Source organism: Corynebacterium sp. Marseille-P4321, assembly GCF_903645305.1.
Lineage (GTDB): Bacteria > Actinomycetota > Actinomycetes > Mycobacteriales > Mycobacteriaceae > Corynebacterium.
Genome location: NZ_CAHJXO010000002.1, coordinates 566,576 through 623,163 on the forward strand (window position 1 = coordinate 566,576; position 56,588 = coordinate 623,163).

Below are 56,588 nucleotides of genomic sequence, written 5' to 3' on the forward strand. Positions count from 1 at the left end.
GAACGGCGAGATGCGCACGAGCCGGTGCGCCCCCTGCTCCACGGAGAGCTGGCCGTACATGTACTCGCCGTGCACCACGAAGGTCGCGGACTTGATCCCGGCCTCCTCCGCGTAGGAGATGTCGTAGATGTCCACTTTGTGGCCGTTCTTCTCGGCCCAACGGGTGTACATGCGCATGAGCATCTCGGCCCAGTCCGCGGCATCCACGCCGCCGGCGCCGGAGCGGATGTTCACCACTGCTTCACGCTCGTCGTACTCGCCGGAGAGCATGGTCTGCACCTCAAGCGAATCGATCGCCGCGGTGACGTCGGCGAGCTCCTCGTCGGCCATGGAAGCGTCGCCTTCTTCCTCGGCGAGCTCGTACATCACCGGTAGGTCGTCGATACGCGCGCGAAGCCCCTGCACCTTGCGCAACCTGCCCTGCACGCTGGACAGCTCGGTGGTCACCTGCTGCGCGTGCGCCGGGTCGTCCCACAGGCTCGGGTCGCCCGCCTGGGCTTCCAACTCCCGGGCGCGCTCGGCCAAGGCGTCGAGGTCCAGCACCTTCTCAATGGTGGCGAGGGTCTTCTCGAGGTCCTGAATGCGCGCTTGGGTTTCCGGTTGCATAGGGGGAAAGTCTAGCCAATCGTGTTGCGCGGGCGAAGACCGGATAAGGTGGCCTTTGACCCCACACGGGCGCCCGGGGCACCGGGCTGAGATCGCGCTAGCGCCGCGCGAGCACCGTTCGAACCTGTCCGGTTAGCACCGGCGAAGGAAGCAAAGGAGATGGTCGTGGCTGACACGCACGCCGACAACACCGACAACACCGACATTTACGCCCAGGAAATCCACCCGAAGCACTCGTACGCCCCGATTGTGCGGGACGGGCTCGAGGTGCCGGAGACCGCGATTGAGCTGGACGATTCCCCCACCGGCCCGAACGCGCCGTTCAAGGTGTACCGCACCCGTGGCCCGTACGCGGAGCCCGAGGTGGGCTTGGAAAGCTTGCGCGGCGAGTGGATTGAGCAGCGCGGCGACACCGAGGAGTACGCCGGTCGCGAGCGCAATTTGCTTGACGACGGTCGCTCCGCTGTGCGCCGCGGCGGCGCCAGCGAGGAGTGGCGCGGCACTTCCCGCGCCCCGCGCCGCGCGAAGGACGGCAAGCGCGTAACCCAGATGGCGTACGCGCGCCGCGGCGAGATCACCCGCGAGATGGAGTACGTCGCGCTGCGCGAGCACTGCGACGTGGAGAAGGTGCGCGCCGAGGTCGCGGCGGGCCGCGCGATCATCCCGAACAACGTGAACCACCCGGAGAGCGAGCCGATGATCATCGGCAACGCCTTTTTGACCAAGATCAACGCCAACATCGGTAACTCCGCGGTGACCTCCTCCATCCGCGAGGAGGTGGACAAGCTTCGCTGGGCCACCCGCTGGGGCGCGGACACGGTGATGGACCTGTCCACCGGCGACGACATCCACGCCACCCGCGAGTGGATCCTGCGCAACTCCCCGGTGCCGATCGGCACGGTGCCGATCTACCAGGCGCTGGAGAAGGTCAACGGCGTGGCCGAGGACCTCACCTGGGAGATCTTCCGCGACACCGTCATTGAGCAGTGCGAACAGGGTGTGGACTACATGACCATCCACGCCGGTGTGCGCCTGCCGTTCGTGCCGTTGACCTCGAAGCGCGTCACCGGCATCGTTTCCCGCGGCGGCTCGATCATGGCGGGTTGGTGCCTCGCGCACCACAAGGAGTCCTTCCTGTACGAAAACTTCGACGAGCTGTGCGAGATCTTCTCGCAGTACGATGTCGCATTTTCGCTTGGCGACGGGCTTCGCCCCGGTTCCGTGGCCGATGCGAACGATGCCGCCCAGTTCGCCGAGCTGAAGACCATCGGGGAGCTGTGCAAGCGCGCCTGGGACTACGACGTGCAGGTGATGATCGAGGGCCCGGGGCATGTGCCGCTGAACATGATCCAGGTGAACAACGAGAAGGAGGAGGAATGGTGCGGCGGCGCCCCCTTCTACACGCTTGGCCCCCTGGTCACCGACATCGCCCCTGGTTACGACCACATCACGTCTGCGATCGGCGCGGCAAACATCGCCATGGGCGGCACGGCCATGCTGTGCTACGTCACCCCGAAGGAGCACCTCGGCCTGCCGAACAAGGACGACGTGAAGACCGGCGTGATCACGTATAAGGTCGCCGCGCACGCCGCCGACGTGGCGAAGGGCCACCCGGGTGCGCGCGACTGGGACGACGCGATGAGTAAGGCACGCTTCGAGTTCCGCTGGCACGACCAGTTCGCGCTCTCCCTCGACCCGGAGACCGCGGAGGCGTTCCACGACGAGACGCTGCCAGCCGAGCCCGCGAAGACGGCGCACTTTTGCTCCATGTGCGGCCCGAAGTTCTGCTCGATGCGCATCAGCCAGGACATCCGCGACGAGTTCGGCGACAAGATCGACGAGGCGCTCGACGACGAGAACCGCGCCATGATCGCGGACCTGGGCATCCCCACCTTCGCCGGTGGCGAGGACTTCCGCCGCGGCGAGGAGAAGATGGCGGAGGAGTTCCGCGAGCTGGGCTCGAACGTCTATCTCGACGAGCAGGCTGAATCTGCGCGATAATTGCGGGGTGATTTCCACCCAGCAGTTCATCGATGCACACCGCTCATCCTCCGACGCCGAGCTCGCCGCCGCGCTCGTTGAGCACGCCGGCGCGCTTGCCTTGCGCATGCGTGCCGCGGGCCTGGAGACAGACCAGAAGACGTCGGTGTCGGATGTGGTGACGGACGCCGACCGCGCCGCCGAGGAATTCGTCGCAGAAGCGCTTGAGGCATTGCGCATCGACGATGGCGTGCTCGGCGAGGAGGGCGCCTCGCGCGAAAGCTCCAGCGGCCGTACCTGGGTCATTGACCCGGTGGACGGCACGTTCAACTTCTCGCAAGGCTCGGACTACTTCTGTTCGGCACTTGCGCTTATTGACGCCTCCGGGGCTCCCCTCATCGGCGCCGTGCACCGCCCCGCGACATCCACCACCTGGTTGGCCGCCGACGGCAAGGCCACGCGTGACGGTGAGGAGTTAGATGGGCTCAGGCAATCGTCGTTAAGCAATTGCGCGCTCGTGACGTACCTGCACCCAACCTCCATGAGCGACGATGCCGTGCGCGAGACGTGGCAGCGCGCGGCGTCTGGCGCGGCCACGGTGCGCATGTTCGGCGCCGGGTCGGTCGATCTGGCCAGCATCGCCTCCGGGCAGTTCGGCGGCTGGCTGCAGCATTCGGTGGCGGATTGGGACTGGCTGCCGGGCAAGGCGCTCATCGAAGCCGTCGGCGGGCGCGCCGAAAAGGTCGACGCGGGCGGGGTGACCTGGTGCGTGGCCGGCAACGCCCAACTGGTGGGCGAAGTAATGGAGAAACTGCGCGCCTAAGGCAGGCGGAAACCCCCGGACATGTGGCTGAGCACAGTGTCCATGCGCACCGCGCCGGTGGGCGCGTGCACTACGCCCTGCAGCGGGCTGTGGCAGGCGAGATCCAGCGGCGGGCGCAGCACACCGCCGTTGACCAGGCCGACCACGCGGTCGCCCGCCATCAGCGGCGCGCCGGAATCTCCCTGCATGGCGCAGACGTGGTTGATGTTCATCGTCTGCCAGTCGCGGAACGTAATCCCACACGTGGTTCCGGAGGCCACGCCGCTCTTGCACACCCGGGTGCCGGGCTGCACGGGCGCACCGCCCACGCGGCCAGCGGTTACTCCGCCGTAGGAGCGGCTCACCTCGGTGTTCGGGGCGAGCGTGATCACCGCGTAATCGAACTCGCGGTTGACCTGGGTCACCGTGCCGGTGCGGCCGAGGTGCTGCGCGTCGGCTGAGACCACCGGGTCACCCACGTTGCCGCAGTGACCGGCCGTGAGCGCGATCTTCTGGCCGCGGTCGTTGTATCCGGCGACGGTGACGGTGCACATCGCGTCCTGCCCGACATAGATCGGGGTGCCGGGGCCGTAGAGTGCGTTGCCGCGGGCGGCGGCCGCCGCTGCGTCGGCGGGCACGCGCGGCGCGTCGTGCAACGAGCCGGGCACGCGGTGGAGCACCCGGTCGGCGAAGGGCTTGCCTGCCAGCGTCTTCGACACCGGATCGTTGCGCCAGACGTAGTTGTGCTGCGGTTCGGCGTGTGCGGCCGGGATCCCGGCTGCTACGGCGATTGCGGTGACGGTCGCGGCGACGGCGGTGGACAGGCGGCGCATGAAACTCTCTTCCCACTAGACAACAACGGACTTATTCAACCACATCCGTAACACGCGGGGGTAGCGCTAATATTGCGCATATGAGTGACGCAAACCAGAAGCTTAAGGGCGCACTTGCGCCGTTCGAAGACACCATCGAGGCCACCCGCGAGCACCGCGAGGAACTGTACAAGTGGTTCCACCAGCACCCGGAGCTCTCTCTGGAAGAGGTAGAAACCTCCGGCCGCATCGAAGAAGAGATGACGCGCATGGGTTACGACGTCATTTCCGTGGGCAAGACCGGCAAGGTCGCCGTGCTGGAGAACGGCGAGGGCCCCACCGTGCTCTTCCGCGCGGACTTCGACGCGTTGCCGCTGCCGGAGGAGACCGGCCTGGAGTACTCGGCTGACCCCGAACTGGGACGCATGCACGCCTGCGGCCACGACATGCACACCACTGCCCTGCTGGGCGCCGCTGACGCCATGATGCAGCACAAGGACGCGTGGTCCGGCACCTTCATCGCACTGTTCCAGCCGGGCGAGGAAACCGGCCACGGCGCGATGGACATGGTCAATTCCGGCCTGGCGGAAAAGGTGCCCGAGCCTGACGTGGTGCTCGGCCAGCACATCGGCCCGCTGCTGCCGGATTACGGCATGGGCTCGCTCTCCGGCCCGGTGTACACCACCTGTGTGCAGACGAAGATCACGCTGTACGGCAAGGGCTCGCACGGCTCTATGCCGCAGAAGGGCATCGACCCTGTGGTTATGGCGGCCGAGGTAATCACCGCGCTGCAGACAATCGTTTCGCGCAACATGGACCCGTCGGAGATGACTGTGGTGACCGTGGGCGCGGTCCACGGCGGGCAGTCCTCCAACACCGTCGCGGACTCCGTGGAGCTTGCCGTGTCCACCCGCGCGTACACCGAGGAGATTTCCGACGAGCTCAACGCACACATCAAGCGCATCGTCCGCGGCGTCGCGCAGACCCACGGAGCTGAGCGCGAGCCGAAGTTCGAGATCATCGGCGGCGCACCGGAGTTCTGGAACAACGAGGAGATCACCGAAACCGTCATGGCCGCGTTCCAGGAACAGTTCGGTGAGCGGGCGGGCGACTTCGGCCGCCTCGGCGGTTCGGAGGACTTCCCCAACATCGCCTCCGCGTGGGGTGCGCCGTACTACTTCTGGTTCGTGGGCTCCAACGAGGACATCACGAAGGCCGCGCCGAACCACTCCCCGCAGTTCGCACCGGATCTGCAGCCGACGCTCGACGTGTGCGTGCGCACCATCCTCACGGGCCTGTCGCCGTACCTGATGAAGTAGGAGTACGTTGAGGCGCATGCAAGAGCAACAGCGCCTCATCGTCCCCGACCTCGCCCGCGGCACAGCCCTTCTCGGCATTGCGATGGCGAATGCCGCGCAGGCGTGGATGATCAACGACTTTTCGGCGGAATCTTCCCCCGGTTGGTCTGTCGGCGGCGTGCGTGAGGGCAGCGTGGTGGACGCGGTGTGCGCCGTGTTCGCCGCGATGTTCGTGCACGTGCGCGGCCTGCCGATGTTTTCCACGCTGCTCGGTTTCGGCTTCGGCCTTGTCGCCGCCAGCCTTGCGCGCAAGGGCTACACCGCCGCGGAATCGCGCAAGGTGCTGTTCCGCCGCTACTTTCTGCTGGCACTGTTCGGCCTCGCTCACTTATTTTTGGTGTTTTACGGCGACATCATGTTCACCTACGGGCTGATCGGCATCGCGATGGCGGTGCTGTTCAAGCTGAGCTCAAAGACGCTGCGCATCATCGCCTACACCCTGCTCGGCCTCTGGACCGCGTTCACCGCATTCGCGGCCACCGTGTCATTCTTCGTGCCGGAGGACGTGGAGGTCGGCTTCAACGCCGGCACGAACACCGCTGAGTTCGCCACCGTCGGCGATTGGTTCACCGCTAACTTCGCCGAGGCTTCGTCGTCGATCGCCGCGTCCCCCTTCGCTGTGTTGCAGCTCGGCGCGTTGTCGCTCATCGGTTTCGTGTGGGCAAGGGAGCGGGTGCTTATCGACGTCACCGCGCACCGCCGCACCCTCATCACCTGGTCCGCGATCGCCGGCGTCATCATTGTGCTGCTCGGCGTGCCCTGGGGCCTGTCGGCGGCGGGTGTCCTCCCGCATGGGTGGGAAACCGGGTTTTTCCTGCTCAACCAGTCGGTCGGCTACTGGACGGGCCCCGGCATCCTCGCAGGGCTGGCGCTAGCCACCGACTCGCTGCGCAACGAGGTCCCCGGCTGGGCCAGGGCGTTCGTGGCGCTGGGCAAGCGCTCCATGTCGGGCTACCTTGCCCAGTCGTTTATCTTCATCGCGCTCGTGATGCCGTTTGCGCTTGGCATCGGCCAGGACGCCACGGTGTCTGGCAAACTGTTCGCAGGCCTCGTCGTCTGGCTGATCACGCTCGCACTCGCGGCGCTTCTCGACGCCGCCGGCAAGCAGGGTCCATTCGAGCACGCCCACCGCCGCCTCTCCTACGGCAAAACAGGAAGGATCGAACCGAAGAATGATCGAGTTCAAATCGCTGGCTGAGCTCACCCCGGTGGAGATCCACCAGCTGTTCAAGCTGCGCGTGGACGTGTTCGTCGTGGAGCAGCAGTGCCCCTACAACGAGATTGACGAGCAGGACGCCGACCCCTCCACCCGCCACATCCTTGCATGGGAGGGCGGGCGCCTAGCTGGTTGCGCCCGCGTCTTCCCCACCCCGGAGGGGTCGCGCTTCGGGCGATTCGTGGTCAACCCCGAGTTCCGCGGGGCGGGGCTCGGCCCCGACATTGTGCGCGCCGGCATCGCCTACACCGAGCGTTTCCCCGGCGACCTTGTCATCGAGGCTCAGTCCGGGTTGGTCGGGTACTACTCCCAATTCGGCCTGGTCGCCGAGGGCGAGGAATTCGACGATGCCGGGATCATGCACCGCCGCATGCGCTTGCGGCGCTGACCCCCTCGCCTACCCCTTGTTACTCGCCTACCCCTTGTTATCCGTCGCGGTGCGGCGATCCAGGCGGAAGCCCTCCGGCAAGCGCCACGAGTCGTCCTCGTGGTCGTACTCCAGTTCCGGGCGCTCGACCTCGTTGCCCTCCGAGTCGTAGCCCGGCGCGGGGATGTTCTCGTGCGCCTCGAGCTTCTCCGGCGTGTCCGTCTTCTCCCAGGTGCGCGACTTCGTCTTGCGCGCCGCGGCGGAATCGTCGCCCATGGCTTTCGCCAGGGAGTACATCATGACGAAGTACATGAAGAAGAACGGCAGGGCGATGATGATCACCACTTCCTGCAGTGCGTCGATGCCCGAATCGTTGATGAACAGCAGAGCCGCCGTCACCAATCCCACGGCGAGCACCCAGCCCACCCGGTAGTAGGTGGGAGACTTGTTTTCCTCACCCGTGGCGTACATGTCGATCACCATCGCGGCGGAGTCCATCGATGTGACGAAGTAGAACACGATGACGATCAGCGCCAGGGTGCCCGTGATGCCGTAAATCGGGTACTGCTCAAGCAGGGTGAACAGCGCCCGCGGTGTTTCACCGTCCTCCACCACCGGGCCGGTGAGCACACCGGGCTCGGAGGTTTCCATCTCAATTGCGGCTCGGCCGAAGATGGAAAACCAGATCAAGTCGAACGCCGCGGGAAGCAGGATGGTGCCGCCGATAAACTCGCGCACCGTGCGGCCGCGGGAGATGCGGGCGAAGAACATGCCCACAAACGGCGACCAGCAAATGGTCCAGGCCCAGTAGAACGCAGTCCACATGCCGTGCCAGCCCGGGTTGTCGTTGTAAGAATCCACCCAGAACATCAGCTCCGGCAGGGATTGAGCGTAGATGCCGAAGGATTCGGTGATCTGCCCCACAAGCTTCAGCGTCGGGCCGGTGAGCAAGACGAACAGCATCAGCAGGATGGTGCCGACGATGTTCAGGTTGGACAGGATCTTCACGCCCTTATCCAGTCCGGTGGCCACCGAAAGGGAGGCCGCGACAGTGATGGCCAGAATGATGCCGATCTGCACGGGCGTGACCAAGGGAACGCCCCACATGATGTTCAGGCCCGCCGAGATCTGCAGCACGCCAAGGCCCACCGAGACTGCGAGACCGAAGACGGTGCCCACGATGCCCAGTGCGTCGATAAGCTTGCCCGGCGTCTCGTACACCCTGCGCCCGAGAAGCGGCGCGAACATCGAGGACAGGCGGGCCGGCATCTTGCGCTTGTACACGAAGTAGCCGATGGCCAGGCCAGGCAGGGTGAAGATCACCCACATGTGGATGCCGAAGTGGTAGAAGGTGAACTCGAACGCCTGCCGGATCGCCTCCCGGCTCATCGATTCCATGTCCCCGCGCGGCGGGTTGTAGGCGTGGTGCAGCGGCTCGGCCGCACCCCAGAACATCAGCGTCGCGCCCATGCCGGCGGCGAAGAGCATGGCGAACCAGACGGGGTATGAGTACTCGGGTTCGTCGTCATCGTCGCCGAGCCGCAAATTCCCGTACCGGGAGATGAACACCACGATGAGGTACACGAGCACGGCGGAAATACCGCCGATGTACATCCACGCCAAGTTGTCCATCAGCCAGCCGGAGATGGACGAATACACCTGCCGCGCCTCGTCACCGAAGGCGAGCGTGACCGCGACGAAGACCAGGATGAAACCCAGCGCGGAGAAGAAAATCAGGGGGTCGGACTGCAGTTTACGTTTCATGGGTTCGCTCACGGACTCGACTTACGGGCGGGGCCTAAACAGCGCACCCGCTGCCGACGACGTCACCGCCGAGCCGACCAGCACGAGCACGGTGTACAGGATGCCGGTGACCCCGAGCATCTGTAGCAGCCACCCAAAGAACAACGCGCCCACGACGGCGCCAATGATTGCGACGACCCAACGGCCCATAGAAACCCAATCTCCTTGTCGATATCGATGTGGGGTCCCAGCGTACAGATTTGTTACGATGCTGATTCGTTGAAGGGGAGTAGCTCACCAACGCGTTGTTCGACATACTGGCCGCGGACAGGCCCGGGCAGCCGGCTCAAAAGCGAGCGAGCGAGACCTTCGGAGAAGTAGTTCCCTACCCCGAGGTTTCCCCGATGAAACAGGCTCCCGTTCCCTCAGAAAACGCACCGGCTCGCAACGAGCAGAAGCTGGACGAGCAGAAACTGCTGGAGAAGTTCATGTGGCTCTCCATCGCCGCATCCGTAGTGGTCATCCTGCTCAAAGCGGCAGCTGCCCTGGTCACCGGCTCGGTGGGGTTCCTCTCCGACGCGATTGAATCTGTGATCAACCTCGTCGCCGCCTGCGTGGGCCTGTGGGCGTTGAAGCTTTCGGCGAAACCGGCTGACGACAACCACAACTTCGGCCACTCCCGCGCGGAGTACTTCTCCGCCCAGGTGGAAGGCACCCTCATCCTGATTGCCTCGGTGGTGATCATCTACACGGCCGTTGATCGCATCATCCACCCGCAGCCGGTGGAGCAGCTGGGCGTGGGCCTGGGGTTCTCCGTCGCGGCGGCAGCTGTGAACGCGGCGGTGGGGGTGGCGCTTATCCGCGCAGGCAAGAAGTACCGCTCCACCACCCTGGACGCGGACGGGCGCCACCTGATCACCGACGTGTGGACCTCCGTGGGTGTCGTCGTGGGCATGGCGCTGGTGTGGCTCACCGGCTGGGCGGTGCTCGACCCCGTCGTCGCCCTCATTGTGGGCGTGAACATCCTGATCACCGGATACAAGCTGCTCAAGGGCGCAATCCAGGGCCTGCTATCGGAAACGCTGCCGGACGACGAGGTGGAAACGGTCCACGAGCTCCTGCGCGCGTTCGCGGATGAAAACGGCGTGGAGTTCACCTCCGTGCGCACCGCCGCCGCCGGCCGAGACCGGCTGATCAGCATCGTGATGCAGGTGCCCGGCGAGTGGTCGGTGTCGCACTCCCACGAGCACGCCGACGCGGTTGAGGAGGGCCTCGCCGAGTCGCTCGGGGGCGCGGAGACAATCGTGCACGTCGAGCCGCTCGGCCACCCCACCCGCACCGGCCCGATGTGGGGCTAGCCTCTACTAGGCTGGCCGCCATGGCTGATTCCATCAAGGACCCGGAGCTGTACGAGCGCCTGCGCGAGGAGGGCAACTCCAAGTCGAAGGCGGCGGCGATCGCGAACGCGGCGGCGCGCGACGGACGCTCCGAGGTGGGCAAACGCGGCGGCGAGTCGGACGCTTACGAGGACTGGACGAAAGAGGAGCTCTACGAGCGCGCCCAGGAGCTGGACATCCAGGGCCGCTCGGACATGTCCAAGGACGAGTTGATCGAGGCGCTCCGTGGCTAAGCCGACGCTCGATCTGCGCTGCTACTTCGTCACCGGCCAGGGCCCCGACATCGTCGAGCGCGCCCGGGCCGCCGCCCTCGGCGGGGCGGGCATCATCCAGGTTCGCTCGAAACCCATCTCGGCGCGCGAGCTTTACTCGCTGTCGCTTGAGGTTGCCCGCGCGGTGCACGCGGTGCGGCCCGAAACGCATGTGCTTATCGACGACCGCGTGGACGTCGCCCTCGCCCTCAACGATCAAGGCATCTCGGGGGTCCATGTGGGCCAAGACGACCTCGACGTGCGCATGGTTCGCAAGCTGCTCGGCCCTTCCGCTGTGATCGGCTTGACCACCGGGACCATGGAGCTGGTCGAGGCGGCGAACGAACTGGTTCGGGAGCAGCCGGGTGTCATCGACTACATCGGCTGTGGCCCTTTCCGGGCTACGCCTACGAAGGATTCCGGGCGCGAGCCCATCGGCCTTGAGGGCTACCCGTCGCTCGTCGCCGCATCCAAACTGCCGATGGTTGCTATCGGTGACGTCACCGCGGACGATATCTACGACCTGGCCCGCGCTGGCGTGGACGGCTGCGCGATCGTGCGCGGCATCATGCACGCGCACGACCCCCAGGCTTACTGCGAACAAGTGGTCGCCGAGTTCGACCGCGGCACGGCTAGTAGGAGCTGAAGCCGTCCCCGTCGAGCTGGTGCACCTCGTCGCCCGTAATCGCGGGGTTGAACACGGAAACGAGTACGAGGTCCTCGTCCTTGCCACCGCGAAGGTAGTGCGGATCATGCTCGTCAAGCACGTAGATGGTTCCCGGCGTGATCGGGTAGATGTTGCCCTCAGTGTCCTCCACCTCGCCGGATCCCGCGATGCAGTAGCAGGCCTCCAGGTGGTTCTTGTACTCCAGCTTCGACTCCGTCCCGGCGCGGACCACGGTGTGCGCCACGGCGAAGCCCATGTCGTCCTTCGCAGTGATGAGGCGCTCGCTGGTGCCGCCACCCCACTCCACAGTTTCAACGTCTTCACGGGATCGGATGAACATGTCGTTTTCTCCTTGGTCTCGTTTTTCAAAGGCGTACACCAACCACGGTAATGAAATTGGCTACACCCCGACATCGCCAAACCCGTCCTCGGCGTCGATCATGTCGCAGAATTCGCCCATCGTTACCGCGTCGTCGTTGCGCCTCGGCAGCGAGTAGTTACGGGAGACAAACCGGGAGCCGTCGCCGTACACAAAGTGCAGATCGTCCTCGTCGCGCAGGATCTTGATGTAGCCGTCCGTGACCAACGAGTGGCAGGCGGAACACAGTGGCAACAGGTTCTCTAGATCCGTGTGTCCGGCGTTGTTCCACTCTTCGAGGTGGTGCATCTCCAAGAAACGGGTGTGGGTGCATCCGGGTGCAGCGCATTGGCTCCCCCACATCACGAGCAGGGCGTTTATCTGCGCCGGTGTGGCGAGCCGGAACTTGCGTCCAGTCTTAATCACCAGGCCGTTTTCGTCCACGATGTTCTGTCGCAACGCCGCGTTGGCCACGATATTCGCCAGAGCCTGCGAGGGCGCCCCGATGTTGTTCGGCATATAGGCCCGCCCGTCTTTGGTCACAATGATGTTCACATGCGCCGCCGGCGTGAGCAGCGCGTCGGTCGGCTTCGTGCGCACCATATGCACCATGCCCAGTAATGCGTGAACCAGGTGTTTTCCAATCGGCAAGCCGAAGCCGGATGCCGTTTGCCGGGCAGGTCTAACTGGTTCTACGGCTGCAGCTTTATCCATGGCGCGGTCCAGGGCATCGTCGTCAAGCAACTGCCCCTCTTCTGCCGTTTCGTCGATGGTGTCGACCCCGTTCCAGCTGATTTCACCGAGCTTCAACCCGGCAATGAAAGCCGCGCCGTTGACTGGATTAAGTTGCCCCCAGAACTTCACATCGCCTGTGTCTGTCTTCTTGATGCGCAGGTAGCTGCCGTCCCCGCTGTCTTCCCCATCGCCGTTCTTTTTGCGTCCAACCAGCGCAATCTCTAGCTCGTGGTAGCCGAGTTCACGTGCAAGCTCGACGAGTTCCGCCTCGTTGTCCTCGGTGATGTACGGCAGGACGAGACGCACCTTCGAATAACTGACCTCGCCGGCGCCGAAGGCTTGCTCAAGCAGCGGAAAAGTTCCGAGGCGGCACGCGATGTTCACGTACTCGTATGCCGTGGAATCACTGATCCCCAACCGCCGAATGAGCGCGTGGGCCGTTGAGGAAGCCCCGGCGAGCCGCGCGAGGCCCGCCTCCTCGAAGTGCCTGATTTGCCGCAGCAGGTCGGCTTTGCCGCGGGTGAGCTTGATAAACGTGTCCTCGATCTGGCTCAGCGAGGCCTCGGCGAGATTACTTCCCGGCGGAGCTGCGATGGTGGCGGTCATGGTTGGATTCCCCCTTGGCGAGATGTGGTTCTGCTGTTCGATATGCAGAACACTAACACCCGCGCCGACACGTCTTCTACCTGCACTTTTAGGGTTTATAACTCGTTGTTTAAAAACGCTTTATCGCATGCGCAATCGCCCCTTTGAATCCCGCCGCGCAAAGCACTCCGCATTGCGGAGTAGTGGGTACGCACCAACCTTTCCATGTACCAGTCACTCCACATTGCGGAGTAGTGGGTACGAACCAAATATTTCGCCCTGCGTTGCACTCCGCATTGCGGAGTAGTGGGTACGCACCCACGAACCGACAGTCGCCCCGCTCGGACTACCCTAAGTATTTGTGAAAATCTCCGTTGTCGGCGCTGGCATCATTGGTCTCTCAACTGCGCTCACCTTGGCGGACAAAGGCCATAGGGTCACCGTCCACGACCCGGCCCCGGCGTCGCAGGCCTCGCACTGGGCGGGCGGCATGCTCGCCCCGACGGCGGAGGTGGTGTATCGGCAGGACCCGTTGTTCCCGCTCATGCGCGCCGCTGGCGAGTGGTACCCGGAGCTCATTGCGCTCGCCCGCAAATACACGGACGAGCCGACAGGCTACCGCACCGACGGAACGCTTGTTGTCGCGCGCGACCAGGCCGACCGCACCCACCTCGCCGAGCTGCAGGCGTACCAGGCCACGCTCGGCATGGAAGTAGAAAAAGTCACGGTGCGTCAGGCGCGAAAACTCGAGCCAGCCCTCTCCCCCGCCGTCGCTGGCGCGGTGCGGATCGAAAGCGACCATCAGGTCCAGCCGCGGCTGTTTACGCGTGCGCTTATCGACGCCTGCCGGGCCGCCGACGTGCACTTCGTCGCGGAACACATCAGGGACTTGGGCACCGTGGACGCGGATCAGGTGCTCGTCGCAGCTGGACTCGGGGCGAAGGAACTGGTGAACGGCCTCAACCTGCGCCCGGTCTACGGCGATATCCTTAACGTTCGAGTGCCGGAGCACCAATACCCGCTGCTCAGCCACGTGGTGCGTGGGTTCGTGGAGGACCGCCCCGTCTACCTCATCCCGCGCGAAGACCACACGTTGACCATCGGCGCCACCACCCGCGAGGATGGCCGCGCCAAACCGCAGGTCCAGGGCGTGCACCAACTGCTGCGCGACGCCATCGAGTTGGTACCGGCGCTCGAAGAGTGCGACCTGGTCGAAGTTGGCGCCGGCGCTCGCCCGGGCACGCCCGACGACCTGCCGTATCTCGGCCGCGTCGACGAACGCACGGTTGTCTCCACAGGATATTTTCGTCACGGGATTCTGTTGGCGGCGTTGGGGGCGAGGTGTGGGGCGGAGCTCGTCGATAAGCAAAAGCCCTCGATAGACTTAACAGCCTGCAACCCAAGGAGGCACCAATGAACATCACGATCAACGGCAAGGCCGCATCGACACAGGCCGAAACCGTCGAGGAACTCGTGCGCGAAACAGGCGCGCCCGAGGCAGGCACAGCGGTAGCGGTCAACGGCGACGTTGTGCCGCGCTCGCAGTGGGGCACAAAGCTTGACGACGGCTGCGTGGTAGACATCCTCACCGCAGTCCAAGGAGGGTAAACGTGCTGGAGATTGCAGGCAAGCAGTTCGCGTCGCACCTGATCATGGGCACGGGCGGCGCCACCAGCATGGACATGCTCGAACGCGCTCTTGTGGCCTCCGGCACGGAGCTGACCACAGTGGCCATGCGGCGTTATGCCACGCAGACCCAGGCAGGAGGCGAGTCCGTCTTTGACCTACTAAAACGCCTCAACATCGTGCCTCTGCCAAACACTGCTGGCTGCCGCACCGCGCGCGACGCAGTGATTACAGCGAAGCTGGCGCGCGAGGCGCTCGGCACCGATTGGGTGAAACTCGAAGTCATCGCGGACGACCACACGCTTCTGCCCGACGTGGTGGAAACCGTCGACGCCTGCGAGATGCTCGTGGACGAAGGCTTTACCGTGCTTGCGTACACATCCGATGACCCGGTTGCGGCGAAGCGTTTGGAAGACCTCGGCGCGGCCGCCGTGATGCCGCTCGGCTCCCCCATCGGCACCGGCCTGGGCATCCTCAATCCGCACAACATCGAGCTCATCTGCTCGCGCTCGCAAGTGCCGGTGCTTATCGACGCTGGCGTGGGCACCGCCTCCGACGCCGCCCTCGCAATGGAACTCGGCTGCTCCGGCGTGCTTTTGGCCAGCGCCGTGAACCGCTGCCAGGACCCGGAGGCGATGGCGCAGGCCATGAAGCACGCGGTGGAGGCGGGCCGTCTTGCGAAGGCTGCCGGGCGCATTCCGAAGCGCGAGCACGCCGTGGCCTCCTCCACCTTCGAAGGCCTGGCAGACTGGGAAGACGCAGTGCTGTAGTTACTCGCGGCCCTCGAGCGCCTCGGAAACTCGCTTCAGGTAGGTGTTGCGCTTCTCAGCGGCTTCCGGGGTGTAGCCCTTGCCGTAGGCTTCCTCGACCATAGCGGCCGCACGCTTGGCGTCCTCGCCGCCGTAGTCGTAGGCCTTCAGGTCGTCGATCTTCTCAAACGAGGGCTTCAGAAAGTCGAGAGTGAAGCTAATGCCCTTCGGGGTGGTCTGGTTCACAGCCTCGAGCGGGCCCACCACGGACCAGCGGATACCGAGGGAGTTCTTCATCGCCTTGTCAATGTCCTCCGGCGACGCGATGCCCTCGTTGAGCAGGTACATCGCCTCATCCAAGATGCGCTTTTGGAAGCGGTTGGCAATGTAGCCCTCGATCTCCTTGTTCAGGGTCACGGCGGCCTTGCCAATCTTTTCGTAGAACTCCCGCGTCGTGGTCAAGGTTTCTTTCGAGGTGCGCTCGCCAGGCACCAGCTCAACCAGCGGCAGAAGGTGCGGCGGGTTGAAGGGGGGGGCGATGAGGACCTTGGCGGCCTGCGCGTCATCGAGCACCGAGGCGATGTCGCTGGGCAGCAGCGCCGAGGACGATGACGCGTAGATGATCTCCGGGTTTGCGCCGTAGACGGTCTTCGCCATCTCCTGCTTGAAGTCCAGTTTCTCCGGGCCGTTTTCCTGCACCAGGAACGCATCCGCAACGGCTTCCTCGACGGAGTCTGCCTTCTGAATCTGCGGCGAGCCCTCAGCCAGTCCGGCGTTCGTCTTGGCGATGAGCTCGTCGATGTCGTCGCGCACATCGGTGACCTTCACCGTGTATCCGTTCTCCGCGAAAAGCTTGGCGAAGGATTCGCCGATGGTGCCGTACCCAATGACTGCAATCGTGTTCGTATCCATGCCAACAATTGTTCCACCGCCGCCGATGCGTCGCAGCGCCCCTGGTAGAACGGTATACATGCTCACCAAGCAGGAACTTCAACGCACCGCCCGGCAGATGACACTCATTGGGACAGAGGCGCAGGAGCAGCTCCACCGCGCCCGTGTGTTGGTCATCGGTGCCGGCGGCTTGGGTTGCCCCGTGATGCAGACGCTCGCCGCGACCGGGGTGGGGTACATCGAGGTCTGGGACGACGATACCGTGGCGCTGTCCAACATCCACCGCCAGATCCTGTTCGGCGCGGACGATGTGGGCCGCAAGAAGGTCGAGGTCGCCTCGGAACAGCTCAGGCAGCTCCAGCCCGACATCGAGGTCAAGGCGGTCGATGCGCGCCTGACGCAAGACAATATTGTCGGCGCGCTTGCGGGTATCGACGTGCTCATAGACGGCTCCGACACCTTCGCCACAAAGTTCCTCGCCGCAGACGCCGCCGAGATCACCGGCACGCCGCTGGTGTGGGGCTCGGTGCTGCGCTTCCGCGGCGATGTCGCCACTTGGTGGACAGGCCCCGGCGCGCCGGACGACGGGGTGGGTCTGCGCGATCTCTACCCCTCCCAGCCGGATCCGGATTCGGTGCCGGATTGCGCCACCGCCGGCGTACTCGGTGTGACCACCAGCGTTGTCGGCGGGCTGATGTCCACCGAGGTCGTGCGTTTTCTCACCGGCCGCGCCGACGTCGGCAGACTACACATGTACGACGCGATGACCGCCTCCATCCGCCACTTCAACGTCGCACGCGATCCGGGCCGCGCGCTCACCACGCAGTTCGCCACCTACTCCGAGGCGTGCTCGCTGGAGGGACAATCGCTTATCGACGAGCTCCGCTCCGGCACCGCCCAAGCCCTCGACATCCGCGAACCCCACGAACGCGCAATCTGCGACCTGCCCTACCCGTCCGTCCACCTGCCACTGTCGCAACTGGACCGCGTCACCGAAGTGTTCGCCGAACTCGGCCCCGGGGATGTGGTGGTGTATTGCGCGGGCGGGGTGCGCTCGCGGGGGTTCGTCGATAAGCATGCAGCCCTTGCGCAACAATCCGGCATCACTTTGCGCTCTCTGCCTGGCGGGGCGAATCGCTGGGGTATAACGAAAGCATGAAATATACACCTGTCGTTGTTTCCGTGGCGTTTGCCGCTACGCTCGCGGCCCCGGCGGCTAACGCCCAGGTTGCGCAGTCCACGCTCACAGTGTCCAACTCGGCTGGAAACGTGCGCTGCGAGATCACCACGTTCAGCAACGGAGTGACAGAGACCCTGTGCGTGAGCGACACCGCGCGGCAAACCCAGTCCGAATGTAACCCAGCCGGGCAGCTCATTCCCGCGGTGGCCATCCAGGAAAAGTTCGTGGGCCGAAAGTGTTGGAACCAAGGCCTTTCCTACCAGCCCCAAAAGATGAGCCCCCTGCAGGTGCGCTCACACGGCTCCGCATACGTGCTCCAGGGCTTCTCCGGCAACCTGTACGTGTTCGACACCGCGCGGCTCGCACTGGTACGCGCAGGTTCCGCCAACACCGTCCTGTTCGACTTGTAAGTAAGGTTTCAACCGTGAAAAAGCTTCTTGCCACCATCACCGCCGCTGCCGCCCTGGTGGCAGGCACCGGCACCGCCACCGCTTGGTCAACCCCGTGGAACCCGGGCGGTGTCGAATGGCCAGCCGCCTACCGCCAGCTGCCCAAGCAAGCCCCCTACGCCACTTTCTCCAACGTGCAGAACACGGCCCGGTGCGGCGTGTACAACATCAATGGCCAAGACTTCGTGCAGTGCATCTCTCTGGTCGACCGGATGCCGGGCCACCAGTGCAACGCGAAGTACGGCGAGGCCAACGCGATGAACTCTGTGACCTGGGACGCATGGAACTGTCTGCCGAAGAACACCTTCGCCGGTGCCGCCCCGATGGGCAACCTGCAGATGCGTCGCTACGGCTCCCAGGTGGTGTTCACCGACCACAGGGGCAACTTCTACATCGGCGACCGGGGCTTAAACCGCATGATGCGCGTCGGCGAAATCAACGACATGTTTATCCAAGACCGCAAGGTCACCGGCTTTAACTCGCCAATCCGCGGATCCTCTATCCCGCGCGGTTCTTCGCTCTAGTTTTCGAGATTCGCCTCCCGGTTTCGTAGGGACGTGGTACATTGCGTCCTCGTTCCAGCACAACCGAATAAAGGAGGCGCCCTTGGGCGAAGTGTTGCGGGCAGCATTCGAATGCATTGAAGTCCCGTCGCTCACCGAACGAGAACTGAAAATTTTGACAAAGATCGCGCAACGCGCTGATGATCGGACCGGCCCGGACCTCGGCCCCGACGGCGCAGTGCGAGAGTGCACCATCGGGTACGTGGACAACGCACTCGGCTCGGAGCAGACAACGATCGGCGGACTGCAAGCGGACTCCATCCGGCTCCACATGCCGGTCTTCTACGCCACCGGATGGGTGCGGGCGATCGACAACCCGGCTCTGGACGGAGCCCACCAACTGAATATCGCGCGGTTGACGCGGATGCTCGACGCGCAGTTGCAAGACGCCGGTTCCGCGGAGGCAGACAGCGAACAGCCCGGGGACTTCGAAGCAGCAGTGCCCAGCGACCTCACCGAGCTGGTGGACACCCTTTTAATCAAACACAGCACCTAAGATTGAAACGACCGGGGCGGGAGCAATCCCGCCCTTTTTCTTCGCTCGGAATGCGGACCCATAGAAGCTGAATTACACTTCAAGCATCCTTCAACACTTTTCGCATTTCCCGAGGTAAAACTATGCAACGCAAACTCACCGCAGCTGCACTTGGCGCTGTTGTCATCTTCGCTGCTGCCACGGCTACCACCACCGAGGCGGCCCCGACGGGCACCGATTCTGAGCCTTACCAGTGGTTCGTGCCGGCCAAAATCACCGGCGAGACTGCCTCCAAGGCGTTCAACGAGCTGCCGGAGAACGAAGTTTGCCTGTTCAACGCCCCGACCTCCAAGAAAGATAAGAACCTCGATCCTGAGGGCTTCGTGAAGCTCCGTCCTGGCGAGCAGTGGTACAACGAGTTCGTGAAGAACTCTCCGTACCCGAAGTACGCGAAGGAGGCAGGTCTTCAGTTCACTTACAACAACCCTAACTTCCTCGAGAACGCATATACGCTCGTAAGCGCGTTTGGTATGAACTCATTCACTCCGACCGCTATAGCTCTACCGAAGTTCTACGACCCGACAAATCCCGACAAACTTTACGAAGCTGACTACAGCGAATGGTGGGATGGCGAGAACCCGCTGAGGGATAGTTTTAAGGGTGATCAGATCATTGAAGATCTGAACTCCGGAATTCAAGAAGCGAACAGCACGATCCGGGCAGGCGAAGATAATATGCGCCTCGGCGACGACTTCATGGCGACGATGGGCCAGCTCCACATCAGTAGTGGCACATACGCCAAGCTCGTGTACGAAGACTACCTGCAGTCCCTGAACGACTGCATTGCGTCGCTGGAGAATGGCGAAACTGCCAGCGCGTCTGAGGATGGCGACAACGAGAGCCAAGAAACACCAACCGCCACCAACACTGAGACGACTGGTGCCGAAACCGAGGCCATCGAGGACAAGGTTGCCGAGGACGACAAGGTCGAACCGGTAAACACCACCGACACCGACGACACTGACAATGAGGGCAGCTCCGAGACCGGCAAGATTATCGGCATCGTCGCGGGTGTGATCGCAGCAATCGCAGCACTCGTTGGCGCGGCTTCGTTCTTCGCACCGCAACTGGGGATCACGTTGCCGTTCTAACGCGTCCCCTGGATGAGTCGCCACTCATCAAATCAGCCTGGTGGTTTCACGGTCACCAGGTTTTTCATTTTGTCGAGCCCCGGCAGCCCACCACCGCGATCCTGTAAAAAGGGCGCATGCGATTTCTAGCCCTTTCCACCAGCGCCCACCGTTACGAAAGCTCCGGTCTCCGCACCGGCATGTGGCTCGGCGAGTACACCCACTTCTACGACGTGCTCACCGAAGCCGGCCACAGCGTCGACCTCGCGAGCGTGCGCGGCGGCGTCATCCCGCTCGACCCGGTGAGCCTCCAGCCGCCGGTGCTCCAGCTCGGCGGCACCAACAAGCGTTACGAGGACCCGGAGTTCATGGCCGCGCTCGACGACTCCCCGGCGATCGCCGACGTTGACCTCGATGCCTACGACGGCATCTACCTCATCGGCGGGCACGGCACCCTCTTCGACTTCGACGCCCCGGAAGTTAACTCCGCAGTCGCCCACTTCGCGGACGCCGGCAAGATTGTGTCCGCCGTGTGCCACGGCCCTGCGGGTTTGCTCGGGGTGCGGCTCGCATCGGGGCAATTGCTTCTCGACGGCAAACGTGCCACCGGCTACTCCTTCTCCGAAGAAAAACTCGCACGCCGCGCCGACGAGGTCCCCTACTCCCTAGAAGAAAAGCTGGCTGAGGAATCCGCGGAGTACGACAAGGCCCGCATTCCTATGACCAAGCACGTGGTTGTGGACGGCAAGTTGGTCACCGGCCAGAACCCGATGAGCGCGACGGGTGTGGGTGAAGCCGTACTCGAGCTCGCGGACCAGAAATAGCGAAGATGGGGCGCCTCCAACCGGAGACGCCCCATCTTGCATCACATTTGGTAGCGGGGGCAGGATTCGAACCTACGACCTCTGGGTTATCGGATCACATTCGTGCCTATCAGGGGTTATCGGTAGATAACCTCGCATTTCATGGACTTAAACGATCATTGGGAATCATTCAGAATCATTCAGAATCATGCCCCCCAGTGCACCGTCTAGTGCACCACCCGCAAGCGCCGACTGCATGGCCGAAACGTCGGTGAGGTCCGTGTAGTTTCGAGCGTTCATTGCTTCGGTGTGACCGAAGAAGGCGCTGCGGATCTCAGCGGGAACTCCGCGAGCGATCGCGCGGTTATTGAGTACCGTGCGCCAGGCGTGAGATCTCATGGCTGCAACAGTCTCGTCTTCAAGCCGGGAGCCGATATCCCGGTAGAGCGCCGCGCACGCTTTGACGGCATTATCCGTCCGCCAGTGCGAGTGCACATCCCCCGGCGCCGGGATAAGCGGATCACCGGGACCAATTGTTTCGATTCGCTCTCGCCAGAACTCTTCGCACCGAGGGTCCAGCATTGGCGCCGTGCGCCCCCGGTGCGTTTTGGACTGTTCCGCCTGCACCGCTACCGCAAGTGAGTCCTGCGTGACAATTGCGTCCTCACGGGTAAGGGCGAGCGCTTCGCTAATACGCAGACCCGTACCAGCTTGGAGAATCGCTAGTGCCACCGTAACTTCGTGCTTCTTGATCGACGTGTGCCGCCTGTCTGTTCCCGGTGGGATCGGCCCCGAGGTATCGCGCTCTACAAGGTGATCAACCACTGCGTCGTACTGTGCATCTGTGAGCGCGTGAGACTGTGCGGGCTTGCTCCCCTTGCGCGTATCGCCAAGGTCAATGGATATACCCCTCAGCGGGTTGTGGTCGATAATGCCCTCGCGAATCAGCTGGTCAAGGACGTACTTACTTAACACTGTGCGTGCCTGTCGCGCAGACTCAGCACCGTGGTCACGGCCAATGTCCTGCAGCGCCTTTTCAAGAGTCCTAAACCGCACGGCATCGCCGATCGTTAGGCCATCTAGCTGCCGGCGCAGCTGCGATAGCGCCAGTTCATAGCGTTTCTTTGTGTTAGGCCTTAGGCGCGCTGCTTTCACGGCCGGTTCGCTCACTTCATCAATGAAGGCTGTAATACGTTTTGCCTTCGTCCAGCTACTCGTGGACGTGTTGAGATACTCGTCGATCAATTCTTTGGCCTTAGCCCGAAATTCGCCCTTCGTTGCCGCGCGAACATGTAATCGTTTGGGGCGCCCTTCCCAGTTCTTGACAGTGAAGAATGCGTCAAACGGTCCTCGCGTGAGTGTGTCAAGGACGCGCTCAACAGAATTTTCTCCCGGTTGAAGGGGTGCGCGTGATGCTTGCTGTTTCTTCGCCATGCACAAAACTATAGCACCACTTTTGTATAGGTTCGAATATTGGTAAACTGTTGGTCATGAACACGCCACGACCTGCCTGCTGGGATTCCTCCGAACTAATGCAGCGCCGCCTCAGTGATGGGGCAACACCTCAGGAAGAGTGCGAGGCTGAGCGAGCCGCCCTCGCGCGTGAACTCAAGACGATCAACGCCCGCCTTAAGGAGCTGAGTGCTGACATCAGGGCGTCGCATGGTGATAGCGCGCTCGCTTCTGCCAAACGCGAACTCACGGCGTTAAAGAAGGGGCTGTCCGACCGGCTACGCGAGCTTGAATACGGCGAGTTGCCCGCGCCCGGCCTTCAACCCGGAGCAGCCCCGTCGGCCTACGCCGGCACTCACTGGGGCACATCGTCGGCGACTGATCTCCCCTTTGACGATCGGTTTCCACCCCTGTTCAAATGGTCCTGAATGATCTAAAATGATCTTCAGCCTTCCGGGTATCGCCAGCGAGGTTCCGTCCTCGAAGTAAGTGGGTTAACGATTTAGAACCGGACATGAAGAATAGCTCCTAAGCGCGAACTGCGCAGGCTGGGGCTGTTTTTCCACGTCTGGAGAACCCACTGTGAATATCCATGAAGATATTCCCCGCCTGTCCGTAAAGCCCTCAACCGCCGCTGAAATGCTCGGGCTGTCGCGCGGCACTCTCGCTAATTGGCGAGCGGAAGGTCGCGGCCCCCGCTACGTCAAACTCGGCAAGGACGTCCTCTATCGCGTCAGTGATATTGAGTCTTGGCTCGACGCACAGCCCACGATCGGTGGTGCTGCGTAGTCATGCTGAAAATGAAAAACCCCGCTGCGGCAACAGCGGAGCTACATAAGGACAACTTCGTTGTCAAGCCTACGCGAAATGACGTTGAGCCACAATCGATAAATTCGCAACTAAAACAACCGCGCGCCAGATTTCGGCTCGGCAAAAAACTTTTCTCAGAACTACCGTTGTTTTGTCGTTCTTCAAACTTCTTTTCGAAGGTTCGGCGATCAAAAAACATCTCTGAGCTGCGAACGCGCGCGCGGGACCTTGGGCTTGTGTCCCGCGCCCTCGCAACTGTCGATTTTGTCGATTTTGCCGCAACAGTGCAGGTAGGGCGCTCAGCGAAGAAAACAACAGAAACTGTCGTTTTTGGCGGATTCCGTTGCTGCGAAGGGGGTGCAGCGTGCGAAATTTCCCAAAAAGTGTCGTAACTCACACGAAGCTAGCGCTGCCACCGGGCAAATCAGCAGAGTCCGCAGAGTTCGCAAAATTGCACGAAAATCTGCAGCTGCTTGGACGTGTAGGAACCGACGACTGCCCGTACAAGGAAGGCGGAAAACTCGCCTACGCAGAGAAATTGCAAGGCCGTTGCTTCACCATCATGCAGTACACGCATTACAACGGCGTAGAGATCTTCTCGTTAGAGCAGGTACAGCGCGCCTGCGCCAAAAAGGGCATGACGCTCTGGGCCTACATCGTGCACGACGCTGACACCTGTTCGGAAGAAGACATTGCTAACGGCCATGCACCAGAAGGCGCGCAGGTCGGTGATCTGAAGCCCGCTCATGTTCACATCGTTGTTCTCCGTAAATCCCAGGCAACGTTAGCGAGCATTGCCCGCGCTTTTGGTGTGCCGCCTCAGAATGTCGATGTTAAGTCGGTTAAGGCGTACCCCTATCTCTGCGAATACCTCACACATGAACACCCTGACCAAGAGGACAAGGGTAAGCACCTCTACGACCGCGACGAAGTCGCATCGAATGACCCGGATATTTGGGCCAAGGTCGACAAGCTCAAAGACCGTCGCAAGCAGCAGGTGGCCAGCCTGACCGATCTGTTCGTGGCTGTTTCGAACGGTGAGATGACCCCGGACGACGTCCGCCGCGACTATCGGGAAATCTACGTGCAGCCGAAGGTCTTGACGCAACTCAAGAAATTGCGTGCAGACTATCTGCGGCATCGGCCGCTACCGTCGCGCGTCGTCAATGTGCTTATCACTGGCAAGGGTGGTTCAGGTAAGGACCTAATCGCTTTCGCGATTGCCCATGCGCTTGAGATATTGGCGTTCAAGACGAAATCGGACGGCGTCGTTTTTGAAGGTTACGACGGTCAGCGGTGCGTGATTTGGGGTGACATTCGCCCAGTGTCACTCATTCACGCCTTGGGGCACCCCGGTGCGGTGTATAACGCCCTCTCGCCTTATCCGCAGGAAGAAGATCGCGTAGAAGTCAACATCAAATACGCCAGCGCACCGCTCGCCCCGGAGCTGAACATCCTCACTTGCGAAAACGAACCTGATGATTTTCTTTCCGCCCTTGCAGGTGAGTTTGTAAACAGCCAGGGGCGCAAGCACAAGGCGGAAGGCAAAGAGCAGGCGTATCGCCGTTTTCCGATCGTTCTCGTCGTAGAAAAGGGACGATTCACGGTACTCCTGAACAAGGGGTATCTCGAAGGCACCCGCGATTACTTCGAGTACATCACGCTCGGTACATTCTTCCAGGACTTGGAAGGGCTGCTCCGCCGAGCGAAGAACATCGCAGACCCGGACGAGCGTGCCACGACGATCAAGCAGATCGAAGCGCAGACCGTCGCGCCGGTTGTGGAAATCATCAAGCAAATTCTCGACGGCGATCCGAACGCGCCGACGGAGGATGCAGAGACGCTACTTGCTGATTTCGCTCATGTAGGTAAGCCGGTCGCCGCGCAGACCACGCGGATTAACCCGCCGCCGATGGACTTCACCAACGCAGGTTCAAAGGAGAGCGAGTATTTTTCGCCGACGGATTTTCTTTGCACGGCAATTTGCGCGAACCCCGCCGCGCCGCCTCGCGCGTGGCTGCTCGACGGCACGGAGAACACCCAGCAACATCGTATTTTGCAGGTGCAGAATCTCGATGGCACGTATACGAACTACTCCGCGTCGCTGGCCTACAGCATTATCGGCCACACAACGCGTACTACAGGCGCGCTAGACGCGTCTCCGGCCTCGGTACATACGGCGGTATCAAATGACGTACTCGTCACCGGAGAACCAGCCGATTCGCGACAATTATGTGTCACCAGCAACGGCAGAATCTACATCTGGCGCAGGGCCGGCACCGACGACGACAAAGACCGCAAGAATCTCGAAGTACGGGTATCTGCCAACGATCGCGTCATTCTCCGCATCGTCAGCGAAAGCACCGATGCGTACCCGGCGGGCGAGCCGCAACGTTTGCAGCGCTACAGCGCCGTACTTGCTAACAGCGCCGTACGGGTCAGTCTCGAACAGAACGTAATCAACGCCGATCAAGCAGTAGAAGTCATCAACCGGGGTACTTGGGCCACCGGCGCAGTAACCGACGACGAACTGCAACGCATCATCGCCGCGATCAGCGCAGGCGGTGATGTGTCATGAGTCGTTTCGAGCGCCAACGCGCGCCCCCTGGTGCAACACGCGCGCCTGCGCGCGTGTTGCCCATCACGTCAATATCAGAAATTGAAAGGACTCAACCCCCTCATGTCTGTCAAGACAAACCAGATCGAAAAAGCCGCAGCCCGTATGCGGAAGATTCAAGAAGAGAAGCGCCGCGCAGCGGAGCAAGAGCGCGAACAAAAAGCGGAGATGAACCGTCTCTGCGGCGAAGCGTTTCGCGATGCTGCCACCGGCGGCAAAAAGTACGGCGACTTTCTGAATAAGACAGTCGTGGAACTTGCCGCGCATCTTGGCATTATCGACCCGCTCGATGAAGCCGAAGATGACGGCCCGGACGACGACGGTGCGTATGCGCCGGAGGCCGATTACGGCGGCGCGACAGCGACGACGTACTAGCCGGGGTCAAGGGGGCGGCCAGCCCCTTGCAAGCTCCCCCAGTGCCGCGGAGCGGTGCTGAAGGGGATGCTTGCCACTTACTTGCCACGCCGTCTTTGACGATTACCAGTGCCCGACGACAACGAAGTTTCGGCGGGACGGTAATCGCTCAACGCGTGCGGGGTAAGTAAGTCACGGCTAGATCGCGCCAGCGGTGTAGCCGCCTCGCCGCGTAGCGGCAATACGAAGAGTTACAAAGTGAAAGCAGATGAAATCATGACTGGACAGAATCTAGACGCATTGCGACTAACGTGTCGCTTCGATGCAGAACGCGCCGATTACTTACGTGCATTGGCCGACAGAATGGAATTGCCGACGGCGGAAGTTGTGCGCCTAGCGCTCGACTCGTTGACAGGGCGCGTGCCGCCGTCAGTGTTTGAAGAGTTACGAGAACTGCCGCCGGAGACGCGTCAGGAACTCGCGTGGCTTACACAAGAAGTCAACCGCATCGGAACGAATGTGAATCAGCTCGTGCGTGCCGCGAACGCGCTCACGGCTGAACTGCTGATTGACGGCTACGACCCCGATCCTTTCGAAATTGAGATAGCACTCGCGTGTGTGAACGACGAATTGCGCTTACTCGAAAAGCGGGTGAGTGACACATGTCGGTAGTGAAAATTCATCGAACGAAAAGTGTCGGCGCTGCGACTGTGTACGCGGTGTACGGCACGTACGAGAACATGCGCAACGACGATGTGCGCGCGGCGGCGTACTCGGTCGTCAGCGCGACACCGAACGCTACGCCGATGCAATTCGTCAGAGATACTGTTACTGAGAGGGTGTCAGGAAGTTTGTGTGTGAGGCTCTGATCTGAAGGAGTTTCACCGATAATGACTACGGTGTCACCGAAGAAAGGCCATGACCCGGCGAGGGTCAACGAGATCAGCGAGAAGCTGATGGATAACCCCGAGCTCGCAAAGCTCATCGGGGAGCTGTCTACCTCCACCGACGACGCCAGTGAGCTGGTCAAGGGGCTTTTGCAGGCGTCGATCAACGCCGGCCTGCAGGCGGAGATGGATGCCCATTTGGGCTACGAACACTCCGACCGCAAAGCGAAAGCCCAGGTAACAGATTCTGGTGGCGGCAACCACCGCAACGGGTCGTACACCAAGACCGTCGATTCCGGCTACGGCCCAATCGAAGTGACCATGCCGAGAGACCGGGCGGGAACGTTTCGCCCGCAGATGGTGCCCAAAGGCGCGCGCAGGCTCACTGAACTCGATGACATGATCATCTCGCTGTACGCCGGCGGGATGACGGTGCGTGATATCCAGCACCACCTTGCAACCACCCTGGGTGTGGATATGAGCCCGGATACCATCAGTACGATCCCCGACGCGGTACTCGATGAGGTGATGCTGTGGCAACACCGCCAGTTGGACGAGTTTTACCCCGTGATCTTCCTCGACGCGCTGCGCGTGAAAATCCGTGATGGCCACCGCGTGGTCAACAAGTCTTGCTACATGGCTGTCGGTGTGGACATGGACGGCATCAAGCACATCCTGGGATTGTGGATCGCCGATAACGAAGGTGCCGCATTTTGGGCATCAGTCTGCGCGGATCTGGCCAACCGTGGCGTCCAGGACGTGTTCATCGTGTGCTGCGACGGGCTTAAGGGTTTGCCCGATGCGGTGGAAGCGACCTGGCCGAATTCGATGGTGCAGACCTGCATCGTGCACCTGATTCGAGCTGCGAACCGGTGGGTGTCGTATCAGGACCGCAAAGGTGTCTCCCGTGCGCTACGTGAGGTCTACACGGCCGCCAACGAGGACACCGCCCGTGCCGCCTTGGACGCGTTCGAAGCATCTGAGCTTGGGCGGCGCTACCCCCAGTCGGTGAAGGTGTGGCGCGACGCGTGGGATCGGTTTGTGCCGTTTCTGCAGTTCCCGCCGGCAGCCCGCCGGGTGCTCTACACCACGAATTCGATCGAATCACTGAACGCTGAACTGCGTAAAGCCACCCGCAACCGCGGGCAGTTCCCGAACGACACCGCGGCGTTGAAAACGCTGTGGCTGATGATCTGCAACATCGAGGACAAGCGCGCTGCCCAGCGGGCGAAGAAGGCGAAGCGGGATATCGAATGCAACGGCTATATTGAAGGGGCGAAAGCCATAGGCTGGAAACAAGCCATCAACCAACTAGCCGTGGCCTACCCAGACCGATTCGCGGACTACTTGTAAACCAAGCCCCCGCACACAAAGAATCGGACACCCTCGTTACTGAGATTGCTCGGCACCCTCGACGTGAAAATCAGGCGGAGCATGTTTTCCAAAATTTCCATCCCGATGAATTGGACAAAGATAACCCCTTCGATGTTCAGCTCGCACATCTCGCCGGTCAAGAACTCGCGCGCCGTATCGCGCCGAACTCGGATGTGGTAGTGGCGACGCATACCGACAGTGAGAGCGGCCACCTTCATAACCACATCATCATCGCCAATCACGACCGCGTGACCGGTAAAACACCGCGTGATGCTCGGAATTTTTACCGTGTAAGTCGTGTAAACGACGAAGTGATGCGTGACCTCGGCCTTGAGGTTTACGAACCTGGGCATCAGGGGCATCAGGGGCAATCGCAACAGTCGAACCTTCGCGGTGTACCACTGCCGGAAATCACTAAAGACAACTGGCGCGCGGAGATGACGCAGCGGGTGGATGCAGTGTTGTCAGACCCCCGCGTAGCCGCTGCTACAACGGTCTCAGACGGTCTGGAAGTAGTGCAGGACCTCGCCGCCGAATACAGCGTGTCTTTCCGCGTAACAACTCATAAGAAAAACAACCGCGATGATGTGACGGCTACCAGCTACGCCCTGGTCGACGACGACGGCGAACCAGTCCGCTATGCGACCTCGCGCGGCTCGCGCTCGACGAAGCGTACAGGCTCGCGCCTCGGTAAGGAGGACTACACGCTTGAAGCCGTAGAACGACGTATTGAGCAGCTACAACAGCAGTACCAGCAGGTCATTCAGCAACAGCAAATCAAAACACAACAGGAGAACTACCATGCCCAAGAAGCGCAAGAAGAACCTACAGCCACGCCAGCAGATCAAGCCGTCGGTACCGCAGGTGCTGACGGAGCATCGTCATTGCACGAGCGATACCCCGAAATCTTCGCCGACACCAGCAACGACACCGCCCCCGCCGCAGCAGCAGCAGCAGAAGCAACTGCCGACACTGTTCACGATGGCGGAACAGGACGAGCTGTTGGAGATGAGCGAGAACCAGGCGGAGCTGGTCGTTCAGGCGAGAATGAACGAGATCTTCGACAACGTCGGCCTCGACGAGAAGATGAAGCGTCAGTTGGCCGAAGCCGAAGCGAAGCACAACGAGATGCGCAGCAGGCTGGAAGCCGACAACGGCAACCCACTGAACGAAGCGGCGCGCCCGCAGCGGGGCCGTCCTCGTCTCGACAAGCCGGTGCTCCCGCGCCGTGGTCGCCCGACAGCTCGGTAGAGAATATGCGGCAGGTCGATTTTGATTTCCTCGAACAGCGCGTGATGGACGATGAATTTCGGCGATTCCAGCGCTCGGAGTTTGACGGTACTGACGCTGAGTTTCTCGATCATCTGATTGACGATGATGGTTCCGTCGCCCGCGATCACGACGCGTATGTGCTGCCTCGTGTCAATCCGGTGCGTAACTCGCGCGGTCGCGATCAGATGTTGCGTACTGTCGGTGAGAACCAGCGGCGACTCGACGGGCTGCGTCGCGCCACGGCACGGCGGAGACAGCAGCAGGATCAACAACAGCGAGAGAATGATCGCGATGTTGGCCTTTTAGACTGAGTAGTGGCGCGTGGAATGCGACGTGAGCAAAAATAACCCCGCAGGTTTCCCTGCGGGGTGTTGTCATTAGAACGGTACTTCTTCGCCCTCGGACCGCGACGCTGCGGCTGGCGAGGGAGCAGACCAGGGTCAGACCGAGGAGAGCGCCCTTGCCTTGATCTGGTCGAACTCCTGCTGGGTAATCGCTCCCGAGTCGAGAAGGGCCTTCGCCGAGGCGATCTCATCGGTCGGGCTCGATCCGGCGGAGCCGCCGGCGACGGACTTGATGTACTCCTCCTGCCGCTGCTGGAGCTCCTGGTGCGCCTCGACCGTGCGGTCGGTCATCCCCCGGCCTCGAACAAGCAGGTACGCGAGCATTCCGATGAACGGCAGCGCGACGATGAACACCACCCACAGCGCCTTCGCGAAGCCGCCGAGGTCCTTGCTGCGGAAGAGATCTCCGAAGATCCACCACAGGGACATGAACCATGCGAAGAAGATGAAGAACTCGAACATGGCGAGTAGGAATGAGCCGTTGTCGTCGAACATCTGCTGACTGCCTCCTGACTGGATGGACGCTGGCCGAGCGGTCCACGCGGACCCCAGCGCACGACGGTTAGGAACAAGGACGTGCCCGGGCCGTCGCCGAACCACGTTAGCAGATCTTCCTCACCAAGCGTGGTAGCCGGGTTGCGACGCGCTGACCGGGTTGGGCTGGTGAAGACGGACCTGGGACTCCACGATTCGTAGCGACCAAGCAACGGATCGAGAGGAGTCCCAGGTGAGTGTTGAGGCTACCGTCCTGCCCGCTGCGATGCTCGGCATCTCGGGGTTGGTGGTGCTTGCCGCCGGTGAGTACGGCGGTGAGCTGGAGCTGCTGGTGGAGGCCTCCGAGTCGGTGACCGGGTGCCCGCGGTGCGGGGTGGTCGCGGTGGCCCACGGCCGGCGTGAGCATCTGGTGCGTGACATCCCCTCGGCGGGGCGGCCGGTGCTGCTGGTGTGGCGCAAGCGGCTGTGGCGGTGCGCCGAACCGGCGTGCCCGCAACGTACCCGGTCAGTACACCTAATAAAGCGACGTCAGTACGTTCGCTAATGCTCGAGCTGATCTTTCATCGCTCGTACCTCTCGGCTGCCAGCGTGGTCACTTATTCGCAACCGCCCACCGTGCGTTCTCTACACCCCTCACCGTTGCACCCGCGTGAGACTCTTAGACGGACCTGACGATCCACTCACGATCGCCAGGCAGTGCAATTTCGGACAAGACCAACTCGCCAAAGTCAACGACCTTGTCGAAGAAGACCACAACAAAGCCGACCAAGAAACAGGACGACCAGCCTTCTACGACAACGCTATCCCAACCGAATACAACCACTCGATAGGAATCAGAAAAGGCCCCATGAAATAGCAAGCAAAGTGTTCGACCGACGACACGCCGACCGGACACACTTTTTGCTACTTAAACCCGAAAACCTGCGCCGCTTCGGTGGAGCGTCGCAGTTCCGTTTGGGCAGGATTTTGACCCTAGTGCACCACGTAGTGCACCAAATGGCGATCCGAGCGCATAATGAAGAAGGCCCTACCAGCATTTGCACTGGTAGGGGCCTTATCTTAGTAGCGGGGGCTGGATTCGAACCAACGACCTCTGGGTTATGAGCCCAGCGAGCTACCGAGCTGCTCCACCCCGCGTCGGGTGATATGTGATTTTCACCTGCTGCCGTGTAGGCAACGTGGACTACTATAACCACGCTGCCCGACAGGTCCAAATCACCTGTTAACCAAACGTTTTAGCCTTCCTGCTGCTGGCCCAGCTGCGCCAGGATGCCGTAGATGTGCTTGGAGGCACCCAGGGTCAGGCCGCCGTCGACTGCGAGCTCCGCGCCGTTCATGTAGGACGCGTCGTCGGAGGCCAGGAAGAGCACAACCTTCGCCACCTCCTCCGGTACGGCCGGGCGGTTTGCCGCGGCCAGCGGCAGCGGGGAGTCCGCCGACAGGGTGGCCGCAGTCATCGGGGTGGCAATCGCGCCCGGGTGGACGGAGTTAATCCGGATGTTCTCGTCCGCCACGTCGGCCGCCACGGTCTTGGTCATGCCGCGCACGGCCCACTTGGAAGCCACGTAGCCGGTGGCGTTGACCTGGCCCTCGAGGCCGGCCGTGGACGACATGTTGATAATCGCACCTCCGCCCTGCTTACGCAGCTCCGGGATGGCGTACTTCATGCCGAGGAACACGCCGTCAACGTTGACGGCCATGATCTTCTGGAACTGCTCGAGGGTGGTGTCGTCGATGCCGGTCTGCTGCAGGATGCCGGCGTTGTTCACCAGGATGTCTAGGCGGCCAAACGCGTCGTTCGTGGCCGCGATGGCGTTCTTCCAGCTCTCCTCGTCCGCAACGTTGAGGTTGACGAAGATGGCGGCGTCGCCCAGCTCGTCGGCAAGCTTCTGCCCCATCTCCTCGTTCAGATCAGCGATAACCACCTTCGCGCCCTCTTCGACGAAGAGACGGCAGTCTGCCGCGCCCATGCCGGATGCGCCGCCGGTAACCAGTGCGACTTTGCCTTCGAAACGTGCCATTATTTTCTCGCCCTCCTAATAGGGTTGATCGCGTCGTACATGTCCCAGTGTAGGGACGAAAAACGCACCCGGCAGCGGGATTTCTGTCGGGTGCGCTACTTGCGGGGCTGCTAATTGGCGTTCTGGTACTCGGCCACCGCGCGGTCGAGCGCGTCGAGTGCGCGGCCGTACTCCTCGAAGGAACCGTCGCGAGCGGATTCGAGGTTGCGCAGCGCATCGTTGATGTTGTTCAGCGCGTCGTCGCGGTTGATCTGCGGCGCCTGCGGAGCCTCATCGGCCTCGCCGTCACCCTCGGACTCTTCTGTGCCCGGCTGCGTCGGAGACGCCATGTTCTCCTCGTCGCGCGTGTCTGGCGCGTCCTCGTCCACCAGGTCGATGTCCTGGGCGGCCGCGGAGTTGATGCCCACCTGGCTCAGCGCCTGCGAGATGGTCGGCGCGTAGCCCACCTGTCCGCGGTAGAACACGAGCACGCGGAGCAGCTTCGGGAATGCGGATTCCTGGTCCTTGCGCTGGGAGTAGATCGGCTCGATGTAGAGAATCTCGCCGCCGCCGACGGGCAAGGTGAGCAGGTTACCGTTCTTCAGGTCGTTCGTGCCCTCCCAAAGCGTGCGGTCGCGCGCGACCTGGTCGGAGGACATCAGCGCGTCCTGCGCCTGCTTCGGGCCCTGCGTCTGCGTGTTGGTCGGCAGCACGCGCACCGTGATCTGGCCGTAGGTCTCCGGGTCGGAGCTGACGGCCATGTGCGCGGAGAGGAACTCACGGTTCAAGCCACGGAACGGGGTAATGAGCTGGAACGAGGGCTCGTTCGTCTCCGGGTCAGCGGCCACCACGTAGTACGGCGGCTGGTTGAGCTGCTCGCGGTCCTCCGGCGCAGTCGGGTCGTTCGGCACGGACCAGAACGCGTCGTTGTTGAAGAACACGCCCGGGTCATCCACGTGGTAGCGAGCGAGCAATTCACGCTGCACCTTGAACAGGTCCTCCGGGTAGCGCAGGTGCTCACGCAGCGAATCGGAAATCTCGCTCTCCGGCTTCACCGTGTCTGGGAAGACGCCCATCCACGCGTTGAGCACCGGGTCGCTCTCGTCGAAGGCGTAGAGGTCCACGCTGCCGTCGTAGGCGTCAACTGTGGCCTTCACAGAATTGCGGATGTAGCCCACATTGTCCGTGACCAAACGCTGTGTGGTTCCGTCCGGGTTCAGGGCGTCCTGCGTGGTGTCGGACAGCGAGGTCCGGGTGGAGTACGGAAGCTGCGACAGCGTGGTGTAGCCGTCCACGATCCACTTCACGCGGCCGTCGATCACGGCCGGGTACGTCTTCGAGTCCGTGGTCAGCCACGGCGCCACCCGCTCCACGCGCTGGCGCGGGTCACGGTCGTAGATCACCTTGGACTCGCTTCCAACGCGGTCCGACAGCAGGAAATTCAGCTCCTGGTACTTAATCGCGTACGCGGTTCGATTGACCCAGTTGCCAATTTCTACGCCACCTTCACCGGCGTAGGTGTAGGTGGACGTATCGGTGTCGTACTCCACTGCACCCTGGCCGTTGTCGCCGACGATGGCGTAATCCAGACCATCCTCGGCGGACGCGATGACGGGGCCGTAGTAAATGCGCGGCTCCTCAACACGGATGCCGAGTTCCTCGGCGTCGTCGTTCTCGCGGGCGATCGCGTTCGTCTGCAGGTCGGACACCGTGAAGATCGGCAGGCCACCGCGGGTGGAGCCGGCGTCCTGCGCCGCCTCGTCCACAGTGTTCGCCTGTGCCGCAATGAAACCGTTGCCGTGGGTGTACACGGTGTGGCGGTTGATCCAGTCGCGCTGGTTCTCACTCAACGCGTTCGGGTTCATCTCGCGCGCCGCGACCACGTAGTCGCGCATCTCGCCGTCCACCTCGTAGCGGTCCATGGCCAGCTGGTCCGGGAAGCCGTAGAAGTTACGCAGCTGTTGGTTCTGCGTGAACGTCGGGGAAATAATGTCCGGGTCCAAAAGACGCAGGTTCGAAATCGTCGCCGCGTCCTTCGCCACATCGGTGTTCGAGGTGGCGCCCGAGCCCCAGTTTTCCAGGTAGTTCACCTTGTCATCCGTGAGGCCGTAAGCGTGACGGGTGGCCTCGATGTTGCGACCGATGTATTCGTATTCCTTCGCCTGGCGGTTCGGTTTAACCGAGAACTGCTCGAGCAGCGCGGGCCACACATTGCCCACCACGATGGAGGACAGCAGCATCAACACGGTAGCCAGCACAGGCACGCGGAAGTCCTTGTACACGATGGACGCGAAGAAGGCCGCGGCAACCAGCACCGCGACCACCGTGAGGATGATCTTCGCGGGCAGCATTGCGTTCACCGTGGTGTAGGACCCGCCGGTAAAAATGTCGTTCTCGGAGTACAGCAGGTAGTAGCGCTCCAACCAGTAGCTTATCGCCTTGACCAGCATCCACAGCCCCGCCGTGACGGCGAGCTGCACGCGCGCCGGTTTGGAGATGAAACCGCTGCGCCCGGAAACGTTGTTGCCAATGCGGATCCCGCCGAGCAGGTAGTGCGCGACCACCGCGATGATGAACGCGGCGAGCAGCAGCACGGAAAGGGTGTCCACTACCACCGAGATACCCGGCAGTGTAAACGCGTAGAAGCCCAAGTCACGCCCAAATTCCGCGTCCTGGGTACCGAAAGAGCCGCCGTTGAACCACAGCAGGAAGATTCGCCACAGGCCCTGCCCCGCGATACCCGTCATCACCGCGGCGATGACCGGCACCCACACGAGCAGGCCGCGGACGGACTGCTGCATCCTGGCCCGGTACTGCGCGTTAGCGGAGAACACATCCTCCGTCTCGTCCGGCCTGCCCCTCCACGCAAACCAGGCTGCGAGCCAGGTGATTCCGCCGCCGAGCAGGGCGAAGACGATGAACAGCACCACGCGGGAGACAACCACGCGGTTAAACACCCCGCGGAAGTCCAGCTCACCGAACCAGAGGAAGTCGGTGTACAGATTAATCAGCATAGGCAAGACCAACAGTAAGACACCGAGGACACCGATAGTGATCCACAGTCCCGGGTTAGGCTTGCTCGCGCGTGGTTGTGGGCGGTTGAGGCGGGTAGCCAATCCAGCTCCTTAGTATTCGTGGTGCGGGCGCAATTAAACTTCTACCTTAAAGAGTTCAACGGCCGAAACTGCGAGAGGGTTCCCGTGCAACAGCAAGCATTAAATAAGGCCATGATGGAGGCCGTCGAGTTCGTCCACGCCGAGGGGTGGGATCAAGGCCCCACCCTCTTCGGGCTCGTGCCGACGCAATTGCTTATCGACGAAGCCCTCACCCTCGACGACTCCTCCCCCCTAACACTGGTGGTGCAGGATTTGCCCGAGACAATCCTGCCGGGGTCAGAGGAACTGGGTGAGTACGTCACCCGCATCGCGTGGCCGGCGCAAGTGGAAGGCGTCATTCTTGCCCAGGAGATCCTGTTCCGCGATGCCTCCGCCCCGGACGATGCCGAGCCGCGACCGGCCCGCCTGTTCTCCGGCGTGCTGCGCCACGAAGACATCGAACAAACGCTGCTGCAGATGCGGTTGACCGACGAGGAACTGGAGGAACGCGGGGCGTTCGCGCAAGACGATATTGAGCTGCGAGGCGGCCCAGGTGTTGCACCTGGGGTAATCGCAGCCTTGCGCTACGGCCTGGAGCAGGACCCCGACGAGCTGGTTTAGGATGATTCCAGCCCACCCACACAAGGAGATGTAACGTGGCCCAGCACCACACTCGCGCCGCCGCTGCGCTTGCCGCTGCAACGCTCGCGCTGACGCTCACCGCCTGTGGCGGACCTGACGAACCCGAGGCAACGCCGACCCCGGAAGCTACCGCGGAAACTTCCGCGCTGACGAGCGCGCCGGAGACCACCACGCCCGAAAGTACCCCGGAGACGTCTTCGGCTTTGGCGTCGGGCACGGAGTCGTCGATAAGCGAAAGCTCCTCAACAACCACCACCTCCGCCGACGAGAAAGAGCGGCAAATCCTAGATGAGGTGCGCGAACGCTTCGCCACCATCGCTCCTCCGGAATTCTTCGACAGCCTCGACGGCTGCGTGGAAGCCGACATGGAGGGCTACTACGACTGTGCGGGCGACGAGGTGGGCCAGTTCCAATTCTTCGATTCAGAGGCGAAGGCCGCGGCCACCACGCAGGTACTCACCGAGCTGCGCTCCTCCAAGATCGTGGAGGACAACGGCGACAAAGTGGTGGGCTGGTCCACGGTTGGCACCTCCGCCATCGTGACCGTGGTGGATAACCGCGAAGGCCAAGTCATGCAGCACCTCGTGTCCACCGACCGGGAAGACCCACGCCAGCGCATCTACGACCTCGGCCTCGCCGAGCACGCGAGCTAGCTACTCGCAGCCGCGCACGGCGCGCCCCGCCGCGAAATCCTCCATCGCGGCGACGGCATCGTCGAGATCCGCCACCGCGGCGACCACCATGTCGCCCGAATCAGTGGTCTTCACAGCGGCGCAGTTGCCCTCGGGAGCCAGGAAGAGTTCCGCACCCTCGTCGCGCGAGCCGCGGATCTTGTGCTCGATGCCGCCGATCGGGCCCACCTCGCCGTCCTCATTGATGGTGCCGGTGCCGGCGACGAACTTGCCGCCGTTGAGCTCGCCTTCGGTGAGTTTGTCAATCACGGCGAGCGAAAACATCATGCCCGCGCTCGGGCCGCCGATGTCGTTCAGGTTGTAGTGCACGGTAATTCCACCGGCGGGCTCCGAGGTCATCAGAATGCCCAACAACGGTTGGCCGGCCTCCTCCGGGTTCTCCCCCAACGTCACCTTTGCGTCGATCGTCTTGCCGTCGCGCTCGAGTTCCAGCGCGAGCTCGTCGCCAGGCTTCTTTGCCCGCACCGCTTCCTGAACTTCGCCCGGCGCGGCCATCTCTTTGCCATCCACCTTCGTGATCGTGTCGCCGGGCTCGATGACCCCCGCCGCAGCGCCGTCCTCCACAACGTCGTGCACCTGCACTATCGTGGGGCGGCCCAGGTAGTTCATCGCAGCGACGGTCGCCGACGCCTCAGATGCAACGAAAGCCTGCTGGTTGACCTCGCGCATCTGCTCTTCATCGATCTCGGGCGGGAAGACCTGTTCGATGGGCACAATCGTGTCGTCGGTGGTGATCCATCGGGTGAGCGCCTGCGCAAGCGTCATGTTCGTGCGCACTGACACCGTGGTCATGTTCAGTCTGCCGCCGGTATCAAGCGTCGGAGCGCCCTCGACGTCCACTACCGGCACGCCCTCAACCTCGCTCAGCGTGTCGAAGGTCGGCCCCGGCCCCTGCGCCGCGTACGGCACAGTGAGTTTGATATCCGTTCCCGGAATGTGGTCGATGCTCAATGCACCGGCGAGCAGCACCACCGGCACGGTGCCCCACACCAACGTGGAGTACCGCCGATTACGCGTCTCGATCGCCTGATTCACGCTGGCACATCTTAGCGCAGCGCACCCCAAGGCCTAATACGCACGCTCCGGCACGCGATGCGGACACGGCTGTATTCTGGCGCGTATGACTAACGGATTCGGTTTTTCCTTTCCCAACGACGACAGTGGCGACGACGATGACAACCGCCGGGGCAACCAGAACCCCTTCGGCGCTTTCGGCTTCGGTGCGGGCTTCGGCGGGGGCCAGTCCGGCGAGCCCGGAGGCCAAGGCGGCCTCGGCGACATCTTGAACCAGTTCGGGCAGATGCTCTCCGGCATGGGCTCTTCCATGAACGCCCAGGGCGAGGGCGACGCAGTGAATTTCGAGCTGGCCGCCCGCATGGCGCGCCAGCGCATCGCTGGCATTTCCCCGGTATCCGCTGCGGATTCGCACGCCGCCGAGGAATCGTTCCGTCTAGCGGAGCTGTGGCTCGACGAAGCCACCACGCTGCCCGCCAGCCAAGCCCAGGCCAACGCTTGGAATGCCCAGGATTGGCTCGAGGGCACCATGCCGATGTGGAAGCGCCTGGTCAACCCCGTCGCCGAGCACATGAACCGCGCACAGCTGGACTCCATGCCCGCCGAGGCCCGAGAGATGATGGGCCCGATGTCCGGGATGATGAACCAGATGAACGCCATGCAGTTCGGCATGAAACTCGGCCACGCGCTCGGTGACCTTGCGCAGCAGGCGCTCACCGGCACGGATTTCGGTCTGCCCGTCGCGCCCGCCGGCGTGGCCGCGGTGCTGCCGCGCAACGTCGCTGAGACCTCCAAGGGCTTGGAACTGCCCGGCCAAGAGGTCATGGTGTACATCTCCGCACGCGAGGCAGCGCGCCAGCGACTGTTCAAGCACGTGCCGTGGCTGGTGGAGCGCCTTGTGTCGTCCGTTGAGGAGTACGCCGCCGGGCTAGAGATCGACACCTCACACATCGAAGAGGTCGCCCGCAACCTGAACCTGGAAAGCGGCGACCCGCAGCAGATTCAGGAAGCGCTGAACAACCTGCAGGGCGAAGACCTCTCCCCGCGAGTCGGCTCCCGCAACGCCGGCGCCACCTCGCGGCTTGAGACGCTGCTCGCGCTGGTGGAGGGCTGGGTCGACGTCGTCGTCGGCGAGGCACTGGGCGAGCGCCTCCCTTCTACCCCGCAGCTGAGCGAGGCGTGGGCGCGACGCCGCGCCACCGGCGGCTCCGCCGAGCAGGCCTTCGCCAACATCGTGGGCATCGAGCTCGGCGCCCCGAAGACGCGGGAAGCCGCAGAATTGTGGCGCCGCGCAGGCGACGCCGTGGGCACTGAGGGCCGCGACGCGGTCTGGGAGCACCCCGACTTCCTGCCCACCGCAGAGCACCTGGATAACCCGGCCGCCTTCATCGACACACTGCTTGACGACGCTCCCGATACCGACCTCGACGACGAGTTCGCGAAGCTCGAGCAGGAGCTGCGCGACAACCCCGACATCACACGCGAGGATGGCGACGGCAAAGACGACGGCCGCGAAGACGGCACTGAACTCTAAGAGGCTCTAAGCACTACCGAAGCGCTGATAGGCCTCCAGGTATCCCCTGGCTCGCTCGGCGCGAGGCGCCTTGTCGGCCCACGCGTAGAACTCCGGCGAATGGTTCGGGATGAACGTGTGGGTCAACTCGTGCACGATCACCGCGTCAAGCACATAATCGGGCACATCTTTCAGCCGGTCGGTGATGCGGATATCGCCGGTGGCCACCGTGCACGAGCCCCAACGCTGGCGCTGGTTGGACACCCATTTGATGGAGCCGATGCGGGCACGGCCTTCCAAGAGCTCGTCGTTAAGCTGCCTTGCCTTTTCAAGCAGCTCCTGGTCTGTGGAGGCGTGCGAGCGCGTCTTGCGCTCCAGCTTTCCCAACATCTCCTCGACCGCTTGGCGCTCCTGCGCCTTCGTGAAGTGCGCCGGGATGCGGATCTCCGCAACCCCTTCGCGGATGCGCGCCTGCACTGTGCGGGTGCGTCGCGCCGAACGGATTACGCGGTATTCGATGCCGGACATGGCACCCGATTGTAGGATGCGTGGGTGGGGGGAGATATTCGTGACATTCGACAACCTTGATGGCGCCGTCAAAGTACGGCTGGCGCCCGGCGCGCGACCTTTTCTGCGCGCACCCGAAGTGATCCAGTTCGGCGCTGACGCCACCCGAACCGGCATGATCACCACACCGTTCGCCGAGCAAATCGTGGGGCTTATCGACGCGTTCCACGGGCCTGCTCCCCTGCGCGGACTGCTCACGGCGCTGGCGGCAGTCATGGGAGAAGCAGGCGCGCGAAGCTTGATCGCCGACATGGCGTCCTACCGCCTGCTCATCCCCGCGGTTCAACCCACGGTGCTGCTCATCGGCCGCGGCGAGCTGTTTACGCAAACGCGCGAGCTGCTTGAGCGAAACGGCGTGGCGCACCGCAGTCCGGTACGCAGCGAAACTGCGACGAGGTTCGTCAATCGCTCCAGCGGCTCCACCCCACTGGCCCTGATCAACATGCCCCACATGGCCACATCGCTGGCGAACGCCGCGCGGAAACGCCCCGGGCCGGTAGTGCCGGTCACGCAGCTCGACGCGCGGGTGATCATCGGCCCCCTAAGCACCCCGCCCGGGCCCTGCACCACCTGCCTGCACCTCTACCTGTGCGACCGCGACCCGAACTGGCCACGGCTGGTGGAGCGGGTGCCTCTCGACGCCCACACGCAACCGCTGGCACTCAGCGCGGGCGCTGCCGCGACAGCTCTGGTGCTGGGCAGGCTCGCCGGCGTGCCTGATCCCCCGGGTGTCTCCGCGCCAGCGCTGACCTTTGGCGCCACGGTGGTGGTCGACCCCTACGCACCGCAGCCGGTGCGCCACCTCGAGCTCAGCCCGCACCCCGATTGCCCGGTGTGCTTCTAACGGAATTCGGCCAAGGTAGCCAGCACGCCTTCGCCGTAGTTGTCCACCTTCACGGGCCCCACGCCAGAGATGCCCAGAAGCTCCGCCTCGCTTGCTGGCATCTCCTCGGCGATGGCGATCAGCGTCGCATCCGAGAACACCATGAACGCCGGCTGACCTGCCGCGCGGGAGACGTCAAGACGCCAGCGCTTCAGCGCGGCGAGCACGGCCTCGTCGTAGGACGGCTCGCAATCCTCGTGGCGCCCCAACGACTTCTCGGCGGGGCTGAACAGCGGGTTGCCGCACACCCGGCACCGCTTATTGCGTTTGAGCCGCTGCGGCGATTGCTCCACGTCAAGCTGCGGCACCAAGCCGTCCAGGAAACGGGAGCGCGACCGCGATTTCCGCCCACCCTCTTGCCGCGCCAGCGACCACGAAAGGTGCAGGTGCTCGCGGGCTCGCGTCACGCCCACGTAAAACAGGCGCCGTTCCTCCTCGATCTGCTCCTCACCGGCCTTCACCGCGTGCGAGATGGGCAGCGTGTTTTCCACCAGCCCAACGAGGAACACGGCATCCCACTCGAGGCCCTTCGCGGCGTGCAGGCTGGCGAGTGTCACCCCGTCAACCGCCGGTGGCTGTTTCGCCTCCGCCCGCCTGCGCAGCGAGCGCAGCACCTCGGGCAACGTAGCCGCCTCCTGGGTGCGCACAATCTCTTCGATGAGATCCACCAGCGCACCGAGGGTCTGCCAACGCTCCCGCGCCTGCGCGCCTTCCGGCTCCGCCTGCGTGAGCCCAAGCGGAGCGAACGCGGCGCGTGCCACCGCCACCGGGTCCTCGGGCAGGTCGCTGCGGTTCGACGCCCGCACCAGCACCGCGATAGCTTCCCGAATCTCCGCGCGCTGGAAGAACCCTTCCCCGCCACGCACCTGATAGATAATGCCAGCATCCGACAGCGCCGCTTCGAAGGCGGCGGACTGCGCGTTGATGCGGTACAGCACTGCGATTTCGCGGGCCGGGACCCCACTGTCAAGCAGCTTTCGAATCGCGGCGGCGACGGCTCGCGCCTCCGAAGGCTCATCGTCGTAGGCGTTAAACGTCGGCTCCGGCCCGTGGCCGCGCATGCCGATCAGCTCCAGCCGTGTGCCCGCCACGCGCCCCTTCGCCTCCCCGATGACGCGGTTCGCCAAATCGGTCACTTCAACAGTGGAGCGGTAGTCGCGCTGCAGCTTGACGACGGTGGCGTGGTCGTACGTCCGCGAAAAATTCAAAAGATAATCCGGCGTTGCACCGGTGAACGAGTAAATCGTCTGGTTCGCATCCCCCACCACGGTGAGGTCGTCCCGCTCGCCCAGCCACCCTTCGAGCACACGCTGTTGCAGCGGGGTGACGTCCTGATACTCATCGACCACGAACGACTGGTACTGGGCGCGGAACTCCTCCGCCACCGCCGGTGCGTTCTCCAAGGCACCCGCGACGTGGAGCAGCAAATCGTCGAAGTCGAGCAGCATGCCCTCCGGGCTCGTCTTCGCCTCCTCGTAGAGCCGGTAGACCTGCGCGACCTTCGCCGCGTCGGCAGGCGGCGTGCGCGGCGACTCCCCGATGCGCTCCACGTAATCGTCGGGGCCGATCACGCTCGATTTCGCCCACTCAATTTCCGAAAGCAGATCGCGCACCATCTCCTTGCCGGTGTCCAAACCGGCGGCGCGGGCTGCGCGCCCCACCAGGGGAAACTTGTTGTCCAGGAGCCGCCAGGGCAGATCGCCTGCGATCTGCGGCCAGAAGTACTGCAACTGGCGCATCGCGGCGGCGTGGAACGTGCGGGCCTGCACCCCACCAATGCCCATGGTTCGTAGGCGGTCGCGCATCTCCCCGGCTGCCCGCTGCGTAAACGTCACCGCGAGCACCTTGTTCGGCGCGATCTGGCCCCGGTCGATCATGTTCGCAATGCGGTACGTAATCGTCCGCGTCTTACCCGTTCCGGCGCCAGCGAGGATGCACACGGGCCCGCGCGGCGCCTCCGCCGCCACCCGCTGATCCTCATCGAGCACGCTGAGATCAATCGCCACTGGTTGCCCCCTCCATGCTGAATTTCCCCGCCGCCCACTGCTCAATCAAGATGCGCACAATGGTGCCTTCTCCCGCCAGCGTAAGGCCGGGCAGGTCCTCTCGCCGCGCCCAGATGATGCGGCGCAGTTCCCCGTCGGTCTCCCTCACCGGGTCGAGGTCGTCCGTGACTCCCACGAACCCGAGCATCAGCGCACCCGACGCTGGCCACGGCTGCGAACAGACATACCGCGCGTCGCGCACACGTCGACCAGTTTCCTCAAGCACCTCGCGAGCGAACGCGGCCTCGATTGACTCGCCCACGTCGACGTAGCCCGCGATGGCGGTGAAGTAGCCAGGCCGGCGCGAGTTCTCTGCCAGCAGCACACGCTCGCCAGACGGGTCCTGCACCAGCCCGATGACGGAAGGGTCGACGCGGGGAAAGATCGGCTCGCCGGACACGCCCCGCGCGACGATCCCCGCCTGGCCCCACGTCAGCGGCGAGCCGTCGCGCGGGTCGAACCTGTAGCGTTCTCGTGCAGCGACCAAGCCGAGTGCCCGGGCGGCCAGCGGGTCGCACGGGTGCGAACGGGCGTCCCCGACCTTTTCCGCGAGTTGGCCAGCTGCGACGCCGCGCATGCGTGCCGCGTAGACGTCGGGGCGGATCTCTACCTGTGCTGAAAGTTCCGCACTCGGAGGCACGGTGTCCAGCAGCAGCGGCTCGCCGTTTGTGGTGAGCGGGAAGTGCCCGGAAGCGTCGATAAGCAAATGCATCCTACGCATCGCCCTGTTTCGACTCGCCCGGCGCATGCATGCGCACATACAGCAGGCGGTCGCCGGGCTCCACGGTTTCCGCCTCCGGCGAGTCGATGCGATACAACTCGCCCGAGCGCACGACGCCGAGCACGATGTCGGCAAGGTGGCGAGGGTTCGCTCCGACCTCGTCATCGTCGATGGGGCGCTGCGCCACGGCGAACCCCTCGTCCGGGCTGAGAAGATCCTCCACCATCTCCACCACCGGCGGCGTCACCGTCGCAATGCCGAGCAAGCGCCCCGCAGTTTCGGAAGACACCACGACCGAGTCCGCGCCGGATTGCATGAGCAGGTGCTGGTTCTCACTTTCGCGCACACTGGCCACGATGCGGGCGCTCGGCGCGAGCTCACGCACCGATAGCGTGATCAGAACGGCGGTGTCGTCCGAGCTCGGAGCCACCACCACGGAACGCGCGCGCCCCACGCCAGCGACGCGCAGCACCTCAGAGCGCGTCGCGTCGCCGCGCACGGTGACCAACTCCTTCTTCTCTGCGAGGGACAGTGAGACTGGGTCCGAGTCCACCACCACGATGGAGCCTGGGCTCGCACCGCCTGCCAGCAGCGCTTCGACCGCTGAGCGGCCCTTCGTGCCGTAGCCAAGAACGATGGTGTGATTACGCAAGGTATTCCTCCACTGTTGGATCTGCAGCGTCTTGCGGGAATCCTCCGTGAGCACCGACAACGTCGTGCCGACGAGGAGCATCAGGAACGCCACCCGAGCCGGGGTGACCACGAAAATGTTAACGAGTCGAGCCGACTGCGTCACCGGGGTGATATCGCCATAACCAGTGGTGGAAAGCGATACCGCGGAGTAATACAACGCATCGATGAACGACAGCGGCTCGGAGTAACCGCCCCGGTCGAAGTAGCTGACAAACGCGATCGCCACGATGAGCAGGATCGCGTAAGCGAACCTCCACCCAATCAGCTTCCACGGGGTGGTGCGGGCGGCGGTGGGGATATTGACCACGTCGAGCAGCTGGTGCACCGGCATATCGACCATGTCGGCCTGCCCCTGCCGCAACCGCAGCGTGCCACGCAGTTTCATCTCCGCTTACCCTTCTTCCAGACCGTCTACGCCGACAACTGCAGCGCTGTTCAGCATGGTTTCTAACTCGGCCGCGTCCGGCAAATCGTTTGGCGAGTACGTTTCACCGGTACGAATGTAGAAGAATACTGCGCGCACCTCACGTTCGTCACCCGCAATCCTCCGCCACGCCTCGCGGTAGACCGCCAGCTGCAGCTTCGCCGATTCCATCGCATCGCGCTTCGGCTTTTCGCCCGTTTTCCAGTCCACCACGACCCACCCGTCGGGCTCCTCGAACACCGCGTCCATTCGACCACGCACCACAGTGTCACCGAGCGCAAGTTCAAAGGGGTGCTCAACGTAGGCCGGTGTCCGTTTCGCCCATTCGCTGGTTTCGAAGTTCTCTTTGAGTCGTGCGAGCGTGCCACCGTCGACCTCTGCCTCGTCGTTGCCGGGTAGCTCGTCTTCCGAAAGCAACGGGCGCGCACCGTAGAACTCCTCGAGCCACTCGTGGAACGCGGTTCCGCGTTTTGCGTACGTGTTCGGCTTGAACGGCACTGGGCGGCGGGCGCGACGCGCGAACTGAGCCGGGTCGGCACGCAACGCCACAACGTCGGACGCAGTGAGTTCCCCGGGCATGACTACTGCCACGTCGCCCGACTGAGCGGCGCGGTGTTCTTCGATGAGTGCGGTGGCATCGCGTTCCCACAGCGAAAACAGCTCGCCCTCCGCGAGCGCGGGGAGGTTATCGCGTGCCTGCGTTACCGCTTCGGCCGCCGCCAGTTGTGCAGGGTCAGGTGCGAAGTGCGGCCATTGCCCGGTGCGCTCATGCGTGACATTGCTAGGTGCAGCGTCGTCTTCTGCTTCCTGCACCCCGTCGTCCCACACCACAACGCATCCGGGATCTACCCGGTCTTTCATTGCCTGGAAGTGCTCGTACGGCTCCGCCTCCCGCTTCCTCCCAGGACGCCTGCGGGATCCGGTGACCAAAAGCTTCTGCGCGGATCGGGTCACTGCGACGTAAAACAGCCGCGCCGACTCTTCAGCGAGCTCAGCACTCACCTCCTTCTTCCACGCCTCCGTGGCTTTCTCAAACTGAGTGCGGTTTTCCACCTCAGCGAAGAATTCGTAGACATCCGGGTCGCCGAACGTCTCGGTTGGCAGGTAGCGCACCCAGGTAAGGAACGTCTCGGTCTTCGAGGTGTACGTATCCGAATCGGCGTGCATCACCGCAACGGTGTCCCATTCGAGCCCTTTAGCTTTGTGCGCTGTCAAGATCTGCACGCGGTTCTCACGCACCGCGACGTTGCCGGGCGCGAGGCCGTCTTCGTGTTCCCTTGCCAGCTCGAAGTAGTTCAACAGGGAGTCCAGGCTAGCGCCCGGGTACGCGTCGACTTCCGCGAGCAGGCGGTCGAGGTGCACCGCCCCGGTGTCCGAGGGGCGCGACAACACCTCCGTGCGGATCCCGAACACCGCGATGATGTCTGCGAAGAGGTCACTCAAGCGCTTCCCCAGGCTGTGCGTGCGCAACCAGCGCAGCTTGGCCGCCGCGTCGCGCATGCGCGCGAGCCCTTCCTCGCTGTAGCGCTCCGGCTCGCCCAAGTCCGCCAGCGCATCCGCGAGTCCTTCCGGGCGGTCCGAGTTAGCCAGGATTTCCTTGGCGCGCTGCGTTAACTCCTCGAGCTGTGACCGCAGGTTGCCCTCGGGGTCCGCTTCGGGGTCGATTGCGCTTTCGGTAGGGCCGCCAGCCGGCCCACCGCGCAGATTCACCGCCCGGGAAGCGAGCGCGGACAGATCCGCCAAGCCGAGCCCCACAGCGGGGCCACCCAGGATGCGCAGCGCCGCCGCGGTGTCGTCGGGGCGGACCAGCATCGTTGCAATTGCTACGGTGTCCGCGACCTCGGGCACCTCCAAAAGCCCGGCCAGCCCCACAATCTCGTACGGCACGCCTCGCGCCTCCAGCGCGGCGGCGAGAAGCGGCGACTGGCGGTTCTTGCGCACCAGGGCTGCCGCCGAAAGTGTCTCGCCCGCCTCCTGTGCGGCGTCGTACTCGTCTGCGAGCGCATCGGCCACGAACGCGATCTCCTCGTCCTCGTCCGCGAAGAAGCCGAGCGTCACCCCGCCCTCCGGCGCACCGGGCCGAGCCTCCAGCGGGGCAACAGCGCGACCATCCCCCGTGCCCAGGATGGTGTCCGACACCCCGTTGGCAAGTTCCAGTACCTGCGGTGGGTTACGCCACGACGTGGTGAGCTGCTTCTTCTGCGCCGGGCTGCCATCCGCGGCAGGAAAGTCCTCCACAAAAGCCGCCAAGTTTGCGGCGGTTGCCCCGCGCCACCCGTAGATCGCTTGCATGGGATCGCCCACGGCGGTAACCGTCAGCGACGGGTCCTGCGCGTTGCCGAACAGGCTGCGCAGCAGCACACGCTGCGCATGGGATGTGTCCTGGTACTCATCCAGCATGACCACCCGGAACCTGCTGCGTTGGCTCTCCCCCACCACCGCGTGGTCGCGGGCCAACGCTGCAGCGACCGCCATCTGCTCGTTAAACGTAACTACCCCGCGGCGACGAAGTTCCGCGTTGAGTTCCTCAACCAGTGGCAGGAAGTTCATGCGCTCTTCCTGCTTGCTGCGCCAGCCTTGCAGCTTCTGTGTGAACTCCGTCCTGGAGCGAGGCGCGCGCGGATACGACTCTGTCTCCGCGATGAAGTCCCGCGCGTGCTGCGCCACCCACTCCGCGGTAGCAAGCTCGTTGCCCATCGCGGTGTTGAGCTTCAAAAGGTCCTCGACAACCCCGTTCAACGAAGGGTTGCGCCCTGAATCGGTGATTACCCCACCCGTGTAGTTGTGTACGACATCAGTTGCGATGGCGTGCAATTCCGCGTCGGTGATCAACCTCGCGTCGGGTTCTACGGGCACGAGCAGCCCGTATTCGCGGATAAGGTTACCCGCGTACGAGTCGTACGTGGACACCGTGGGCGCAATGACCTCCAGATTCGCCGCAAGCTGGCCCGTGGGGTCCAGGCGGCGGATGAGCTCGGTGTTGCTCGCCAGTGTGGCCAGCCGGTCGCGGATACGTGTGCCCATCTCCTGCGCGGCTTTCCGGGTGAAGGTCAGCCCCAGCACCTCGTCTGGCCTAGCGAAGCCGTTGGCCACCAGCCACACCACGCGCGCGGCCATCGTCTCCGTCTTGCCCGCGCCAGCACCTGCAACGACGAGCAGCGGCCCCGGATCGGTGCCAATCACCGCAGCCTGCTGGTCAGTAGGCGGGAACTTCTGACCCAGGTAGCGCGATAACAGTACCGGGTTCATCGGGGTGGGGTTCATCTGCTCAGGCACGGTGGATCACCTCTCCTTGAGGCTGGACGGGGCACAGCGCACGCACGGCGCAGTGGTCGCAGTGGGGGCCGGTGGTGGCTCGCAGTTCGGGGCCGGACATTTGTTCCGGCAGGTCGTCGATAAGCTCAGCGAACGCATCGAGCGCTTCTTTGTCCTTCGGCGCCTGCTCGAGCGTGGTCAACCGCTTCTTCGCGTTGTTCGGATACACCAGCATCGCACCACCGACTTCGAGGGGATTAGCACTGGCGCTGACCACCCGGCCCGCGTTTAGCGATCCACGCGACAGCGCGAGCTGGTACGCGGCAAGCTGAGGGTTGTTTTGAGTCTCGGCGGCGGTGGGGGCGGATGCACCCGTCTTCAGGTCGACAACATGCACCGCGCCGCTGTCCTCGCGCTCAAGCCTGTCCAGGCGACCGCGGATTCGTACCTTCGGGCTGACCTGCACGTCAACATCCGTCTCCACAGCGACCTGCTCAAACGTTCCGCGGGTGGAGTCGAGCCACGTGCGGGCACGCTCGAGCATCGCGGTGAAATCCTCGACGTCGCGTCGTTGCTTCCACGCCGGCGCGTCGCTCGCGGCCTCCCTCGCGGCCACGGTAGCTCGCAGCGCTTCGTCCGGGTCCACTCCGCGCCCGAGCGCTTCGAAGTACGCGTGCGCCATCGCGCCGTGCACCATCTGCATCGTCTCGTCCAAACCAGTCATCCGCTCCAGCACAGCGCGCATCGGGCATTCGAGCAGCGACTCAATCCGCGAGGGAGAGAGGGTCTTGCGCACCGAAAGCGCCTCGCTTGTCGACGCTTCCGTGGTGGACCACCACTGCAAAGGATCCGCACCGAGCACCCCGGCGTCCGCAAGCCGCGCCAGTTGACGCGCTGCCTGCGCACGGGTGGCCTCCGAAGACTCCGGGTCCGTCAACGCGCGGCGGAACTCGGCGATGATGTCGTCGTGTGCGAGCACCCGCACCAAAGCGACATCCTCGTCTGCTGCCGCTTCCTCCGAAGGCGTTCCCGCCACGCACACCGCCTCAGGTGCAATCCCATACTCCGCGCAGAACTCTTCGACGAATCTGGAGGGCTGGGCGACCTCATCGCCTTCTTCGCCGTCAATGGCTGTAACCACGAGTTCCTCGGTCGCCCTGCTTGTCGCAAGCTTGAACAGGCGCCGTTCCTCCACCAAGCGCTCGGCGACCCGGGCAACCGGCACAGCGGGATCCACATCGCGGTCGATGAGATCCACCAGGTCTTCCTGCCGGAAGATTGACCCGGTCTCCCCCAGACTCGGCCAGGTCAGTTCCTGCACCCCGGCCACCACCACGCGTTTGTACTCGCGGCCCGCCGCCCCGTGCGCGGTGAGCAGCGCCACCGCCTCGGGCGTCGCGGTACGCCGATCACGCACGCCGGTGGGCAGTTCCTGCTCAGCAACGGACGCAACGAAGGATTCGATGCCCGACGTCGGCCTTCGCTCGGTGTAGTCGCCCGCCGCGTCAAACAGCGCCATCACAGCGTCCAAGTCGCGGTCCGCCTGGGAGCCGGTGGCACCTCCGCGCAGCGCGGCTGCGAGCAGGCGGTTGGATAGCCCCGTCGCGTTCCACAGCGCCCAAAGCACTTCCTCGACACTGCCGTCCGCGTCACGCGCGCTTCGACCCGCCTCGAGTACGCCGCGGACGCGGTGCAGGATGTCCAGCTCGCGGTCGGTGAGCACGGTGCCGAATTCCGGCAGCGCCCCAGGCTCCACCAGCAAACCACGCAGCGTCTCGTCGGCGCGTGCATCTGGCTGCCAACGGCGCAAGCCTCGCATCAGCCGGCGTAGCGTCACCGGGTCTGCCCCGCCCACCGGCCCAAGCAGTAGGTCGCGCCATTGCGCAGGTGTGAGTTCCTCGTACAGCGCCCGCATCCCTAATAGCAGTGAGGCGACGATGCGTTGCTCGCTCAGCACCAAGTCCGTGGGGTTGAGCGCCACCGGAACCCCGGCCTGCAGCAGCGCCCGGCGCACCGGCTCCACCAGCGGGGTGGAGCGAACGACCACCGCCATGTCGCGAAACGCCACCCCTTCCTCGAAGTGAGCGCGGCGCAGCAGGTCGGTGACAGCCGCAAGTTCGGCGCCAGAATCCGGCGCGATCGCAGCACGGCGGCGCGGTGTTCGCCGCGTCGCCCCCAGGTCAATCACCTCGTGCAGCATGCCCGCCATATCGCGGAAAAAGGCTGGTGACGCACCACGGAACCGGAACACCGACTGCTCTATGTCGCCGCCCACAACTGCCAAGTCGGCCTGCCGAAGCAACCGAGCGACCAACGTGGCGGAGGCCGGCGCGAGGTGCTGCGCATCGTCCACAATCACGGTGTGCCACCGGCGCGGCAGCGGAACTTCGCTGGCCGCAGCAATGAGCTCTGACGCAGAGAGACGATGCGCACCGGAAATAGCCATCACCTGCTGGTACTCGCGCAGAAAATCGCCGGAGGCCGACCACACGTCAATACCGTGGCGCTCCCCCAATTCCCGCAAGTCGTCCGGCCCTAGTCCACGCTCCACCGCGCGCAGCAGAAAGTCGCGCAATTGGCGTGCGAACCCCACCAGCGGCATCGCCGGACGCAGGTCCTCAGGCCACGTGCCACGGCCGTCCTCCACCTGCCCGTGTAGCAGCTGACGAATCACGGCGTCCTGTTCCGCACCGGAAATCAGGCGGATCTCCTGGTCCAAGTGATTACGCAAAATGGCGAAGGCCAACGAGTGCACGGACCTCACCATCGGCTCGTCCGAGACAAAACCGGTTGCGGCCAGCCGCTCAGACAGCTCGCCGCGCAGCCTGGCACCGGACTCCTTCGAGTCCGTGAGCACCACGATGCCGCCCGGATCGCTGTCTTGGTGGCGCAGCGCGGCGGCCACTGCGGTGTCGATGAGGAAACTGCTTACCCCCGAACCCGCCTCGCCCGTAACCTTGAACGTGCCGGTTGTTGGCAGCTCAACGTCCCATTCACGCGGCGCCGAAACTCTGGGGCGGGCTGTCAGGTACGCCTTCGGCTCGTAAACTTCGGGCGGCGTGGCGGGGGGTGTGGAGCGTTGCATGGCCAAGAGTTTGCCAGACTACGACGACACGATCGCGCGTACCCGCTCAAAATTCGCACTTACGTTCGTATCCGCCCCGGAATACGTGGCTTCACGCTGCGCGAGCGCCCGCTTCGCCAGCTCGCGCAGGCCCTGAATATGCGCCCACCGATCAACCACAGCATTATCGACGGCTCCCGCGAGCAAACCGTCCACCATCACCAACGCCGCGGTGTATCCCCGCGGGCGCAAGGCTGTAGACGGCGCGAGTTCAGTCAACGCCGGCGGCGCGTCCCCGTCGAAAAGCACATGCGCACCAAAAACAAGGTGCGCGACCACATCGCCTGCGCGTGGTTCGTAGCCCTTCCACACCTCGTGGTCGGCGCGCGCCACGACCTCGTTGCGGGCGACCGCGGGCGCAGTAAAGCCAGCCATGGCCTCGTCGTATGCGCAGGCGGCCGCCATCAGCTCGTCGATACGCGCACGCGGGCGACCCGATACGAACTCGCTGGCCTTGAACCCACCCACGATGAGCCGACCGTCTGTCGCCCGCACCGGGCGTGACACACGCAGCGCCACCTCGGGCGGCACCATCTTCTCGCGCACCTTGCCGGACCACGCGGACGTTTCGCTAGCCCGCGAGATCACCACTCGCCCGTAACGCGCACTACCACCCCACGCGCGCGGCAGAGTTTCCCCCGCCGCGTCTTCGAGCTGGAACGCGGAGAGCACATGAGCAGGAACGATCACTTGCACCCCGCTTAGAGCACCGCCGGGCGCGGGTACGGCCACGGGTTCGGGCGGCAGGTGTCCGGGTTATCCGGGTAGCTGTCCTCCGGATTCATCTCGCGCAGCTGATTGTTGTTCAGGCTAAGCGTCTGCTGCATCATGATCGGCGCGAGCGCGTTCGGTTCCGGGCACGGCTCGTGCTCAGCGAATCCGAGCGCGTGGCCCACCTCGTGATTGATCACGTACTGGCGGTACGAGCCGATGTCTCCCTGGTACGGCGCGGCGCCCCGGACCCAGCGGGACTCGTTAATCAAGATGAGGTCGTCGCCCGTCGCCGCCGTCCGGCAGCTCGTCTCGGTGCCAAGCGCCGCGCCGCAGTACTCGGCGGTGGTGTCGAGGGAGGTCAGACGAATGCGCAACGTCGGATCGTCGTCCGCCGCGACGTGCTCGAAACGGAACCGCGGATCGTTGGTCCAACCCCGCGGATCGCTCAGCGTAGCGTCAACCATCGTGGCGAACGCCTGATCGCCGCCGTAGCCAGAGGTATCCACGCCGTGTTCAACCTCCACGATGTAGCGCACCACCATCTCGGTACCCTGGCCCGCGGCTGCGCCGGGGACGCCAACCTCATAGAAGGTCCCCTCGCCGGTGGTGGTGTACGGCCCCCCTGGTGGCAGGTCATGCGGATCAAACTCGCCCTCTGCGATTTTCGCGGGCTCGAGCTTCGGCTCCTCAACCTCTTCGGCAGGCTCAGCAGCGTGGGTGTCTGCCGCCACCTCGATGACCTGGTCATCGGGGTTCTGCACCATGTTTATTAGGACAAACACGGTGATTACGGCAAGCACGGGTATGGCGTAGGCCCGCCACCCGTATTCACGGGCGAACACGACCAAGCGCCCCTCGTCCTCAGACCGAGTTTCGCCGCTCGCCTCCTGCTCGGCCTCCAAGTCCCAGGCATCCAGCCAACGCCCGAAATCTTCGTCCGAATCTGCACTGTGCCTGCCTGGCCCGCCTGCCTGCCGTTGCACCATAAATACGTAATTTATCGCATGAACCCGACGGTACGGGAAGCAGCGGTGCCCTGCTCGACGTAGGTGATGCGGTCGGTGCGGATCAGGTACTGGTTACCTTTGTCGTCCTCCAGCTTCAGCGTGGCGTTTCCGCCGTCGATCGCCTGCTCAACCGTGGCGATGATGTCTTCCTGGCCCTCCGGCAGCTTGATTACCAATTCGCGGGGGCTGTCTGCCAGACCAATCTTGATGTCCATGCTGCGGATCACTGTCCTTTTCTCTTCTCTCGGCTCTTTCGCAATGGTCCTATTGTAACGACCGGCCGCTAGGATGAGGTCGTGTCCTATGCAGCTGAGAGCGAACACGACCGCACGAAAGACGCCGCCCCGCCCACCTTCGAGGAGCTGGGGGTCGCGGCCGAGATTGTGGACGCGCTGCGCGAACGCGGCATTGAACGGACGTTTTCCATCCAAGAGCTCACACTGCCCCTCGCGCTTGCGGGCCGCGACATCATCGGCCAGGCGCGCACAGGAATGGGCAAGACCTACGGCTTCGGTGTTCCGCTGATTGACAGGGTGTTCGACGACGGTGATATCGCCGAGCTGGACGGAACCCCGCGGGCACTGGTGGTGGTTCCCACGCGCGAGCTCGCGGTGCAGGTCGGTGAGGATTTTCAACATGCCGCCGCCCACACCCCGGTGCGTTCCACCACGATTTACGGCGGCCGGCCGTACGAGGAGCAGATTGAGGCGCTTGATGAGGGCGTGGACGTGGTGGTGGGCACCCCGGGCCGGCTCATCGACTTGTACAACCGCGGGAACCTGCGCCTCAACCAGGTAGCGATCCTGGTCCTCGACGAGGCGGACGAGATGCTGGACATGGGCTTCCTTCCCGACATAGAGAAGCTGTGGGAAGCGCTTCCCAACCACGTGCAGTCCATGCTGTTTTCAGCCACCATGCCGGGCCCGATTCTTTCGCTGGCACGGGAGAAGATGCGCCACCCAGTGCACATCCGGGCGGAGGCCGGCGATGAGGCGCAGACGCACGAAACCACCCGTCAGGTTGCGTTCAAGTCACACCGCATGGACAAACCGGAGATCATCGCTCGCGCGCTGCAGGCTCCAGGCCGCGGTCGCACCATTATTTTTTCGCGCACAAAGCGCTCGGCAGGAGAGCTTGCGGAGGATTTGGCGCAGCGCGGGTTCGCAGTCGGTGCGGTGCACGGCGACCTCGGGCAAAGTGCGCGCGAGGCGGCGCTTGAAGCTTTTCGACGAGGCGACGTGGACATCTTGGTCGCCACCGATGTGGCAGCACGCGGCATCGATGTGGACGACGTGACCCACGTAATCAATTTCCAGACACCGGACGACCCCATGACGTACGTCCACCGCATCGGCCGCACCGGACGGGCGGGCCGCGAGGGCACCGCCATCACGCTGGTGGGCTACGACGAGACGCTCAAGTGGGACATGATCAATACCGATCTCAAACTGGGCAAACCGGAGCTTCCGGAGTGGTTCTCCACCTCACCGGAGCTCTACCGCGAACTGGGCATCCCGGAGTCGGCCTCTGCGCGCGTCGGGGCCCCGCGTAAAGTGCTTGGCAGCAAACCCGCGGGCGGCCGCCGCTCCCGCGGAGAGAGCAACAGGAAGTCTTCTGGAAGGAGGCGGCGTTGAATAAGCCGCTGCGCCGCACACGCGGTGACCTGATCGCCACCGGCGTGATTGCGGGCGTCTCCGCACTACTTTTGGGCACCGCGTTTCTCACAGCCCCGGTTCGCGACGCACAGTTGCAACCTGCCGCGGAAGCGCAGGAGGACTTTGGGCAGTTGGCAGTCACGCCCTCGTCGTTAAGCGAAAGCTTCACCCTGCCGGACGATTCTCCCCGCGCCCAACCCCTCGTATCGAACGGGCTGATTATTACCCACCACGAGGGCACGATCAGCGCCACCACTCCCGAAGGTGAGACGGTGTGGACGTACCACCGCCCCAACGAGCTGTGCAATATCGACCAGGCCTGGGGCAAGGTTGTCGCGGCCTACCGCGATAACGCAGGCTGTGGCGATGTGGTGGCCATCGACGCGCTGACCGGCGAATACGCAGGCACCCGCTCTGCAATCGCACCGGAGCAAGTCACCCGTCTCGCCTCCAACGACCGGATTGGCTACACCGGCCCCGACCGCGTGGAACTATGGCGCTCCGACCTCGTGCGCACCGTGGAATACGGCTACGTGGAAGCCAAGCAGGAGCCGGACATGCAGCCGAACGAGTGCACCATCACCTCCGCACTCACCCGCACTGAGCTGCTCGCCGTGACCGAGGTCTGCGACGACGGCTCGTTCCTTCGCCTGCAGGAGGCGACGCCGGAGGACTCCCGCGAGCCCGAGGTGACCTCAAGCGTGGAGATCGGGGCCGATGCGTACCTCATCGGCATCTCGCAAGACGCCGCCGCGGTGTACGACCCGCAGACGTCCGAAGTGCGTGCCTACACCAAGGAAGGCACGAATGTGAGCTCCTCGTCCGTGCCTCCCATGACCGGACAGACGCTCGACGAGACTTTCGTGCACGTGCTGCCGGTCGCCGACCTGCCGCACCACATGTCGTACTGGGCCGACGATTCACTGCTGCTCATGGAACCCGCCGGCCTTTCCGTCACAGGCGTGTTCCAGGGCGCGCGTGGCACCGGCTTCGCCGCCGGCGAGAAGCTGCTGTACGCCTCCGACAACGGTGTCGCGGTCGTGGACTGGGATAAAAACGCGGTCGACGAGATCATTCCCGTCGACCGTGGCGGATACACCGGCCCCATCCACATCGCGTCCGCCGGGGCGACGGTGGTGGAAAAGCGCGGCGACGAGATCGTGGTGCTCGACGCTATCGTGGATTAGCCGCTACACGCGATTCGCCTTGCGCACCGCGTAAGCCGCCTCGTTGTACGCGCGCGCCTGCGGGTGAAACACGCCGATCGACGCCAGAACCACCGATAGCAGCGTCGCGATCCCGAGCGTGACCGCCCCGCCGCGGAACATGTAGATAGACACGCCGAACAAGATCGCTTCAATGAGCACAATCGCTCCGGTACTGCGTGGCCTTCCCCGCAGTGTCTCCACAGCCACCCAGGCGAGGAAGCCAAAGATAATCGCCAGAAAGAGCGCAGTTCCGACGTTGACATAGTCCGCCGCGGCCGAATCCGACTCCAAGTCGGCGGCCGGACCGTGACTCTGCGATACAAGCAGGGAGATGCAGTACACGAAGATCGCCGCGCACTGCACCAGGACCACCAACGCGCCAAACCGCATCACCGGCGGCATTTCCGCAGGCGCAGGTTCTGGCTCTGTGCTCGGCACGGTTGTCGGATTGGCAGGACGGCGTTCATTGTTCTTGCTCACGGTTGGATAGTGTATCCGGCGCCCCGACGCTGCCAGCCTGAGCCGCCTAGCGATTTGAACTTCTCTGCCCCGTATGCGTCCCCACAATCGAGGGAAACGCGCAGCTTATCGAGGGTTCCCCACCCCACCTTCCCACCCAGAACGCGCGGAGATCCCGTTTGAATGCATGTAAAAGTTATGAGTTGCGTCACTTTTTGGCCCGCACCCCTAGCGAGGTAAAGGTAAACGTGCCATTATTCACGGGTAGCAAAAACAACGGGCTGGTTACACAGCCCTTAACCCTTAGTCACCACAGGGTTAACGCCCGGTAAACCGGAAGTCGGGACTCGCAGCCAACGAGTACACCGCCCGGGGCCAGGAATCAAACTTTGTTTGCAACACACCCGCATCGCCGGGTGTTGAAGTGGTGCGCTCACATTGCATAGACCCGACATACACACAAGGAGACCCACCATGGATTGGCGCCACGAAGCAATTTGCCGCGACGAAGACCCGGAACTCTTCTTCC

The 56,588-nt window shown here is 63.5% G+C and carries 56 protein-coding genes, 1 tRNA gene, 2 pseudogenes and 1 riboswitch (2 of these 60 running past the window's edge); of the genes and pseudogenes, 36 read left to right on the forward strand and 23 right to left on the reverse strand.

Translation table 11 applies throughout. The features are described from left to right. A protein-coding gene (gene prfB, locus HWX32_RS08025; RefSeq protein WP_175935441.1) for a peptide chain release factor 2 crosses the window boundary here: on the reverse strand, positions 1–606 show its 5' portion. 504 nt of this gene lie to the left of the window's left edge; the window shows 606 of its 1,110 coding nt (coding positions 1–606); its start codon is at positions 604–606; its stop codon lies off the left edge, out of view. Positions 607–661: 55 nt separating this feature from the next. Next, positions 662–775, forward strand: a riboswitch (TPP riboswitch). Here prfB and thiC point away from each other — a divergent pair. Further along, complete coding sequence (gene thiC, locus HWX32_RS08030) at positions 772–2,607, forward strand: phosphomethylpyrimidine synthase ThiC (RefSeq protein WP_303049144.1); 1,836 nt, start codon at positions 772–774, stop codon at positions 2,605–2,607. It overlaps the preceding riboswitch by 4 nt. A 7-nt stretch (positions 2,608–2,614) precedes the next feature. Next, positions 2,615–3,409, forward strand: a complete 795-nt coding sequence (locus HWX32_RS08035) for an inositol monophosphatase family protein (protein ID WP_175935443.1) — start codon at positions 2,615–2,617, stop codon at positions 3,407–3,409. On the opposite strand, the gene HWX32_RS08040 is transcribed toward HWX32_RS08035, so the two are convergent. Then, on the reverse strand, positions 3,406–4,221 hold the full coding sequence (locus HWX32_RS08040) for a S1 family peptidase (protein WP_175935444.1): 816 nt from the start codon (positions 4,219–4,221) through the stop codon (positions 3,406–3,408). The two genes, HWX32_RS08035 and HWX32_RS08040, sit on opposite strands and share 4 nt — an antisense overlap. Before the next feature lie 80 nt (positions 4,222–4,301). On the opposite strand from HWX32_RS08040, the gene HWX32_RS08045 reads away from it, so the two are divergent. The 3 genes from HWX32_RS08045 to HWX32_RS08055 are packed head-to-tail and all read left to right on the forward strand — an operon-like array spanning position 4,302 to position 7,162. Further along, positions 4,302–5,519: an amidohydrolase gene (locus HWX32_RS08045; protein ID WP_175935445.1), complete on the forward strand. Its 1,218-nt coding sequence runs from the start codon at positions 4,302–4,304 to the stop codon at positions 5,517–5,519. A 16-nt stretch (positions 5,520–5,535) separates the two neighbouring features. Next, on the forward strand, positions 5,536–6,756 hold the full coding sequence (locus HWX32_RS08050) for a DUF418 domain-containing protein (RefSeq protein WP_175935446.1): 1,221 nt from the start codon (positions 5,536–5,538) through the stop codon (positions 6,754–6,756). Next, positions 6,731–7,162, forward strand: a complete 432-nt coding sequence (locus HWX32_RS08055; RefSeq protein ID WP_175935447.1) for a GNAT family N-acetyltransferase — start codon at positions 6,731–6,733, stop codon at positions 7,160–7,162. The genes HWX32_RS08050 and HWX32_RS08055 overlap by 26 nt, the downstream gene beginning before the upstream one ends. A gap of 27 nt (positions 7,163–7,189) precedes the next feature. On the opposite strand, the gene HWX32_RS08060 is transcribed toward HWX32_RS08055, so the two are convergent. Both HWX32_RS08060 and HWX32_RS08065 read right to left on the reverse strand, forming a co-directional pair. Next, a complete protein-coding gene (locus HWX32_RS08060) occupies positions 7,190–8,905 on the reverse strand; it encodes a BCCT family transporter (RefSeq protein ID WP_175935448.1) in 1,716 nt (571 codons plus the stop codon). Between the two features lie 21 nt (positions 8,906–8,926). Beyond that, positions 8,927–9,094: a glycerol dehydrogenase gene (locus HWX32_RS08065; protein WP_075469419.1), complete on the reverse strand. Its 168-nt coding sequence runs from the start codon at positions 9,092–9,094 to the stop codon at positions 8,927–8,929. 194 nt (positions 9,095–9,288) lie between these two features. On the opposite strand from HWX32_RS08065, the gene HWX32_RS08070 reads away from it, so the two are divergent. From HWX32_RS08070 to HWX32_RS08080, 3 genes are read left to right on the forward strand one after another with little or no spacing between them, the layout of a single operon-like run. Then, positions 9,289–10,242, forward strand: coding sequence for a cation diffusion facilitator family transporter (locus HWX32_RS08070; protein ID WP_175935449.1), 954 nt, complete (start codon positions 9,289–9,291; stop codon positions 10,240–10,242). A gap of 20 nt (positions 10,243–10,262) precedes the next feature. Further along, a complete protein-coding gene (locus tag HWX32_RS08075; RefSeq protein WP_175935450.1) occupies positions 10,263–10,514 on the forward strand; it encodes a Rho termination factor N-terminal domain-containing protein in 252 nt (83 codons plus the stop codon). Further along, positions 10,507–11,178, forward strand: a complete 672-nt coding sequence (locus HWX32_RS08080; RefSeq protein ID WP_175935451.1) for a thiamine phosphate synthase — start codon at positions 10,507–10,509, stop codon at positions 11,176–11,178. The genes HWX32_RS08075 and HWX32_RS08080 overlap by 8 nt, the downstream gene beginning before the upstream one ends. Here HWX32_RS08080 and HWX32_RS08085 read toward each other — a convergent pair. Together HWX32_RS08085 and HWX32_RS08090 are read right to left on the reverse strand one after the other, a co-directional pair. Continuing rightward, complete coding sequence (locus tag HWX32_RS08085) at positions 11,165–11,539, reverse strand: ectoine synthase (protein WP_175935452.1); 375 nt, start codon at positions 11,537–11,539, stop codon at positions 11,165–11,167. The genes HWX32_RS08080 and HWX32_RS08085 overlap by 14 nt on opposite strands. Before the next feature lie 60 nt (positions 11,540–11,599). Then, positions 11,600–12,898: an HNH endonuclease signature motif containing protein gene (locus HWX32_RS08090; protein WP_175935453.1), complete on the reverse strand. Its 1,299-nt coding sequence runs from the start codon at positions 12,896–12,898 to the stop codon at positions 11,600–11,602. 340 nt (positions 12,899–13,238) lie between these two features. Between HWX32_RS08090 and thiO the strand changes: the two genes are divergently transcribed. Genes thiO through HWX32_RS08105 form a run of 3 tightly spaced genes read left to right on the forward strand, consistent with a single transcriptional unit; the run spans position 13,239 to position 15,273 of the window. Continuing rightward, complete coding sequence (gene thiO / locus HWX32_RS08095) at positions 13,239–14,294, forward strand: glycine oxidase ThiO (RefSeq protein WP_175935454.1); 1,056 nt, start codon at positions 13,239–13,241, stop codon at positions 14,292–14,294. Then, positions 14,291–14,485: a sulfur carrier protein ThiS gene (thiS, locus tag HWX32_RS08100; RefSeq protein WP_075469426.1), complete on the forward strand. Its 195-nt coding sequence runs from the start codon at positions 14,291–14,293 to the stop codon at positions 14,483–14,485. The genes thiO and thiS overlap by 4 nt, the downstream gene beginning before the upstream one ends. 2 nt (positions 14,486–14,487) lie before the next feature. Next, on the forward strand, positions 14,488–15,273 hold the full coding sequence (locus HWX32_RS08105) for a thiazole synthase (protein ID WP_175935455.1): 786 nt from the start codon (positions 14,488–14,490) through the stop codon (positions 15,271–15,273). On the opposite strand, the gene HWX32_RS08110 is transcribed toward HWX32_RS08105, so the two are convergent. Next, a complete protein-coding gene (locus HWX32_RS08110; RefSeq protein ID WP_175935456.1) occupies positions 15,274–16,164 on the reverse strand; it encodes a 3-hydroxyacyl-CoA dehydrogenase NAD-binding domain-containing protein in 891 nt (296 codons plus the stop codon). A 58-nt stretch (positions 16,165–16,222) separates the two neighbouring features. Here HWX32_RS08110 and HWX32_RS08115 point away from each other — a divergent pair, with 58 nt between their 5' ends. From HWX32_RS08115 to HWX32_RS08140, 6 genes are all read left to right on the forward strand, one after another. Further along, entirely contained in the window at positions 16,223–17,302 is a 1,080-nt protein-coding gene (locus tag HWX32_RS08115; protein WP_254868342.1) for a ThiF family adenylyltransferase, read from the forward strand. Next, positions 17,299–17,733: a hypothetical protein gene (locus HWX32_RS08120; RefSeq protein WP_131820175.1), complete on the forward strand. Its 435-nt coding sequence runs from the start codon at positions 17,299–17,301 to the stop codon at positions 17,731–17,733. Before HWX32_RS08115 ends, HWX32_RS08120 begins: the two co-directional genes overlap by 4 nt. A 14-nt stretch (positions 17,734–17,747) precedes the next feature. Continuing rightward, positions 17,748–18,296, forward strand: coding sequence for a hypothetical protein (locus tag HWX32_RS08125; RefSeq protein ID WP_175935457.1), 549 nt, complete (start codon positions 17,748–17,750; stop codon positions 18,294–18,296). A gap of 82 nt (positions 18,297–18,378) precedes the next feature. Beyond that, a complete protein-coding gene (locus HWX32_RS08130) occupies positions 18,379–18,831 on the forward strand; it encodes a hypothetical protein (protein WP_075469432.1) in 453 nt (150 codons plus the stop codon). 122 nt (positions 18,832–18,953) lie between these two features. Then, positions 18,954–19,961, forward strand: coding sequence for a hypothetical protein (locus HWX32_RS08135; RefSeq protein WP_175935458.1), 1,008 nt, complete (start codon positions 18,954–18,956; stop codon positions 19,959–19,961). A gap of 116 nt (positions 19,962–20,077) precedes the next feature. Next, the gene (locus tag HWX32_RS08140; protein ID WP_175935459.1) at positions 20,078–20,764 is read left to right on the forward strand and encodes a type 1 glutamine amidotransferase domain-containing protein; all 687 of its coding nucleotides are present in this window, start codon (positions 20,078–20,080) and stop codon (positions 20,762–20,764) included. 165 nt (positions 20,765–20,929) lie between these two features. Here the strand turns inward: HWX32_RS08140 and HWX32_RS08145 are convergent, their stop codons facing one another. Beyond that, on the reverse strand, positions 20,930–22,177 hold the full coding sequence (locus tag HWX32_RS08145; RefSeq protein WP_254868343.1) for a site-specific integrase: 1,248 nt from the start codon (positions 22,175–22,177) through the stop codon (positions 20,930–20,932). 56 nt (positions 22,178–22,233) lie between these two features. Between HWX32_RS08145 and HWX32_RS08150 the strand changes: the two genes are divergently transcribed. The 10 genes and pseudogenes from HWX32_RS08150 to HWX32_RS11255 all read left to right on the forward strand — a co-directional run bounded on the left by HWX32_RS08150 (position 22,234) and on the right by HWX32_RS11255 (position 29,820). Next, complete coding sequence (locus HWX32_RS08150; protein WP_175935460.1) at positions 22,234–22,623, forward strand: hypothetical protein; 390 nt, start codon at positions 22,234–22,236, stop codon at positions 22,621–22,623. Positions 22,624–22,777: 154 nt separating this feature from the next. Further along, positions 22,778–22,984, forward strand: a complete 207-nt coding sequence (locus HWX32_RS08155) for an AlpA family transcriptional regulator (RefSeq protein ID WP_242648341.1) — start codon at positions 22,778–22,780, stop codon at positions 22,982–22,984. A 2-nt stretch (positions 22,985–22,986) separates the two neighbouring features. Continuing rightward, entirely contained in the window at positions 22,987–23,397 is a 411-nt protein-coding gene (locus tag HWX32_RS08160; protein WP_131820177.1) for a hypothetical protein, read from the forward strand. Next, the gene (locus HWX32_RS08165) at positions 23,370–25,583 is read left to right on the forward strand and encodes a Rep family protein (protein WP_131820178.1); all 2,214 of its coding nucleotides are present in this window, start codon (positions 23,370–23,372) and stop codon (positions 25,581–25,583) included. The genes HWX32_RS08160 and HWX32_RS08165 overlap by 28 nt, the downstream gene beginning before the upstream one ends. 102 nt (positions 25,584–25,685) lie before the next feature. Next, positions 25,686–25,997 carry a hypothetical protein gene (locus HWX32_RS08170; RefSeq protein ID WP_075469437.1) on the forward strand — a complete coding sequence of 104 codons (312 nt, stop codon included), beginning with the start codon at positions 25,686–25,688 and terminating at the stop codon, positions 25,995–25,997. 237 nt (positions 25,998–26,234) lie between these two features. Further along, entirely contained in the window at positions 26,235–26,648 is a 414-nt protein-coding gene (gene mobC, locus HWX32_RS08175) for a plasmid mobilization relaxosome protein MobC (RefSeq protein WP_131820180.1), read from the forward strand. Positions 26,649–26,866: 218 nt separating this feature from the next. Beyond that, positions 26,867–28,216, forward strand: coding sequence for an IS256 family transposase (locus HWX32_RS08180; protein ID WP_175935461.1), 1,350 nt, complete (start codon positions 26,867–26,869; stop codon positions 28,214–28,216). A 110-nt stretch (positions 28,217–28,326) separates the two neighbouring features. Continuing rightward, positions 28,327–28,644 (forward strand): annotated as a pseudogene (locus HWX32_RS11420) (relaxase/mobilization nuclease domain-containing protein); the annotation flags it as partial. A gap of 394 nt (positions 28,645–29,038) precedes the next feature. Next, a complete protein-coding gene (locus tag HWX32_RS11250) occupies positions 29,039–29,488 on the forward strand; it encodes a hypothetical protein (protein WP_254868345.1) in 450 nt (149 codons plus the stop codon). Positions 29,489–29,493: 5 nt separating this feature from the next. Then, positions 29,494–29,820, forward strand: a complete 327-nt coding sequence (locus HWX32_RS11255) for a hypothetical protein (RefSeq protein ID WP_075469440.1) — start codon at positions 29,494–29,496, stop codon at positions 29,818–29,820. 129 nt (positions 29,821–29,949) lie between these two features. On the opposite strand, the gene HWX32_RS08190 is transcribed toward HWX32_RS11255, so the two are convergent. After that, positions 29,950–30,348: an SHOCT domain-containing protein gene (locus HWX32_RS08190; protein WP_075465863.1), complete on the reverse strand. Its 399-nt coding sequence runs from the start codon at positions 30,346–30,348 to the stop codon at positions 29,950–29,952. A 232-nt stretch (positions 30,349–30,580) separates the two neighbouring features. On the opposite strand from HWX32_RS08190, the gene HWX32_RS08195 reads away from it, so the two are divergent. Both HWX32_RS08195 and HWX32_RS08200 read left to right on the forward strand, forming a co-directional pair. Beyond that, the gene (locus HWX32_RS08195; RefSeq protein ID WP_075465865.1) at positions 30,581–30,892 is read left to right on the forward strand and encodes a transposase family protein; all 312 of its coding nucleotides are present in this window, start codon (positions 30,581–30,583) and stop codon (positions 30,890–30,892) included. 123 nt (positions 30,893–31,015) lie between these two features. Further along, positions 31,016–31,204, forward strand: a pseudogene (locus HWX32_RS08200) (IS256 family transposase); the annotation flags it as partial. A 207-nt stretch (positions 31,205–31,411) separates the two neighbouring features. On the opposite strand, the gene HWX32_RS08205 reads toward HWX32_RS08200, so the two are convergent. From HWX32_RS08205 to HWX32_RS08215, 3 genes are all read right to left on the reverse strand, one after another. Further along, a tRNA-Met gene (locus HWX32_RS08205) sits at positions 31,412–31,485 on the reverse strand. Between the two features lie 98 nt (positions 31,486–31,583). Then, on the reverse strand, positions 31,584–32,369 hold the full coding sequence (locus tag HWX32_RS08210; protein ID WP_175935462.1) for a glucose 1-dehydrogenase: 786 nt from the start codon (positions 32,367–32,369) through the stop codon (positions 31,584–31,586). Positions 32,370–32,479: 110 nt separating this feature from the next. Further along, on the reverse strand, positions 32,480–35,464 hold the full coding sequence (locus HWX32_RS08215; protein WP_175935463.1) for a UPF0182 family protein: 2,985 nt from the start codon (positions 35,462–35,464) through the stop codon (positions 32,480–32,482). Positions 35,465–35,575: 111 nt separating this feature from the next. On the opposite strand from HWX32_RS08215, the gene HWX32_RS08220 reads away from it, so the two are divergent. Both HWX32_RS08220 and HWX32_RS08225 read left to right on the forward strand, forming a co-directional pair. Next, entirely contained in the window at positions 35,576–36,064 is a 489-nt protein-coding gene (locus tag HWX32_RS08220) for a PPA1309 family protein (protein WP_175935464.1), read from the forward strand. 35 nt (positions 36,065–36,099) lie between these two features. Further along, positions 36,100–36,738, forward strand: a complete 639-nt coding sequence (locus HWX32_RS08225; RefSeq protein WP_175935465.1) for a hypothetical protein — start codon at positions 36,100–36,102, stop codon at positions 36,736–36,738. Here the strand turns inward: HWX32_RS08225 and HWX32_RS08230 are convergent, their stop codons facing one another. Beyond that, positions 36,739–37,812, reverse strand: a complete 1,074-nt coding sequence (locus HWX32_RS08230) for a PDZ domain-containing protein (RefSeq protein ID WP_254868346.1) — start codon at positions 37,810–37,812, stop codon at positions 36,739–36,741. Between the two features lie 85 nt (positions 37,813–37,897). Between HWX32_RS08230 and HWX32_RS08235 the strand changes: the two genes are divergently transcribed. Beyond that, positions 37,898–39,325 carry a zinc-dependent metalloprotease gene (locus tag HWX32_RS08235; RefSeq protein WP_175935466.1) on the forward strand — a complete coding sequence of 476 codons (1,428 nt, stop codon included), beginning with the start codon at positions 37,898–37,900 and terminating at the stop codon, positions 39,323–39,325. A gap of 6 nt (positions 39,326–39,331) precedes the next feature. On the opposite strand, the gene HWX32_RS08240 is transcribed toward HWX32_RS08235, so the two are convergent. Continuing rightward, complete coding sequence (locus HWX32_RS08240; protein ID WP_175935467.1) at positions 39,332–39,832, reverse strand: M48 family metallopeptidase; 501 nt, start codon at positions 39,830–39,832, stop codon at positions 39,332–39,334. A gap of 40 nt (positions 39,833–39,872) precedes the next feature. Between HWX32_RS08240 and HWX32_RS08245 the strand changes: the two genes are divergently transcribed. Continuing rightward, the gene (locus tag HWX32_RS08245) at positions 39,873–40,715 is read left to right on the forward strand and encodes a hypothetical protein (RefSeq protein WP_075465879.1); all 843 of its coding nucleotides are present in this window, start codon (positions 39,873–39,875) and stop codon (positions 40,713–40,715) included. Here the strand turns inward: HWX32_RS08245 and HWX32_RS08250 are convergent. From HWX32_RS08250 to HWX32_RS08285, 8 genes are read right to left on the reverse strand one after another with little or no spacing between them, the layout of a single operon-like run. Then, entirely contained in the window at positions 40,712–42,760 is a 2,049-nt protein-coding gene (locus HWX32_RS08250; RefSeq protein ID WP_175935468.1) for an ATP-dependent DNA helicase UvrD2, read from the reverse strand. The two genes, HWX32_RS08245 and HWX32_RS08250, sit on opposite strands and share 4 nt — an antisense overlap. Further along, positions 42,750–43,520 (reverse strand): NAD(+) diphosphatase, encoded by a 771-nt coding sequence (locus HWX32_RS08255; protein WP_175935469.1) that lies wholly within the window; start codon positions 43,518–43,520, stop codon positions 42,750–42,752. Before HWX32_RS08255 ends, HWX32_RS08250 begins: the two co-directional genes overlap by 11 nt. After that, a complete protein-coding gene (locus tag HWX32_RS08260; RefSeq protein WP_075465885.1) occupies positions 43,513–44,598 on the reverse strand; it encodes a TrkA family potassium uptake protein in 1,086 nt (361 codons plus the stop codon). The genes HWX32_RS08255 and HWX32_RS08260 overlap by 8 nt, the downstream gene beginning before the upstream one ends. A gap of 6 nt (positions 44,599–44,604) precedes the next feature. Next, a complete protein-coding gene (locus HWX32_RS08265; RefSeq protein ID WP_175935512.1) occupies positions 44,605–47,886 on the reverse strand; it encodes an ATP-dependent helicase in 3,282 nt (1,093 codons plus the stop codon). Between the two features lie 19 nt (positions 47,887–47,905). After that, entirely contained in the window at positions 47,906–50,977 is a 3,072-nt protein-coding gene (locus HWX32_RS08270) for an ATP-dependent DNA helicase (RefSeq protein ID WP_175935470.1), read from the reverse strand. Between the two features lie 18 nt (positions 50,978–50,995). Continuing rightward, on the reverse strand, positions 50,996–51,706 hold the full coding sequence (locus HWX32_RS08275) for a hypothetical protein (RefSeq protein WP_175935471.1): 711 nt from the start codon (positions 51,704–51,706) through the stop codon (positions 50,996–50,998). An 11-nt stretch (positions 51,707–51,717) separates the two neighbouring features. Next, positions 51,718–52,716 (reverse strand): DUF3152 domain-containing protein, encoded by a 999-nt coding sequence (locus HWX32_RS08280; RefSeq protein WP_175935472.1) that lies wholly within the window; start codon positions 52,714–52,716, stop codon positions 51,718–51,720. Positions 52,717–52,727: 11 nt separating this feature from the next. Next, positions 52,728–52,952 (reverse strand): DUF3107 domain-containing protein, encoded by a 225-nt coding sequence (locus HWX32_RS08285; protein WP_075465895.1) that lies wholly within the window; start codon positions 52,950–52,952, stop codon positions 52,728–52,730. Positions 52,953–53,033: 81 nt separating this feature from the next. On the opposite strand from HWX32_RS08285, the gene HWX32_RS08290 reads away from it, so the two are divergent. After that, on the forward strand, positions 53,034–54,371 hold the full coding sequence (locus tag HWX32_RS08290) for a DEAD/DEAH box helicase (protein WP_175935473.1): 1,338 nt from the start codon (positions 53,034–53,036) through the stop codon (positions 54,369–54,371). Continuing rightward, positions 54,368–55,579 carry a hypothetical protein gene (locus HWX32_RS08295; protein WP_075465899.1) on the forward strand — a complete coding sequence of 404 codons (1,212 nt, stop codon included), beginning with the start codon at positions 54,368–54,370 and terminating at the stop codon, positions 55,577–55,579. The genes HWX32_RS08290 and HWX32_RS08295 overlap by 4 nt, the downstream gene beginning before the upstream one ends. A 3-nt stretch (positions 55,580–55,582) precedes the next feature. Here the strand turns inward: HWX32_RS08295 and HWX32_RS08300 are convergent, their stop codons facing one another. Beyond that, on the reverse strand, positions 55,583–56,080 hold the full coding sequence (locus tag HWX32_RS08300) for a hypothetical protein (RefSeq protein WP_254868347.1): 498 nt from the start codon (positions 56,078–56,080) through the stop codon (positions 55,583–55,585). A 453-nt stretch (positions 56,081–56,533) separates the two neighbouring features. Here HWX32_RS08300 and HWX32_RS08305 point away from each other — a divergent pair, with 453 nt between their 5' ends. Next, on the forward strand, positions 56,534–56,588 hold the 5' portion of the coding sequence (locus HWX32_RS08305) for a WhiB family transcriptional regulator (RefSeq protein ID WP_075465904.1). Its footprint extends 209 nt past the window's final position; the window shows 55 of its 264 coding nt (coding positions 1–55); the start codon lies at positions 56,534–56,536; its stop codon lies off the right edge, out of view.

Excerpts from the sequence above, each read along its gene's own strand:
- HWX32_RS08055 (WP_175935447.1), top strand. The coding sequence starts at position 6,731 with ATGATCGAGTTCAAATCGCTGGCTGAGCTCACCCCGGTGGAGATCCAC.
- HWX32_RS08090 (WP_175935453.1), bottom strand. The coding sequence starts at position 12,898 with ATGACCGCCACCATCGCAGCTCCGCCGGGAAGTAATCTCGCCGAGGCC.
- HWX32_RS08180 (WP_175935461.1), top strand. The coding sequence starts at position 26,867 with ATGACTACGGTGTCACCGAAGAAAGGCCATGACCCGGCGAGGGTCAAC.
- HWX32_RS11255 (WP_075469440.1), top strand. The coding sequence starts at position 29,494 with ATGCGGCAGGTCGATTTTGATTTCCTCGAACAGCGCGTGATGGACGAT.
- HWX32_RS08170 (WP_075469437.1), top strand. The coding sequence starts at position 25,686 with ATGTCTGTCAAGACAAACCAGATCGAAAAAGCCGCAGCCCGTATGCGG.
- HWX32_RS08135 (WP_175935458.1), top strand. The coding sequence starts at position 18,954 with ATGCAACGCAAACTCACCGCAGCTGCACTTGGCGCTGTTGTCATCTTC.
- HWX32_RS08285 (WP_075465895.1), bottom strand. The coding sequence starts at position 52,952 with ATGGACATCAAGATTGGTCTGGCAGACAGCCCCCGCGAATTGGTAATC.
- HWX32_RS08115 (WP_254868342.1), top strand. The coding sequence starts at position 16,223 with ATGCTCACCAAGCAGGAACTTCAACGCACCGCCCGGCAGATGACACTC.
- HWX32_RS08260 (WP_075465885.1), bottom strand. The coding sequence starts at position 44,598 with ATGAAACTGCGTGGCACGCTGCGGTTGCGGCAGGGGCAGGCCGACATG.
- HWX32_RS08145 (WP_254868343.1), bottom strand. The coding sequence starts at position 22,177 with ATGGCGAAGAAACAGCAAGCATCACGCGCACCCCTTCAACCGGGAGAA.
- HWX32_RS08075 (WP_175935450.1), top strand. The coding sequence starts at position 10,263 with ATGGCTGATTCCATCAAGGACCCGGAGCTGTACGAGCGCCTGCGCGAG.
- HWX32_RS08045 (WP_175935445.1), top strand. The coding sequence starts at position 4,302 with ATGAGTGACGCAAACCAGAAGCTTAAGGGCGCACTTGCGCCGTTCGAA.
- HWX32_RS08120 (WP_131820175.1), top strand. The coding sequence starts at position 17,299 with ATGAAATATACACCTGTCGTTGTTTCCGTGGCGTTTGCCGCTACGCTC.
- HWX32_RS08160 (WP_131820177.1), top strand. The coding sequence starts at position 22,987 with ATGCTGAAAATGAAAAACCCCGCTGCGGCAACAGCGGAGCTACATAAG.
- HWX32_RS11250 (WP_254868345.1), top strand. The coding sequence starts at position 29,039 with ATGCCCAAGAAGCGCAAGAAGAACCTACAGCCACGCCAGCAGATCAAG.
- HWX32_RS08060 (WP_175935448.1), bottom strand. The coding sequence starts at position 8,905 with ATGAAACGTAAACTGCAGTCCGACCCCCTGATTTTCTTCTCCGCGCTG.
- HWX32_RS08265 (WP_175935512.1), bottom strand. The coding sequence starts at position 47,886 with ATGAACCCGGTACTGTTATCGCGCTACCTGGGTCAGAAGTTCCCGCCT.
- thiS (WP_075469426.1), top strand. The coding sequence starts at position 14,291 with ATGAACATCACGATCAACGGCAAGGCCGCATCGACACAGGCCGAAACC.
- HWX32_RS08070 (WP_175935449.1), top strand. The coding sequence starts at position 9,289 with ATGAAACAGGCTCCCGTTCCCTCAGAAAACGCACCGGCTCGCAACGAG.
- HWX32_RS08255 (WP_175935469.1), bottom strand. The coding sequence starts at position 43,520 with ATGCGTAGGATGCATTTGCTTATCGACGCTTCCGGGCACTTCCCGCTC.
- HWX32_RS08085 (WP_175935452.1), bottom strand. The coding sequence starts at position 11,539 with ATGTTCATCCGATCCCGTGAAGACGTTGAAACTGTGGAGTGGGGTGGC.
- HWX32_RS08190 (WP_075465863.1), bottom strand. The coding sequence starts at position 30,348 with ATGTTCGACGACAACGGCTCATTCCTACTCGCCATGTTCGAGTTCTTC.
- HWX32_RS08270 (WP_175935470.1), bottom strand. The coding sequence starts at position 50,977 with ATGCAACGCTCCACACCCCCCGCCACGCCGCCCGAAGTTTACGAGCCG.
- HWX32_RS08280 (WP_175935472.1), bottom strand. The coding sequence starts at position 52,716 with ATGGTGCAACGGCAGGCAGGCGGGCCAGGCAGGCACAGTGCAGATTCG.
- HWX32_RS08050 (WP_175935446.1), top strand. The coding sequence starts at position 5,536 with ATGCAAGAGCAACAGCGCCTCATCGTCCCCGACCTCGCCCGCGGCACA.
- HWX32_RS08210 (WP_175935462.1), bottom strand. The coding sequence starts at position 32,369 with ATGGCACGTTTCGAAGGCAAAGTCGCACTGGTTACCGGCGGCGCATCC.
- HWX32_RS08240 (WP_175935467.1), bottom strand. The coding sequence starts at position 39,832 with ATGTCCGGCATCGAATACCGCGTAATCCGTTCGGCGCGACGCACCCGC.
- HWX32_RS08140 (WP_175935459.1), top strand. The coding sequence starts at position 20,078 with ATGCGATTTCTAGCCCTTTCCACCAGCGCCCACCGTTACGAAAGCTCC.
- HWX32_RS08065 (WP_075469419.1), bottom strand. The coding sequence starts at position 9,094 with ATGGGCCGTTGGGTCGTCGCAATCATTGGCGCCGTCGTGGGCGCGTTG.
- HWX32_RS08040 (WP_175935444.1), bottom strand. The coding sequence starts at position 4,221 with ATGCGCCGCCTGTCCACCGCCGTCGCCGCGACCGTCACCGCAATCGCC.
- HWX32_RS08110 (WP_175935456.1), bottom strand. The coding sequence starts at position 16,164 with ATGGATACGAACACGATTGCAGTCATTGGGTACGGCACCATCGGCGAA.
- HWX32_RS08150 (WP_175935460.1), top strand. The coding sequence starts at position 22,234 with ATGAACACGCCACGACCTGCCTGCTGGGATTCCTCCGAACTAATGCAG.
- HWX32_RS08220 (WP_175935464.1), top strand. The coding sequence starts at position 35,576 with ATGATGGAGGCCGTCGAGTTCGTCCACGCCGAGGGGTGGGATCAAGGC.
- HWX32_RS08235 (WP_175935466.1), top strand. The coding sequence starts at position 37,898 with ATGACTAACGGATTCGGTTTTTCCTTTCCCAACGACGACAGTGGCGAC.